This is a genomic window from Paenibacillus sp. sgz302164 (assembly GCF_056120505.1).
On the sequence record NZ_JBVYOL010000024.1, the window covers coordinates 57,672 to 112,853 of the forward strand.

49 protein-coding genes, 1 pseudogene and 1 riboswitch (1 of these 51 cut by a window edge) are annotated in these 55,182 nt (G+C 52.6%); of the genes and pseudogenes, 27 read left to right on the forward strand and 23 right to left on the reverse strand.

What is annotated here, in order from left to right:
• The 7 genes from AC0LWT_RS30390 to AC0LWT_RS30420 form a co-directional block, all read left to right on the forward strand.
• A protein-coding gene (locus tag AC0LWT_RS30390; RefSeq protein WP_474685030.1) for an S-layer homology domain-containing protein crosses the window boundary here: on the forward strand, positions 1–2,020 show its 3' portion. 353 nt of this gene lie to the left of the window's left edge; the window shows 2,020 of its 2,373 coding nt (coding positions 354–2,373); the start codon falls outside the window, past its left edge; it ends in the stop codon at positions 2,018–2,020.
• A gap of 182 nt (positions 2,021–2,202) precedes the next feature.
• A complete protein-coding gene (gene ilvA / locus AC0LWT_RS30395) occupies positions 2,203–3,459 on the forward strand; it encodes a threonine ammonia-lyase IlvA (protein WP_474685031.1) in 1,257 nt (418 codons plus the stop codon).
• Positions 3,460–3,552: 93 nt separating this feature from the next.
• Positions 3,553–3,639: riboswitch (cyclic di-GMP riboswitch) on the forward strand.
• 98 nt (positions 3,640–3,737) lie between these two features.
• Positions 3,738–5,402 (forward strand): putative bifunctional diguanylate cyclase/phosphodiesterase, encoded by a 1,665-nt coding sequence (locus AC0LWT_RS30400; protein WP_474685032.1) that lies wholly within the window; start codon positions 3,738–3,740, stop codon positions 5,400–5,402.
• 278 nt (positions 5,403–5,680) lie between these two features.
• A complete protein-coding gene (locus tag AC0LWT_RS30405) occupies positions 5,681–6,748 on the forward strand; it encodes a BMP family lipoprotein (protein WP_474685033.1) in 1,068 nt (355 codons plus the stop codon).
• Positions 6,749–6,931: 183 nt separating this feature from the next.
• Entirely contained in the window at positions 6,932–8,473 is a 1,542-nt protein-coding gene (locus AC0LWT_RS30410; protein ID WP_474685034.1) for an ABC transporter ATP-binding protein, read from the forward strand.
• Complete coding sequence (locus AC0LWT_RS30415) at positions 8,466–9,545, forward strand: ABC transporter permease (RefSeq protein ID WP_474685035.1); 1,080 nt, start codon at positions 8,466–8,468, stop codon at positions 9,543–9,545. Before AC0LWT_RS30410 ends, AC0LWT_RS30415 begins: the two co-directional genes overlap by 8 nt.
• Position 9,546: 1 nt before the next feature.
• On the forward strand, positions 9,547–10,530 hold the full coding sequence (locus tag AC0LWT_RS30420; RefSeq protein WP_474685036.1) for an ABC transporter permease: 984 nt from the start codon (positions 9,547–9,549) through the stop codon (positions 10,528–10,530).
• A gap of 76 nt (positions 10,531–10,606) precedes the next feature.
• Here the strand turns inward: AC0LWT_RS30420 and AC0LWT_RS30425 are convergent, their stop codons facing one another.
• The 3 genes from AC0LWT_RS30425 to AC0LWT_RS30435 all read right to left on the reverse strand — a co-directional run bounded on the left by AC0LWT_RS30425 (position 10,607) and on the right by AC0LWT_RS30435 (position 13,553).
• Positions 10,607–11,287 (reverse strand): RloB family protein, encoded by a 681-nt coding sequence (locus AC0LWT_RS30425; protein ID WP_474685037.1) that lies wholly within the window; start codon positions 11,285–11,287, stop codon positions 10,607–10,609.
• 1 nt (position 11,288) lies between these two features.
• On the reverse strand, positions 11,289–12,548 hold the full coding sequence (locus AC0LWT_RS30430) for an AAA family ATPase (protein WP_474685038.1): 1,260 nt from the start codon (positions 12,546–12,548) through the stop codon (positions 11,289–11,291).
• Between the two features lie 141 nt (positions 12,549–12,689).
• The gene (locus AC0LWT_RS30435; RefSeq protein WP_474685039.1) at positions 12,690–13,553 is read right to left on the reverse strand and encodes an AraC family transcriptional regulator; all 864 of its coding nucleotides are present in this window, start codon (positions 13,551–13,553) and stop codon (positions 12,690–12,692) included.
• Positions 13,554–13,762: 209 nt separating this feature from the next.
• Between AC0LWT_RS30435 and AC0LWT_RS30440 the strand changes: the two genes are divergently transcribed.
• The 3 genes from AC0LWT_RS30440 to AC0LWT_RS30450 are packed head-to-tail and all read left to right on the forward strand — an operon-like array spanning position 13,763 to position 17,569.
• Entirely contained in the window at positions 13,763–14,944 is a 1,182-nt protein-coding gene (locus AC0LWT_RS30440) for a galactokinase (RefSeq protein ID WP_474685040.1), read from the forward strand.
• Between the two features lies 1 nt (position 14,945).
• On the forward strand, positions 14,946–15,935 hold the full coding sequence (gene galE, locus AC0LWT_RS30445) for a UDP-glucose 4-epimerase GalE (RefSeq protein WP_474685041.1): 990 nt from the start codon (positions 14,946–14,948) through the stop codon (positions 15,933–15,935).
• A 56-nt stretch (positions 15,936–15,991) separates the two neighbouring features.
• Positions 15,992–17,569, forward strand: a complete 1,578-nt coding sequence (locus AC0LWT_RS30450; RefSeq protein ID WP_474685042.1) for a UDP-glucose--hexose-1-phosphate uridylyltransferase — start codon at positions 15,992–15,994, stop codon at positions 17,567–17,569.
• 18 nt (positions 17,570–17,587) lie between these two features.
• Here the strand turns inward: AC0LWT_RS30450 and AC0LWT_RS30455 are convergent, their stop codons facing one another.
• Both AC0LWT_RS30455 and AC0LWT_RS30460 read right to left on the reverse strand, forming a co-directional pair.
• Positions 17,588–17,851 carry a hypothetical protein gene (locus AC0LWT_RS30455; protein WP_474685043.1) on the reverse strand — a complete coding sequence of 88 codons (264 nt, stop codon included), beginning with the start codon at positions 17,849–17,851 and terminating at the stop codon, positions 17,588–17,590.
• Between the two features lie 24 nt (positions 17,852–17,875).
• Complete coding sequence (locus AC0LWT_RS30460) at positions 17,876–18,289, reverse strand: hypothetical protein (RefSeq protein ID WP_474685044.1); 414 nt, start codon at positions 18,287–18,289, stop codon at positions 17,876–17,878.
• 533 nt (positions 18,290–18,822) lie between these two features.
• Here AC0LWT_RS30460 and AC0LWT_RS30465 point away from each other — a divergent pair.
• Genes AC0LWT_RS30465 through AC0LWT_RS30480 form a run of 4 tightly spaced genes read left to right on the forward strand, consistent with a single transcriptional unit; the run spans position 18,823 to position 22,149 of the window.
• Entirely contained in the window at positions 18,823–19,821 is a 999-nt protein-coding gene (locus AC0LWT_RS30465; protein ID WP_474685045.1) for an acrylyl-CoA reductase family protein, read from the forward strand.
• 34 nt (positions 19,822–19,855) lie between these two features.
• Positions 19,856–20,713, forward strand: a complete 858-nt coding sequence (locus tag AC0LWT_RS30470; RefSeq protein WP_474685046.1) for a carbon-nitrogen hydrolase family protein — start codon at positions 19,856–19,858, stop codon at positions 20,711–20,713.
• Between the two features lie 34 nt (positions 20,714–20,747).
• The gene (locus AC0LWT_RS30475; RefSeq protein WP_474685047.1) at positions 20,748–21,455 is read left to right on the forward strand and encodes a GNAT family N-acetyltransferase; all 708 of its coding nucleotides are present in this window, start codon (positions 20,748–20,750) and stop codon (positions 21,453–21,455) included.
• Positions 21,456–21,477: 22 nt separating this feature from the next.
• Positions 21,478–22,149 (forward strand): GNAT family N-acetyltransferase, encoded by a 672-nt coding sequence (locus AC0LWT_RS30480; protein WP_474685048.1) that lies wholly within the window; start codon positions 21,478–21,480, stop codon positions 22,147–22,149.
• A 618-nt stretch (positions 22,150–22,767) separates the two neighbouring features.
• On the opposite strand, the gene AC0LWT_RS30485 is transcribed toward AC0LWT_RS30480, so the two are convergent.
• Genes AC0LWT_RS30485 through sigY form a run of 4 tightly spaced genes read right to left on the reverse strand, consistent with a single transcriptional unit; the run spans position 22,768 to position 24,688 of the window.
• Positions 22,768–23,577 carry a CPBP family glutamic-type intramembrane protease gene (locus AC0LWT_RS30485; RefSeq protein ID WP_474685049.1) on the reverse strand — a complete coding sequence of 270 codons (810 nt, stop codon included), beginning with the start codon at positions 23,575–23,577 and terminating at the stop codon, positions 22,768–22,770.
• 5 nt (positions 23,578–23,582) lie between these two features.
• Positions 23,583–23,798 carry a sigmaY antisigma factor component gene (locus AC0LWT_RS30490; RefSeq protein WP_474685050.1) on the reverse strand — a complete coding sequence of 72 codons (216 nt, stop codon included), beginning with the start codon at positions 23,796–23,798 and terminating at the stop codon, positions 23,583–23,585.
• A complete protein-coding gene (locus tag AC0LWT_RS30495) occupies positions 23,791–24,171 on the reverse strand; it encodes a YxlC family protein (protein WP_474685051.1) in 381 nt (126 codons plus the stop codon). Before AC0LWT_RS30495 ends, AC0LWT_RS30490 begins: the two co-directional genes overlap by 8 nt.
• Before the next feature lies 1 nt (position 24,172).
• Positions 24,173–24,688 carry an RNA polymerase sigma factor SigY gene (gene sigY, locus AC0LWT_RS30500; RefSeq protein WP_474685052.1) on the reverse strand — a complete coding sequence of 172 codons (516 nt, stop codon included), beginning with the start codon at positions 24,686–24,688 and terminating at the stop codon, positions 24,173–24,175.
• A 171-nt stretch (positions 24,689–24,859) separates the two neighbouring features.
• Here sigY and AC0LWT_RS30505 point away from each other — a divergent pair, with 171 nt between their 5' ends.
• Positions 24,860–25,753 carry a GNAT family N-acetyltransferase gene (locus tag AC0LWT_RS30505; protein WP_474685053.1) on the forward strand — a complete coding sequence of 298 codons (894 nt, stop codon included), beginning with the start codon at positions 24,860–24,862 and terminating at the stop codon, positions 25,751–25,753.
• 52 nt (positions 25,754–25,805) lie between these two features.
• Here the strand turns inward: AC0LWT_RS30505 and pyrH are convergent, their stop codons facing one another.
• From pyrH to AC0LWT_RS30520, 3 genes are all read right to left on the reverse strand, one after another.
• Entirely contained in the window at positions 25,806–26,540 is a 735-nt protein-coding gene (pyrH, locus tag AC0LWT_RS30510) for a UMP kinase (RefSeq protein WP_474685054.1), read from the reverse strand.
• Positions 26,541–26,757: 217 nt separating this feature from the next.
• Entirely contained in the window at positions 26,758–28,086 is a 1,329-nt protein-coding gene (locus AC0LWT_RS30515; RefSeq protein WP_474685055.1) for an MFS transporter, read from the reverse strand.
• Between the two features lie 169 nt (positions 28,087–28,255).
• Positions 28,256–31,159: an ATP-binding protein gene (locus AC0LWT_RS30520; protein ID WP_474685056.1), complete on the reverse strand. Its 2,904-nt coding sequence runs from the start codon at positions 31,157–31,159 to the stop codon at positions 28,256–28,258.
• A 186-nt stretch (positions 31,160–31,345) separates the two neighbouring features.
• On the opposite strand from AC0LWT_RS30520, the gene AC0LWT_RS30525 reads away from it, so the two are divergent.
• The gene (locus tag AC0LWT_RS30525; RefSeq protein ID WP_474685057.1) at positions 31,346–32,533 is read left to right on the forward strand and encodes an EAL domain-containing protein; all 1,188 of its coding nucleotides are present in this window, start codon (positions 31,346–31,348) and stop codon (positions 32,531–32,533) included.
• Between the two features lie 801 nt (positions 32,534–33,334).
• Here AC0LWT_RS30525 and AC0LWT_RS30530 read toward each other — a convergent pair.
• The 3 genes from AC0LWT_RS30530 to AC0LWT_RS30540 form a co-directional block, all read right to left on the reverse strand.
• Positions 33,335–34,003 carry a DUF559 domain-containing protein gene (locus AC0LWT_RS30530; protein WP_474685058.1) on the reverse strand — a complete coding sequence of 223 codons (669 nt, stop codon included), beginning with the start codon at positions 34,001–34,003 and terminating at the stop codon, positions 33,335–33,337.
• 645 nt (positions 34,004–34,648) lie between these two features.
• On the reverse strand, positions 34,649–37,525 hold the full coding sequence (locus tag AC0LWT_RS30535) for a DEAD/DEAH box helicase (protein WP_474685059.1): 2,877 nt from the start codon (positions 37,523–37,525) through the stop codon (positions 34,649–34,651).
• Positions 37,513–39,144 (reverse strand): SWIM zinc finger family protein, encoded by a 1,632-nt coding sequence (locus tag AC0LWT_RS30540; RefSeq protein WP_474685060.1) that lies wholly within the window; start codon positions 39,142–39,144, stop codon positions 37,513–37,515. Before AC0LWT_RS30540 ends, AC0LWT_RS30535 begins: the two co-directional genes overlap by 13 nt.
• 239 nt (positions 39,145–39,383) lie before the next feature.
• On the opposite strand from AC0LWT_RS30540, the gene AC0LWT_RS30545 reads away from it, so the two are divergent.
• The 3 genes from AC0LWT_RS30545 to AC0LWT_RS30555 all read left to right on the forward strand — a co-directional run bounded on the left by AC0LWT_RS30545 (position 39,384) and on the right by AC0LWT_RS30555 (position 42,227).
• Complete coding sequence (locus AC0LWT_RS30545; protein WP_474685061.1) at positions 39,384–39,677, forward strand: hypothetical protein; 294 nt, start codon at positions 39,384–39,386, stop codon at positions 39,675–39,677.
• Between the two features lie 426 nt (positions 39,678–40,103).
• Entirely contained in the window at positions 40,104–41,912 is a 1,809-nt protein-coding gene (gene recQ, locus AC0LWT_RS30550; protein WP_474685062.1) for a DNA helicase RecQ, read from the forward strand.
• Between the two features lie 12 nt (positions 41,913–41,924).
• Positions 41,925–42,227 (forward strand): 4a-hydroxytetrahydrobiopterin dehydratase, encoded by a 303-nt coding sequence (locus AC0LWT_RS30555; protein WP_474685063.1) that lies wholly within the window; start codon positions 41,925–41,927, stop codon positions 42,225–42,227.
• 98 nt (positions 42,228–42,325) lie between these two features.
• Here AC0LWT_RS30555 and AC0LWT_RS30560 read toward each other — a convergent pair whose 3' ends face one another.
• Both AC0LWT_RS30560 and AC0LWT_RS30565 read right to left on the reverse strand, forming a co-directional pair.
• Positions 42,326–42,814, reverse strand: a complete 489-nt coding sequence (locus AC0LWT_RS30560; protein ID WP_474685064.1) for a GNAT family N-acetyltransferase — start codon at positions 42,812–42,814, stop codon at positions 42,326–42,328.
• Between the two features lie 54 nt (positions 42,815–42,868).
• Positions 42,869–42,961 (reverse strand): annotated as a pseudogene (locus tag AC0LWT_RS30565) (hypothetical protein); the annotation flags it as partial.
• Between the two features lie 110 nt (positions 42,962–43,071).
• Here AC0LWT_RS30565 and AC0LWT_RS30570 point away from each other — a divergent pair.
• Both AC0LWT_RS30570 and AC0LWT_RS30575 read left to right on the forward strand, forming a co-directional pair.
• On the forward strand, positions 43,072–43,545 hold the full coding sequence (locus tag AC0LWT_RS30570) for a GNAT family N-acetyltransferase (RefSeq protein ID WP_474685065.1): 474 nt from the start codon (positions 43,072–43,074) through the stop codon (positions 43,543–43,545).
• Between the two features lie 33 nt (positions 43,546–43,578).
• Positions 43,579–44,415 carry a sulfurtransferase gene (locus AC0LWT_RS30575; protein WP_474685066.1) on the forward strand — a complete coding sequence of 279 codons (837 nt, stop codon included), beginning with the start codon at positions 43,579–43,581 and terminating at the stop codon, positions 44,413–44,415.
• Between the two features lie 118 nt (positions 44,416–44,533).
• On the opposite strand, the gene AC0LWT_RS30580 is transcribed toward AC0LWT_RS30575, so the two are convergent.
• Positions 44,534–45,517 (reverse strand): extracellular catalytic domain type 1 short-chain-length polyhydroxyalkanoate depolymerase, encoded by a 984-nt coding sequence (locus tag AC0LWT_RS30580; protein WP_474685067.1) that lies wholly within the window; start codon positions 45,515–45,517, stop codon positions 44,534–44,536.
• A 301-nt stretch (positions 45,518–45,818) separates the two neighbouring features.
• Here AC0LWT_RS30580 and AC0LWT_RS30585 point away from each other — a divergent pair, with 301 nt between their 5' ends.
• Positions 45,819–46,268 (forward strand): acetyltransferase, encoded by a 450-nt coding sequence (locus tag AC0LWT_RS30585; RefSeq protein ID WP_474685068.1) that lies wholly within the window; start codon positions 45,819–45,821, stop codon positions 46,266–46,268.
• Between the two features lie 18 nt (positions 46,269–46,286).
• On the forward strand, positions 46,287–46,841 hold the full coding sequence (locus tag AC0LWT_RS30590; RefSeq protein WP_474685069.1) for a GNAT family N-acetyltransferase: 555 nt from the start codon (positions 46,287–46,289) through the stop codon (positions 46,839–46,841).
• Between the two features lie 100 nt (positions 46,842–46,941).
• Here the strand turns inward: AC0LWT_RS30590 and AC0LWT_RS30595 are convergent, their stop codons facing one another.
• Positions 46,942–47,574 (reverse strand): TetR/AcrR family transcriptional regulator, encoded by a 633-nt coding sequence (locus AC0LWT_RS30595; RefSeq protein ID WP_474685070.1) that lies wholly within the window; start codon positions 47,572–47,574, stop codon positions 46,942–46,944.
• 131 nt (positions 47,575–47,705) lie between these two features.
• Between AC0LWT_RS30595 and AC0LWT_RS30600 the strand changes: the two genes are divergently transcribed.
• The 3 genes from AC0LWT_RS30600 to AC0LWT_RS30610 all read left to right on the forward strand — a co-directional run bounded on the left by AC0LWT_RS30600 (position 47,706) and on the right by AC0LWT_RS30610 (position 50,365).
• Positions 47,706–48,530, forward strand: a complete 825-nt coding sequence (locus tag AC0LWT_RS30600) for an SDR family oxidoreductase (RefSeq protein WP_474685071.1) — start codon at positions 47,706–47,708, stop codon at positions 48,528–48,530.
• A 100-nt stretch (positions 48,531–48,630) separates the two neighbouring features.
• Positions 48,631–49,692 carry an MBL fold metallo-hydrolase gene (locus AC0LWT_RS30605; protein WP_474685072.1) on the forward strand — a complete coding sequence of 354 codons (1,062 nt, stop codon included), beginning with the start codon at positions 48,631–48,633 and terminating at the stop codon, positions 49,690–49,692.
• Positions 49,693–49,840: 148 nt separating this feature from the next.
• Positions 49,841–50,365: a GNAT family N-acetyltransferase gene (locus AC0LWT_RS30610; protein WP_474685073.1), complete on the forward strand. Its 525-nt coding sequence runs from the start codon at positions 49,841–49,843 to the stop codon at positions 50,363–50,365.
• Here the strand turns inward: AC0LWT_RS30610 and AC0LWT_RS30615 are convergent.
• From AC0LWT_RS30615 to AC0LWT_RS30625, 3 genes are all read right to left on the reverse strand, one after another.
• Complete coding sequence (locus AC0LWT_RS30615) at positions 50,267–50,986, reverse strand: NAD(P)-dependent oxidoreductase (RefSeq protein WP_474685081.1); 720 nt, start codon at positions 50,984–50,986, stop codon at positions 50,267–50,269. The genes AC0LWT_RS30610 and AC0LWT_RS30615 overlap by 99 nt on opposite strands.
• Before the next feature lie 136 nt (positions 50,987–51,122).
• A complete protein-coding gene (gene exlX / locus AC0LWT_RS30620; protein ID WP_474685082.1) occupies positions 51,123–51,776 on the reverse strand; it encodes an expansin ExlX in 654 nt (217 codons plus the stop codon).
• 329 nt (positions 51,777–52,105) lie between these two features.
• The gene (locus AC0LWT_RS30625; RefSeq protein WP_474685074.1) at positions 52,106–52,819 is read right to left on the reverse strand and encodes an SDR family oxidoreductase; all 714 of its coding nucleotides are present in this window, start codon (positions 52,817–52,819) and stop codon (positions 52,106–52,108) included.
• 292 nt (positions 52,820–53,111) lie between these two features.
• On the opposite strand from AC0LWT_RS30625, the gene AC0LWT_RS30630 reads away from it, so the two are divergent.
• Positions 53,112–53,450, forward strand: coding sequence for a winged helix-turn-helix transcriptional regulator (locus AC0LWT_RS30630; RefSeq protein ID WP_474685075.1), 339 nt, complete (start codon positions 53,112–53,114; stop codon positions 53,448–53,450).
• Positions 53,451–53,522: 72 nt separating this feature from the next.
• Here the strand turns inward: AC0LWT_RS30630 and AC0LWT_RS30635 are convergent, their stop codons facing one another.
• On the reverse strand, positions 53,523–54,542 hold the full coding sequence (locus tag AC0LWT_RS30635) for a phosphotransferase enzyme family protein (protein WP_474685076.1): 1,020 nt from the start codon (positions 54,540–54,542) through the stop codon (positions 53,523–53,525).
• Between the last annotated feature and the right edge of the window lie 640 nt (positions 54,543–55,182).

Consider the following 55,182-nt stretch of genomic DNA (forward strand, 5'->3'; position numbering starts at 1 on the left):
AATGGTCGGATATTCGATCAACGACAAAGATCCCGAGCATAAATTGAGCTACCCGCCGAAAGTCGATTTCAAAGGAGCCAAAGCGATCGCTTCCGCATGGATCGGGAAGGTAAATCCGGATAAGCAGAAGGAACTGCTGTACAACCAGACGGAGGAGGATTCCTTCCGCACCCCTCTGAACGGAAATTATCAGTACAACATCCGTTTTGACCGGGCGGTTAACGGCATTCCGTTTATGGAGAACGGCGTCAATGTCACTGTGAACGGGGACGGGCAGGTAACCGGCTACAATTACAACTGGGATGACGATGTGACATTCGAGACGAATGTGACGCCGATCGGCGAGGACAAAATCGCCCAGACCTTCAAAGACAAAGCCGACGTTACCTTAGCCTATCAAATCCCTTATGAAGCAAAAGGCGAGAAAAAACCGCTCATTGCCTACACATTAGTTCCATTCGCCCTGAACGCTGTGAACGGCGAAGTTTGGAACCAGGGCGCTTTTTCCCAGTCTCTTTATGCAAGTGACAACAAGCCGCTTACAGAGCAACCGCTGTCCGGTAAACCGGCTTCCAATTTGAATCTGACCAAGGAAGAAGCCGTCAAAAAGGTAACCGATGCGTTCAAGCTGCCCGATGACTACAAGCTGCGCGACGCTTCCTACAACGAGGTCACTTCCCCTGAGACGGGAGAGAGCAGCTCAAGCTGGAACCTGAACTGGAGCCGGCCGGCGGCGGAGAACGATTCGACGGGTAAAATCGGCGGCAGCGGCGCCTGGGCTGCGGTGAACAGCAAAACCGGCGAGATTATGAGCTTCAACAAGTACATTAATTATCCAAATGACGGGACCAAGCCGGTTGACGGCAAGGTGGCGCTGGATACGGCCAAAGCGTCTGTCATCGATTTTGTGAAAAAGAATTTGCCCGCTTACACGGACCAGCTCGTAATGAGCGCACCTGTAGAAAAGAACATACCTGCCGAACAATTGAAACAGCAGCGCACCTGGGAGTTCAATTTCAAACGGGTTATCGATGGCGTGAGCGCCAATTACGAGAGTGTGAATGTGAGCATTGACCGGACTGGCGGCGCGATCTTGAATTACTACAATTCGATTACCAATTTGCCGTATCCGAAGCAGAAGCCCGAAGTGATCGCCCTCGACAAAGCGAAAGAAACGCTGCTATCGCAGTATGAGATCAAGCTGAACTATGTGGTAGCGAACAGCGGGGCTCCAGGGGGCATTCCCATCGAGAAATACAGATTGATGATCGCAGCGGGAGAAAGCGTTCCGAGCGCTCCTGTGGGCGGAGACAATAAAAAGCTCGAGGCTAAACTGGTCTACTCCCTGATTCCGAAATTCACGCGCGAACAGTTCTTCCTGAACGCCCAGACGGGGCAGTGGGTCAATGCCTCCAACGGCGAAGTCATTTCGCTGGAACGCGTGAAAGTGGACGATATCGAGAATCATTGGGCGAAGAACGAGCTGCAATTGATGCTGGACTATCAAGCGCTTGACGTCAAAGACGGCAAGGTGAACCCGGATCAAGCCATCACTCGCGGGGAATTGATCAAAATGCTGGTCATTGCGATGAACGGAGGCAACAGCGGCATTTATTACCCTGCGGCACGCGCAGCTTCCTTCGCGGATGTGCAAAGCACGTCCAAATATTTCGCCTATGTCGAAAATGCGGTCGACCGCGGATTGCTGGTTCCTGGCGAGGATTTTAATCCGGAAGCCAAAATCACCCGCGAAGACATGGCCCAGCTCATCGTTAAGGCGCTTGGTTACAAAAGCTTGACGAAATACGAGAATGTTTTCAACAAAAACTTTGCGGATGCGGCCAAGCTGAAAAATATCGGAGAAGCTGCGATTGTCGTCGGTCTGGATATCATGTCGCTGAATAACGGCAGCTTTGAGCCCGGGCAGGAAGTGACAAAAGCACAGGCTGCCGTAGCGTTCTCCCGCTACCTGCAAAAGCGCGCCGATCTTCAGGACCAGCGATCCCGTTACGTATACTAAATCCTTATGGAACAAGCATGCCGCATCGCCGGTGTGCTTGTTTTTTTTGCGGGAAACGGTTCCCGCTTTCCGAAACCCGCCGTGTAAAATTATTCCTCGTGTGCTTCCCAGCCCTGCAAGATATGTTACAATAGGCTTTAAAACTTAATCTTGTGCGAACACGGCAAAAGGAGCAGAAGAGCATGGCTGTAAATGGAAGAGTAGGTCTGGAAGACATCATCAAGGCGAATCATGTGCTCAGCAAAGTGATCGAGCCCTCGCCCCTGCAGCGCAACGAGCTTTTATCAAACTTGTATGAGTGCAACGTATACTTGAAACGCGAAGATTTGCAGATCGTGAGATCGTTCAAAATTCGCGGAGCTTATAATGTCATTCAAAGCTTGTCTCCCGAGGAGCGGGCGGCGGGAGTCGTCTGCGCCAGCGCCGGCAATCACGCGCAGGGAGTCGCTTTTTCCTGCAAGCACTTGGGCATCGAAGGGAAAATCTTCATGCCGACGACGACGCCCCGGCAAAAGATTTCGCAGGTCAAGCTGTTCGGCGGAGCTTTTGTCGAGGTCATCCTTACAGGAGATACCTTTGACGATTCCTCCGCTCAGGCCAGGGAGTACTGCGCCCGGGAGAACAAGGCGTTTATTCATCCGTTCGACGACGCGCGCACGATTGCCGGACAAGGCACGGTCGGTCTTGAGATTATGAACCAGATGCCTGAGACGCCGGATTTTATTTTTGCCACGATCGGCGGCGGCGGACTTGTCTCGGGAATTTCCACTTATGTGCAAAGCGTAGCTCCGCAGACGCGCATTATCGGCGTAGAGCCGGAGGGCGCCGCAAGCATGTCTGAGGCGCTTAAGCTGGGACAAGTCATCACGTTGGCAACGATCGACAAATTCGTCGACGGGGCGGCCGTGAAGCAGGTAGGGCAATTGAATTACGAGATTTGCAAGGAGAATGTCGAGGATATCGTTATCGTGCCAGCCGGCAAGGAGTGTACGACGATTCTGGAGCTTTACAACAGCAATGCGATCGTGATCGAGCCTGCCGGGGCGCTTCCGGTTGCGGCGCTTGACGCATACAAGGAACAAATCCGCGGCAAAAACGTAGTCTGCGTCATCAGCGGCGGCAACAACGACATTGACCGGATGCAGGAAATCAAGGAACGCTCGTTGATCTACGAGGGGCTTAAGCACTACTTTATTTTGAACTTCCCGCAGCGCGCCGGTGCTTTGCGCGAGTTTTTGGAGGAAGTTCTCGGGCCTTCCGACGATATTACCAGATTTGAATATACGAAGAAAAACAATAGAGACGACGCGCCGGCGCTGGTCGGCATCGAGTTGAAAAACAAGGACGACTACCACGGGCTTATCGAGCGCCTCTCGCGCAAAGATTACGGCTACATCGAGATTAACAAGGATCCGAAGCTGTTCAATCTGCTCATTTGAAAATTTCCGATTTACAGCAGAACCGGAAGATTCTATTAGCTAATTTTGGTTAAATATGGTATAGTAAATAAGTCCCAGAAAACTCGAATATTTTTCGAAAAAAGGCAAACTTGCCGAAAGGCAAGGACGCAAAGCCGCAGGTCTAAGGTTGCATTCAACTAGGACAGCTGGGCTGCCGAAGGGTTGAATTATACCTAACAGGTACTACCTGCGGCTATTCCATGTGATGGAATAGCCTTTTCTTCTTTATACAGGTTTGGGGGGAGGAGGTTATAAGCGTGAACGGCGGTACATCATCCAAACGGGAGCGGCATGCAATTAACTTTGCGTGGGAATATTTGTGCCTGCTTGGCGTCAGTCTGCTGACGGCGAATCTGCTTGTCTCGGCATCGTTCCATGCAATGGGCTGGCTGGCCGGGATATTGTTTGCGGGCTTTGCTTGCTCCGCTTTTCTCGTCAAGCGAAAGGCTTCTATTGTTTTATTGGCGGCGGCGGCGTGCGCATGGCTGCTGCTTTCATTCGTGTTTCTTGCGTCCGAATTGTTCGCAAGTTTGTTGACTCATACGGTCCTGTGCATGTTTTTCGTCTACGGGATCCGGCAGTTGGCTGCGTCGCGGGAGCATTATAAGAGCAGGAGCATGGAAATGGAATACATCGCGCATCACGATTCCTTGACGGGTTTGCCGAACCGGAGGCTGTTCGAAGACCGTCTGGAGCGGTCACTGCTGCATGCCAAGCGCCACAATACACTGGTTGCCGTTGTTTTTTTGGATCTGGACCGTTTCAAGCATGTAAACGACACGCTCGGGCACGCTTATGGCGACATGCTCATCCGGCAGGCCGGCCAAAGGCTGACAAGCAGCCTGGGGGAAGAAGATACCGTATACCGTCAGGGCGGGGACGAGTTTACGATTTTGCTGCCTCATATTATGAAGCAGGAGGATGTCCGCCTCGCAGCGTCCCGTATTCAGGCGGCGCTTGAGGAGCCTTTTGTGCTTGAGGGAAGCCCTTTTGCGGTTTCGGCAAGCATGGGGATTGCGCTGTACCCGTATGACGGGGAGACGCCGCGGCAGTTAATGAAGCATGCGGACGAAGCGATGTATGCGGCCAAGAAGCATGGGGAAAATTACCTCCGTTTCTATGACGCAGAAATAAATGCCGAGCCGGCAGGCCCGGAGCGCATGGAGCGGGCGCTTCGCGCCGCCTTGGACAATGGCGAACTGGAGCTGTACTATCAGCCGCAATATGAGCTTTCCGGCAAACGTCTGATCGGAATGGAGGCGGTAATCCGCTGGCACTGTCCGGGGCAGGGGGAAATCCCGGGCAGCGAGTGGGTGCGCGTCGCCGAGGAAACCGGCCTGATGACCGCCATCGGCGAGTGGACGCTGCGAACAGCGTGCAAACAGGCGAAAAGCTGGCTGGACGCGGGATATCCTCCTTTGCGGCTGACCGTCGCTGTAACCGCTTCACAGTTCAGGGACCGAGGCTTCATCGATCTGGTGGCCGACGCCATCAAGGAAACGGGCCTTGAGCCCGGCATGATCGAGCTCGATTTGGCGGAAGACATATCTTCTTCCGGCGTGGAGGAGACCGGCGAGAAGCTGAAGTTATTGAAAGCTTTCGGATTTCGAATCGCCATGGACGATTTGTGCACCGGCCTGTTCACCAGAAGCGGCGCCGACCGGGTGCCGATGGACAGCGTCAAGCTCGATAGCACGATCGTCCGCGACCTTCCCGAAGACGGCGAAAATCAGCTGCTGGCGGAAGCGATCGCCATGATGGCGCAGCGTCTGCGTCTTAATCTGATCGCCAAGGGAGTGGAAACCGAGGAGCAGCTCGAACATTTGCAAAGTATGCAATGCACGGAAGCTCAAGGCAAGCTTTTCAGCAGCCCTCTGCATCCTGAGGAATTCATTCAATTAATGAAAGACAAAATAAGTTAACGGAAATGATATGGATTTTATCAACCACAGGTAGTATAATCGGGAATTGGGGCTCTACACCTATTTGTAGCCAGTCACAAACATGATTATGTTACCTTGTATGACATGACGAATTGTGCCGCAATAACGGGGAAACTACTTTTCCGCCCTTGGAATTGATGGTACAATTGACACATGAATGCGTTACATATTTTCATTCCTTCATGGTGACACTACAAGTTGGCCTTTCGTGAAGCAGTCTAAAGAAGTAGTCAAATTTATTAGTTGGGGGTAATACGATGAAAAAAGTGTTTTCAACTGCATTAATGGCTGTTACAGTGACAGCGGTAGTGCTGTCCGGATGCGCAAAGAAAGAGGATAAAACAGGCGGCGCATCGGCTTCTCCGGCTCCTAGTGCGGCAGCTACGGCGGCGGCAACTCCGGGCGGCGCGGCCAAAGACATGAAGATCGGAATGGTTACCGACATTGGCGGCGTGAACGACAAGTCGTTTAACCAAAGCGCTTGGGAAGGCTTGCAAAAGCTGAAAAAAGACACCGGCGCCAATGTGAAAAATCTGGAGAGCAAAAGCGACTCCGATTACATCCCGAACTTGAACCAATTCGTCAAAGATAAATACAACCTGACTTGGGGAATCGGCTTCCTGATGGGCGATGCGCTGAAAACGGTAGCGACCCAGAACCCTGATGCAAAACTGGCCATTATCGACAACGTCGTAGAAGCTCCGAACGTAGAGTCGGTTACATTCTCCGAGCAAGAAGGCGCTTATCTGGTAGGCGTAGTTGCAGGTCTTACAACGACAACGAACAAAATCGGCTTCGTCGGCGGTGTGAAAATTCCGGTTATCCAACGTTTTGAAGCGGGCTTCAAAGCGGGAGTTGCGGCAGTTAACCCTAAAGCCACAATCCAAATCAACTACACAGGCGCTTTTGACAAGCCTGACCTTGGCAAAGCGGCAGCCGCAACCATCTATAACGATGGCGCGGACATCATTTTCCACGCAGCAGGTTCGACGGGCAACGGCGTATTCAACGAAGCGAAGGACCGTTTCAAAGCCGGCAAAAAAGTATGGGTAATCGGTGTCGACAAAGACCAATCCCTGGAGTTTGGCGACGACGTCACCCTCACTTCCATGTTGAAACGCGTTGATCAAGCGGTTGAGCGCGTGTCCAAAGATGTCATCGACAACAAGTTCCAAGGCGGCAAAACCATAGTTCTCGGTCTGAAAGACAACGGCGTAGGCTTGCCTGAAACTTCCAAGAAAAACGTTAAGCCTGAAATTTTGGCAAAAGTCGATGAATACAAAGCGAAAATTATTAGCGGCGAAATCAAAGTCCCTGAACAATAAGCACCTGTCCGCGCGCAGCGTCAGCTCGAGGAACGTGTCGCATGCTATTGTTAAAACAAGGCTGGTTGCATAACTAGCCTTGTTCTTTAGTTCTCAAGGTTTTTCTCCCTATCTCCTACTTCGCTTCATGAAGCGATACCGTCTTATTGCACTTCCTCTAAAAATAATCAGTAGGGTGATCCGATGAGCACAGTAACCCCTGTTGTCGAGCTTTACAATATTACGAAGCGGTTCCCGGGAATCGTTGCCAATGATTCGATCAGCTTGCAGCTGCATAAAGGTGAAATTCATGCATTGCTCGGAGAGAACGGAGCGGGCAAGTCGACGCTCATGAACATTCTCTTCGGTTTGTACCAGCCGGATGAAGGCCATATTAAAATTCAAGGCAAGGAAGTCAATATCGACAGCCCGAACCGGGCGATTGAGCTCGGAATCGGCATGGTGCATCAGCACTTCAAGCTGGTGCAGCCTTTTACGGTTACGGAAAATATCATTTTGGGCATGGAGCCCAAAAAAGGGATGAATATAGATTACCGCACCGCTCAGGAAAAAGTGCGCAAACTGTCCGAGCAGTACGGATTGAAAGTCGATCCGAAAGCAAAAATTGAAGACATTTCCGTCGGCATGCAGCAGCGTGTGGAGATTTTGAAAACGCTGTATCGCGGTGCGGACATTTTAATTTTCGACGAACCGACGGCGGTGTTGACTCCGCAGGAAATCAGCGAGCTTATGGAGATCATGGACAATTTGGTGAAGGAAGGCAAATCCATCATTCTAATTACCCATAAGCTGAAAGAAATTATGGAAATTGCCGATATGGTGACGATTATCCGCAGGGGTAAAGTCATCGACACGCTGGAGTGCGCGAAGGCCAATCCGCAAATTTTGGCGGAAAAGATGGTCGGGCGCGACGTATCGTTTAAAGTAAGCAAACAGGAAGCGAAGCCTGGACAACCTGTTCTGCAGGTGCAGAATTTGACGGCGCGCAACCAGCAAGGCCTTGCTTCGCTGAAAGGGCTCAATTTTGAAGTCCGGGCCGGCGAAATTTTGGGTATCGCAGGTGTCGACGGCAACGGACAGAGCGAGCTGATCGAGGCGCTGACCGGGCTGAGGCCGGTGGACAGCGGGCGCGTATTGCTTCAGGGCAAGGAAATCACCAATCATTCCGTAAGGGCGATCTCGGAAGCCGGATTGTCGCACATTCCGGAGGACCGCCATAAGCACGGGCTGGTGTTGGATTTTACTATGAGCGAGAACATGGTTCTCGAAACGTATTTTCATCCGGAATATAATCGCAGAGGTTTTTTGAACTACGATGCCATAGACAAGCATGCCGAGGAGTTAATTCAAAAATTCGACGTGCGTACGCCAAGCATATATAACAACGCTCGTTCCTTGTCGGGCGGCAACCAGCAGAAGGCGATCATTGCGAGGGAGATTCACAAGGACCCGAGCCTGCTTATAGCGGCGCAGCCTACTCGCGGTCTGGATGTCGGAGCCATTGAGTTCGTGCACAAGCAGCTGATTGAGCAGCGCGATAAAGGGAAGGCTGTGCTGCTGATTTCTTTTGAATTGGATGAAATTATGAACGTATCGGATCGAATTGCTGTTATTTATGAAGGACAAATTGTGGGTGAAGTGCTGCCGCAGGAAACGAACGACCAGGAGATCGGGATGCTGATGGCGGGCAGCAGGAGCACGAAGGAAGGAGCAGCCCATGAATAAAGCTATAAGGGTTTTTACCGGCGATACTGTGGTCATGCCGCTCGTCGCGATTGTGCTCGGGCTTATATTCGGGGCGCTCGTCATGCTCGCCGGGGGTTACAACCCGATTGATGCCTATATCGCACTGTTCAAACGTATTTTCGGCAGTCCTTACGATCTTGGAGAAACGGTTCGATCGATTACGCCGCTGATTTTGACCGGTTTATCCGTTGCTTTTGCGTTCAGGACAGGCCTGTTCAATATCGGAGCCGAAGGCCAGGTCGTCATGGGCATGACCGGGGCTACTTTAATCGGCGTGAAAATCCAAGGGCTTCCATGGTTCATTCATGCACCGCTGGCTGTTCTCGCAGGAGCGCTGCTCGGCGGCATTTGGGGAGCTATTGCCGGTTACCTCAAAGCGAAGCGCGGTGTGAATGAGGTCATTACGACCATTATGTTGAACTGGATCGCGCTGTTTTTGTCAAATTATATCGTGAATGCATTTTTGCTGGAGCCCAAGCAGCAGCGCTCTTATATGATTCAGGAGTCGGCCATGGTCAATATCGGCTGGCTGTCGCAGCTGATGGATAACGCTCGAATTCACTGGGGGACCTTGATAGCGCTGCTTGGCGCCGTCGCTTTCTACGTCATCCTCTGGAAAACAAAGCAAGGCTTCGAACTGCGGGCTGTCGGCCACAATATCCATGCGGCCCAATACGCGGGCATGGACGTCAACCGCAACATCGTGAAAGCGATGTTCATCAGCGGCGTCTTTGCCGGGCTCGCCGGAGTATTTGAGATTCTCGGCGTGTTCCACTATCAGGTTGTGGCTGCGGCGTCTCCAGGCTACGGTTTTGACGGCATTGCGGTATCGCTTCTGGGGGCCAACAATCCGTGGGGAATTATTCTCGGAGCGGCTTTGTTCGGTGGTCTGACATACGGTTCGGCCGGGATGAGCTTTGGCGCGGACGTGCCGCCGGAAATTATTCGCATCGTGATCGGATCGGTTATCTTTTTTGTAGCGACGCAAGGGATCGTAAAATGGATACTTCTCCCATTCTATGCGAAACGCAAGAAAGAGAGGGCGTTGTAACATGGATTTTCTTACAATATTGAATACGACGCTTACCAAAGGCAGCGAGCTGATCAATACGACGCTTGTATTTTCAACGGCGCTTATTTTTGGGGCTTTGGGCGGCATTTTCTCGGAAAGATCCGGTGTGGTCAACATCGGTATCGAAGGGCTGATGGTTTCCGGCGCCTTTGCATCGGCGGTCGGAACTTACTATGCGGAAGAAGCGAATATGGGCGCTTGGTCTCCGTGGATCGGGCTTTTGGCGGCGGTGGCGTTTGCGCTTATCTTTGCCTTGATTCATGCGGTGGCGTCGATTACGTTCAAAGCGAATCAGGTGATCAGCGGGGTCGTCATTAACTTTATGGCGGCCGGCGTTACGGTGTATTTGGTGAAAATTTTGTTTAACGGCGCCGGACAAACGGAAACACTGGACGATGTGTTCAGCAAATACGCGATTCCCGTGCTGTCGCAAATTCCGTATCTTGGGTACGCGATATTCACCGCTTATCCAACGACATATTTGGCGTTAATTTTAGTCGCGGTCACGTACTATGTGCTGTTCAAAACTCCGTTCGGCCTTCGGCTTCGCTCGGTCGGCGAGCATCCTAGCGCCGCGGATACGATGGGCATTAAAGTGAATCGCATCCGTTACATGGCGGTGCTCATCAGCGGCGCGCTGGCCGGGCTGGGCGGAGCGACCATCACGCTGACGACGACAAGCAATTTCTCGCACAATACGATTTCCGGGCAAGGCTTCATCGCGATGGCTGCCATGATCTTCGGCAAGTGGCATCCGTTCGGTGCGCTGGGCGCGGCGGTATTTTTCGGCATGGCGCAGGCGTTGAAAAACTTTTTGCAGCTGTTCGATTTCACGAAAAGCATTCCGCAAGAATTTTTGTACATGCTGCCGTATGTACTGACAATTCTTGTGCTGGCCGGCGCAGTAGGCAGGGCCAAAGCCCCATCCTCGCTCGGCGAGCCTTACGATCCGGGCAAACGATAACAGCAAACATGCACCTGAACGGGCGACTAAGCTCGAATGGGTGCATGTTTTTGTTTTTAATATTAATAATAGAAGTCTATAATTCCGATTTATGCATTTCGTCCAGAATTCGCTCCATTAACGTATACACTAGAGTGAAGGGGTTCATTTGACGAATATGTATGTCTATGGAAAGCCCTTGTTCTTTATATGTCTGGTCTAAGGTTTGAGCGATTGAAATAGCTTTCCTTATGCTATCCCCGTTCCCAATTATTTGCCGAATCATGCCTTTATCCGATTTTTCATAATCCGCTCTGCCAAGTACCGCTTTAAGACGCTCAAAAATCTTAGTTTTTGTGTCTGAAAAATTAACATTAACATCTTCAAAATGCATGAGCAGCCATATTTCAAAGGATAAATTGCTTGGCAGTATTACGTAATCGTGGGATGAAAGCTGCATTTCGGAAATAGCTTCTTCGATCTCGGGAGGAGCGTCGCAGTCGAAAATCAAACACTTCTCGTATAGGCCGTATTTGCGCAAATTGTTATCGTCATTCAAATAATGATTCGCGAAATTAAGAACTCTTCTCGCATTCCCTCCGGCCAAAGTAGGAACGATATCGATATGGGAATATTTGTTGCGGTTTTTTTGTATGATCGCGGCAAAGAATTCGAAATAATTGACTTCAGTCGTGCCTTCACAAAAAAGAAGGATTTTGCCTAAATGACCTGCCTTCGTATCTGACGACCTTGGAATGAAAGGGTTTAAACGTACCATATTAATTCCTGCCGTTACTTAAGCGGGACGTTTTGAAAATGGGTATTGCGCCGTATTTACCGTTAAAATAATCTTTATTGTAGGTGGCGATAGATCGAATGGCTTTCAAATCAGAAAGAGAATAAATTTGAGATACTCCCTTGTCGTCCTTATCAACAAACACAACCTCGTCTCGACGGAACTGATTTTTGTTTAATATGGACGTTTCGTGAGTGGTGAAAACGAGTTGGGCATAGTTGGAATTAGCTTCGGACTGAAACATATCCACGATAAATTTGGTGAGTAAGGGATGCAGTCTGGCGGACAGTTCGTCGATTATGAACACACCTCCGGTTTCCATCAGAATCAAAATTCGCTGAATAAATGATAAAAAACGCAATGTCCCGGAAGATTCTTTGGAAAGATCAAAAGCTTTGCTGCCGACCCGGTTGCCCTCTGCATCATAGATGGGGTGAACGGTTTTGATAACAGGAATCTCTTGTTCCTCGCCAGTTTTGGGATGCAGCCGCATTTCTTTCTCAACGGTGATATTCTCAATACCCACGTCAATTAAATTTACATAATCGGCAACTTGCATGCGGAACATTTCATTGTCGAGCAATTTTTTAGAGTTAAAAACGGATCCGGCCGTACCTTTGATAGTAGATTCTAGAACTAATTCGTGGTACACATTAAAATTTTTCTGAAAAAAGCCCTTGAAATGATCAATCATTTCCTTGACTTTATCCGTGGCGAAATAGTCGAGAACGGAAAGATACAATCGGTCCTCGCGGTATTTGCTCAGATTTTGAAGCTGCCCCCGATACTTTGGACCGTATTCAAGTCCCTTGTTTGCATCGCGATCAAAAACAAGATCTTTGTCAACATACAGCCATTCCGACTTAATCGTCGTTCCGGAGAATGAAAATCCATACTGAAAAAGGAATTTTTGGTAAATGAATATCATTTCAAATTCAACCGATTCCTTTTCTGCATCCGTTAATAGAAAAGGTTCGATAGAGGTCAAGCGATCTGATTCGTCATAGGCGGTAGAGTCCTGAAAAAGTTGATTTAGAATAAATCGTTTAAACCAATAAAGGGCACTAATCAAATTGGATTTGCCGCTCGCGTTGGCCCCGTAAATGGCGACTGTCTTCAATAAGTTGAAATATTTTGTAGAAATGATATGCGACTCATGCTCTTTGTAGAAAGCAGCCCTCATATCAAGAACAGCGTCGTTCTGAAACGATAAAAAATTATTAGCACGAAACATAACCAGCATGTAAGCACCTCCATACACAACTTGCAAATTGATTGCTATTTTTTTGCAATTATAACCGTATTATATACGAAAAAGAAGCAATTTAAACTGATTTTTGCAAAAAAATCGAAAATACCGAAAGGGTTGATTGATTTTGTTTAATCATAGCTGCAAAGATTTCATCCGGTTGCGGTACTCTGTAGGCGACACGCCATACAAGCGGCGGAATTGCTTCGAGAAGTACAGCGGGTCGTGAAAGCCGACCGAGGAGGCGATTTGTTCCACGGTAAGCTCAAGACGCTCGCGCAGCAGCTGCCTGGCTTTATCGATGCGCAGTTTGAGCAGGAATGTCACGGGTGTCACTTTCGTGTGACGTTTGAATATCCGCGACAGGTAGGCGCGGTTGTAACCGAGGTTTTCCGCCATGAGCTCGATGGTGATCGGCTCGGCGTATTGGGTGGACAAGTAGTGAATCGCCTGCTGCACGACGCGATCGTTCTCCGCATCGGCGACCGCCCAGGACGTGGAAGGGATCGCAAGCGCCGCGCAGTATTCCGAGAGCAGCAGGTGCAAATATCCGCTCGCTTTCAATTGCGCATTAGCGCCCCGCGCCCGAAAGGCGTGGCGGATTTGGTGGAAAATGACCGGAATATGGCGGTTTCGGCCCATTCGTACAATCGGACGGGCGGAGCTGATCCCGGTCTCGGCGACAAGCCCCGCAGCGCGCGGACCCGTGAAGGCGATCCAGCAGTAGTGCCAAGGTTCCTCCGGGTCGGAGATGTAGCTGACCAACTGCTCGGGTTCGATAAGAAAGCTGTCTCCAGCGCCAAGCTCATATTCCTCTCCGCGGCACGTAAAAACGCCTTTTCCTGATATGATATAATGTATCAAATAGTAATCGTACACTTTGGGGCCCAGACGATGCTCCGGCTTGGTCTGGCTTTCTCCCGTAAACAGCACGAGCAGTTCGCTATCCTGAGACGTTAGCGGATTGGAAACCACGTAGTAGCTGTGAGGCTTCGGCATAGCGGCGCTATCCTCCTTCTATGTGAACGGCATTCCATGCGGTATCCTCCGATTTTAGCATAGTTCCATCTGCAAATGAATGCTGTAAATCACATTTTTCCATGTAATAATAACATCCTTCCATAGTCAATCACTACGCGATCTCTTATACTGTAGTTACAAACATTCCAAATACAACGAATCTCATTCCCACAAAAGGCGGTGCCGACATGGCAGATTTGCAAGCGTTAAAGCAGACATTTATTGAGATTTACGGAGATTCTTCAGCGGCAATTTCGGCTTTCCATGCGCCAGGAAGGGTAAATTTGATCGGGGAGCATACCGACTACAACGGCGGTTACGTATTCCCTGCGGCGCTGACGTTCGGAACGACGATGCTGGCTCGTCCGAGAGCGGATCACAAGATCGGCTTTGCCTCTACGAACATGGAGCTGCGCAAACAAATTTCCATAACGGATATGGCATATAACGAAGCGGACGACTGGATGAACTATCCCAAAGGAATCGTAGTCCATCTGGCTAAAGAAGGTTTTCCGGTGACGAAAGGCTACGATCTTTTGTTCCACGGCGAAATACCGAATGGCGCAGGTCTTTCTTCATCGGCTTCGATTGAGGTGGTTACGGCTTTCGGCCTCCTGATGCTGGAAGGTTATCCGACCGACACGGTGAAAATCGCGCTTCTCGCGCAAAAAACGGAAAACCAGTTCGTCGGCGTCAACAGTGGCATTATGGACCAATTTGCGGTGGCGAACGGCAAGCGGGATCACGCGATTTTGCTGATGTGCGATACGCTTGAATACGAGTATGTGCCGTTCCGGGGCGGCAGCTACAGACTTGTGATCGGCAACACGAACAAGCGCAGAGGGCTTGTCGATTCCGCCTACAACGAAAGAAGAAGCCAGTGCGAGCAAGCCGTCGTTTACTTGCAAAAGCAGTTCCCTGACATCACGCTGCTCGGCCAAATCAATCTGGAGCAGTTTGGCGCATACAAGCACCTAATTCCTGACGAGACGGTCCGCCGCAGAGCGCAGCACGTTATTGAGGAAATCGACCGCGTCCTGCAATCGATCGAGGTGCTGAAAGCGGACAACCTGGAGGCGTTCGGCAAGCTGATGATCGGCTCGCACGACTCGCTGCGCGACTTGTACGAAGTGACCGGCCCCGAGCTGGATACTATGGTGGAAGCGGCGTTGAAAGTTCCCGGCGTGCTTGGCGCGCGGATGACGGGGGCGGGTTTTGGCGGTTGTACGGTTTCTTTGGTGCATGAAGACAGCGTGCAGACATTTATTGAACAAGTAGGCCGGGAATATACCGGAAAAACAGGTTTGACGCCAAGTTTCTACGTATGTGAAATCGGGAATGGAGTCGAAAAAATCGGGGAGGCGTTGTAAAATGGCGATTTTGGTCACCGGCGGAGCCGGGTATATCGGCTCGCATGCGGTAGCGGAGCTGCTGGCGAAAGGCGAGGAAGTTGTCGTTGTCGACAATTTGCAGCAGGGGCATCGCGAAGCGGTTCTGGGCGGCAAGCTGTACGTTGGAGATTTGCGCGACGGCGAGTTTTTGGACACGGTGTTCAAGGAAAATGCGATTGATGCGATCATTCATTTTGCGGCGAATTCGCTTGTGGGCGAGAGCATGACCAACCCGGCGAAATATTATCATAACAACGTATACGGCACGCTGTGCCTGCTGGAGAAAATGAACGAGTACGGCGTGAAAAAAATCGTATTCTCCTCCACGGCGGCGACTTACGGCGAGCCGGAAAACATTCCGATCCTCGAAACGGATCGTACTCTGCCTACGAACACGTACGGCGAAACGAAGCTGGCTATGGAAAAAATGATGAAGTGGTTCGATGCCGCACACGGCATCAAATATGTGTCGCTGCGCTATTTCAATGCGGCGGGAGCCCACGCGAGCGGCAAAATCGGCGAGGATCACAGCCCCGAAACGCATTTGATCCCGATCATCCTTCAGGTGGCGCTCGGCCAAAGACAGCACATTTCGATCTACGGCGACGACTATGCGACGGAGGACGGAACGTGCATCCGCGACTACATTCATGTCAGCGACCTGGCGAGCGCGCACATCCTGGCCGTCGAGAAGCTGCGCCAGGGCTCGGACAGCAGCATTTACAACCTGGGCAACGGCAGAGGCTTCTCGGTAAAAGCCGTCATCGACATCGCGCGCAAAGTGACGGGCCATGCGATACCGGCTGTCGTGGAGCCGCGGAGAGCCGGCGACCCTGCCGTCCTGATCGCCTCTTCGGAGCGGGCAAGAACGGAGCTCGGCTGGAAGCCGTCGCGCGATTCGCTTGAAGCTATCATCGAGAGCGCATGGAATTGGCATCAAAACCACCCCGGCGGCTACGGGGATAAGTAAGGAATAATTCGAAGCCCGGTTACAGCGCAGAGATTATGGAAAGGAGCAGGGCGACCATGGAACGGAACGGAACGACGCCGCCTCGTGCGGCATTGACGATAGAACGGCTGCTGCAGTTCGCGAAGCAAAACGGACTTGTAGAGCCGCTTGATATGTATGCATCAAGGAACGCGCTTTTGGATTTATTCGGCCTCGCCGAGCCTTATGGCGGCGAAGTGCCGGACGAGAGGCTGGACAGCCCTGTCGAGCTGCTGGAGCAGTTGCTTGACGACGCTTACGAGGCAGGCTTATTGGAAGACAATACGGCGACATACCGGGATTTGCTGGACGCCAAAATTATGGGGTTATTGATGCCGCGCCCTTCTGAAGTCGTGCATCAGTTCCGGACTACCGCCAAGCTGCAGAGCTTGGAAGCGGCTACGGACTATTTTTACAAGCTGTCGATTGACTCGAACTACATCCGCATGGATCGAATCCGCAAAAACGCGTATTGGTTAGCCGGCACGGATTACGGAGATCTGGAAATTACAATCAATCTGTCCAAGCCGGAAAAAGATCCGAAAGAAATCGCGCTGCTCAAAACGCTGCCGCAAAGCAGCTATCCCAAATGTTTGCTGTGCGCGGACAATTTGGGCTACGCAGGGCGGGTGGATCATCCGGCCAGACAGAACCTCCGCGTCATTCCGCTGAGATTGGACGAGGAGAACTGGTATTTCCAATACTCGCCTTATGTGTACTATAACGAGCACAGCATTATTTTCCACGAGCAGCACATTCCGATGAAAACGACGGCGCAAACGTTCCGCAGGCTGCTCGATTTTATCGATCAGTTCCCGCATTATTTCATCGGCTCGAATGCGGATTTGCCGATCGTCGGCGGTTCGATTCTGAACCATGACCATTTCCAGGGCGGACGCCACAAATTCCCGATGGAAAAAGCGCCTGGCGAAGCGGTTTTCGCGCACCCGGATTTCGCCGGCGTGAAGGCCGCCATCGTCAAATGGCCGATGTCGGTCCTCCGCCTGAGCAGCCACAACAAAGAGACGCTGTACAAGCTGGCGAGCAAGCTGCTCGACGATTGGCGAGCGTACAGCGATGCGGAAGCGGAAGTTCTGGCTTTCTCCGAGAAGGACGGACAGCGCATCCCGCATAACACGATCACGCCGATCGCCCGCAACAATGCGCGGGGCGAGTACGAGCTTGACCTGGTGCTGCGGAATAACCGCACCAGCGAAGAGCACCCGGATGGCATCTTCCATCCGCACCGGCACTTGCATCACATCAAGAAGGAAAATATCGGCTTGATTGAAGTTATGGGGCTGGCGGTGCTGCCGGGCCGCCTGCAGCAAGAGCTGGCGCAGATCGCGCAGCTCCTCGCCGGCACAGCCGGCTTCGGCCGCGAGATCCGCGAGGACGCGGACCATCCGCTGCACAAGCATGCAGCGTGGATCGAGTCGCTGATCGCGAAGCATGGATCAGCGATGACTCCGGCAGCGGCGGACGCAGCGCTGCAAGCGGAAGTCGGCGGCAAGTTCCTGGACGTGCTGCTCGACGCCGGCGTGTTCAAACGCACCGGGGAAGGGCAGCAAGCGTTCCGCAGATTTCTCGACGCCGCCGGGTTTGCGAGCAGCTAGCCCCGGCGCCGATGCCGGCTAGCGTATCGCTGGCTTCGTTTGCGAGAAAGCCTGCAAAAGTGCAGTTTTTTGCTCCTTGATACGCTGGCAACGGAGAATTCCTGCAAAAGTGCAGGTTTTCCATCGAACACGTGGGCTCAGACCCGTTTTAAGCGAAAATTCCTGCACAATCGCAGGCTTTTCGTCAAAACGAGCCGCTTTCACGGAAAAAGCCTGCACTTTGGCAGGCTTTTTGTCAGAACGGGATGTTTCTATGGAAAAAGCCTGCATTTCCGTTTTCACCAAAACTAGCTACTTTCACGGAAGTTAGCGTATCACAGGTTTGGTTTGCGAGAAAGCCTGCAAAAGTGCTGTTTTTTGCTCCTTGTTACGCTGGCAACGGAGAATTCCTGCAAATGTGCAGGGTTTCCATCGAACACGTGGGCTCAGCCCCGTTTTAAGCGGAAATTCCTGCACAATTGCAGGCTTTTCGTCAAAACGAGCCGCTTTCACGGAAAAAGCCTGCACTTTCGCAGGCTTTTTGTCAGAACGGGATGTTTCTATGGAAAAAGCCTGCATTTCCGCTTCCGCAGGTTTTCCGCCAGAACGAGCTGCTTTTGGCAGTCCGCAAATTAGCGCTCTTGTCGGCGACCCTAACAAAGGCATCGTGGCTTTCTCGGGCTGGCTGGCTTTTGCAGGTTGGCCGGCTCTCTCAAGCCATTTGACGGACGGTTGGGTCAAGAACGAATTTTTTGCCTTACAGCGATGGGCTATCCCTCAGGTCTAATTCGGCCTTTTTGGGGTGGCCCTTATTTTTTGTACTTGCGAAAAATATGGCTGGCTTGCCGGACGTATGCTAAGTTGTTGACGCGAGTTGATGTGAGTTGGCCGGGTGGCGGTTGGGCAGGGGCGTGAGCGCGCGGTGCGGCCTGCCTGAGATGACTAGCGCAACTAATTGAACTAGGAGTCTGTCCGATGAACCACGTAGAAGGTATATAAGCAAAATGACAGTCATTATGCAGTGTGAGCGGCAATATATGCAGTCATGATTCACCTGGTATGCACAAAAGTAACTCCGTCGGACAGTCTCCCAGGAGCGTAGTTGTATCTTGTAAAATGCAGGCTGCCTCATTTTCCCGGTTCGAAGATCCGGTTTATTTTCGCTTTTTGCGGGTTCGGCTTGACGGCTTAGCATATGATTGGAAACAGCCTGTCTATTTTAGTAAACTGGAAGGGTGGGGCTATAATTCGGTTGAAGCTGAGGAGGCGATGGCATGGGGATGTTTCGGGCTTTACAGGTGGGCCGGACTGAGGGTGTTTTTTTCGCTGAGGTTGCAGAACTGCATATAGATAATCTTCCTCCCGGGCAGGTGACGATCCGGGCGGCTTACTCCGGCATTAATTTCAAAGATGCGCTGGCCTGCAGCCAGGAGGGGCGTGTGGTGCGTTCTTTTCCGATGGTGCCGGGGATTGATGTAGCGGGGACAGTTGTTGCTTCCAGCGATGAGAGATATCGGGAAGGCGACGATGTCGTGGTGACCGGTTACGAGCTGGGAACCGGTCATTTTGGCGGGTTCAGCGAGTGCGTGCGCGTACCCGCTGATTGGGTCGTGCCGCTGCCGCAGGGGTTGACTCATCGCGAGGCGATGATTCTCGGCACGGCGGGCTTCACTGCGGCGCTGTCCATCGAGCGCCTGGAACGAAGCGGGCTGAGCCCGGGGCAAGGGCCCGTGCTCGTGCGCGGCGCGACGGGCGGTGTCGGCAGCCACGCGGTTTCCATGCTTGCCAGCCTCGGATACGAGGTCGAGGCCGGTACGGGCAAATCGGCGGAGCGCGACTATTTGCTTGGGCTTGGCGCCGCGCGGATACTGACGCGCGAAGAGCTGAGTCCCGCCGAGAGCAAGCCTCTCAACAAAGAGAGATGGGCGGGAGCGGTGGATCCCGTAGGCGGCGCATCGCTGGCCTATTTGCTGAGCAGCATGCGCTATGGCGGCTCTATAGCGCTGAGCGGTTTAACGGGCGGTACGGATTTTGCCGCGGCGGCGTATCCTTTTATCCTGCGGGGCGTGAACTTGCTGGGCATTGATTCAGTATACTGCCCGATGCCGCTTAGACAGCAGCTTTGGCAGCGGATGGCGGGCGCGATCAAACCGTCCCGTCTGGACGAGATGGTCAGCCGCGAGATTGCTTTGGATGAAATTCCGGCGGCTGCGGCCGATATTTTGCAGGGGCGCATTCGGGGCCGTGTGCTGGTACGGCTAGGCGAGGGCTGAAGCGCTATCGGAACTGAGAAGGGGAGAACTGTTGATGAAAATGAGAGTATCCGCGGTGCAGTATCATCTGCATACGATTCATAGCTTTGAGGAGTTCGCCGCGCAAGTGGAGCATTATGTGAAGACGGCGCAGGAGTTCGAGGCGGATTTTGTGCTGTTTCCGGAGCTGTTTACGACGCAGCTGATGTCAATCGGCGACGGAAGCGGCAAAGCGCTGCCGATCGAGGCCTTGCCGGATTTTACGGAAGCGTACCGCGATTTGTTCAAAGGTTTGGCCGAGCAGACGGGCATGCACCTCATTGGAGGCACGCATATTACGTCAGAGGGCGGCAAGCTGTATAACACCGCACATTTGTTTTATCCGGACGGCCGGATCGCCGAGCAGAAAAAGCTGCATATTACACCGACGGAAGTCAAGGAATGGAACATGGGGGCGGGCGACAGCCTGCAAGTATTCGATACGGACAAAGGGCGGATCGCCATCCTCGTCTGCTACGACGTGGAATTTCCGGAAATCGTACGCATGGCCAGGGCCCGCGGGGCCGATGTGCTGTTCGCCCCTTCCTGCACGGATGACCGTCACGGCTTCCACCGCGTCCGCTATACTTGTCACGCCAGAACGATCGAGAATCAGATCTATGTCGTGACTACAGGGACGGTCGGGGCTCTGCCTACGGTAGATTTTATGAGAGGCAATTTCGGGCAGGCGGCCGTGCTGACGCCGAACGACGTTCCGTTCCCGCCCAAGGGCATTCTCGTCGAAGGCGAGATTAACGATGACATGGTCGTCACGGCGGATCTGGATTTGGAGATGCTGGAGCAAGTTCGGGAACGGGGGTCCGTCACTACTTGGCGCGACCGCAGGACGGATTTATACACCGATTGGTCTTAAGCTTAAACTTGGCGAATAAGGAGGATGCGCACCGATGGACAAACCAGCCACACCTGCGGGGCAGGGGGACGGGACGAAGTTTTATTTGAAACGAATGTACGTCTTTGACGGGAATAAGCCGGTAGAAGCGATCATCCGCAATTATACCAGGAACGATTTTGAGGCGTTGATCCGCGTGCAGCAGGAAAGCTTTCCGCCGCCTTTTCCTTCGGAATTATGGTGGAACGCGGAGCAGCTGCGGGAACATATTGTACGTTTTCCGGAGGGAGCGCTCTGTGTGGAAATCGGCGGCGAGGTTGTCGGGTCCATGACCGGCCTGCGAATCCGCTTTGACCCGGGCGATACCGACCACAGCTGGGCTTCCGTAACCGATAACGGGTACATTCGGACCCACCGTCCTGACGGCGACACGCTTTACATTGTCGATATTTGCATTGCTCCCGCCTACCGGAAGCTGGGTCTCGGCAAATGGCTGATGCAGTCCATGTACGAAGTGGTTGTGCATTTGGGCATGACAAGGCTTTTGGGCGGCGGGCGGATGCCGGGGTATCATAAAGTTGTGGACACCATGAGCGTCCAGGAATATGTAAAAGCGCTGGTGAACGGCACGATGAAGGACCCTGTGATCACCTTTCTGCTGCGCTGCGGGCGAACGCCGGTTCAGGTCGTGGCCAATTATTTGGAAGACGAGGATTCCTGCAATTACGCGCTGCTGATGGAGTGGCGCAATCCATTCAAATGAACGCAAAGAAGGAGTTATCAAGATGGAATATGTTCGCATTGCCAGTATTGAAAATCCGTTGTTTCGGTCGATGCACGATTTGATGAAAGAGGTATTCCCGCCTGAGGAAGTGCTGGAGTATTCGTTATGGAAAGAGCCGCTGGAAGACCCGGGTATCCGCGTGTTCGTGGCGGTGCACGAAGGCAAAGTCGTCGGAGCGACGGAATATCGCTATTATGACGACTTCCAGGTGGCGATGACCGATTTTACGATCATTGGCCGCCCGGGGCTTGGCATCGGACGCTTTCTTGCGCGCAAGCGCACGGAAGATTTGCAGGCTGTAGCCGCCGCAGCGGGCAAGCCGATGACCGGCATGTTCGCCGAGATTTATGACCCGTATCGCAATATCGAACACGAGTTCGGCGGCGTAAAGCCGATGAACCCTTACGTGCGGCGCGAAGTGCTGTCGCACTTGGGCTACAAGCGGCTTGACCTGGGCTATGTGCATCCGTCCTGGGAAAACAACGGCGAAGCCGTGGAGGGGCTTGACCTGTGCTTCCTGCCCGCGGACGAGGAGCGGGCGCACATTCCGGCAGAGCTGGTCGTGCGGTTTTTGACGCGCTACTACGCGGTGCTGTCCAACAAGCCGGCGAAATGGCTGGACATGGTTGAAGAGCTGAAAAAGCGCGACTCCGTAGCGCTGCTGCCGATTTAAAGGGCTTGCCTGCCTGGATGCGTATCCACGGCGGGCAGGCCTTTTTCGTCAGAGTCGACAGCGTAATCTGCCTGGCCGCTCGCGAAGCAAGCCGGCATATGTTAGGCTGCCCGAGAAGGCCGCGACACTTTGTTAGGGTTAGGGGAATCAGTGGTGGTCCTAATTTGGGGGGGAGCCGCTTTTTCTGGGCGCGTGCCTCTCCCGGTGTAGGTCGTAGAACTGCGCAACTGGGCGGGCAGCCGCTTGGTAGGGAGAAAACCTGCGAAAGTGCAGGTTTTTTCTGCGTAATCGGTTTATTTTGGCGAAAAACCTGCAAAAGTGCAGGAATTTCCGCTGAAAGTGGATCTGAGCCCATGTGTTCGGGGAAAAGCCTGCACAATTGCAGGAATTGTTCGTGGCCAGCGATCAAGGACGCAAATTCCTGTATTTTTGCAGGTTTTCTTCGCGCAGTCAGGCAGATTGTAGCTATCCTATCGCCTCTGACGCGGGGTGTTTTTGGGCGGCCTGTACTTTCCGCAGGCTCTCCCACTGTCTAGCCGCCTTACGCTGGGTACTTGCTGAATAGAGCCGCGATCGCTCATTTTCGAATCCTCTCGGAAGAGGTTGTTTTTATTATTCCTAAGTTAAAATAAGAGGCCAAAGGACATGCAAGAAAAGATCTCCGAACATATGGGAAATGATGGCGTATTCCAGTCCCTTCTTCCAATACAGGTAACCGAAAAGGATGCCCAGCAGCCCGTTGCCGAGCAGCGCTCTTGTGATAATCAGCGGGGTCAAATCCCCGAATAAGGCGGCTGTGGCGGGCAAATGCCCTGCTCCGAACAGGATGGTGGAGAGGACAATCGAGATCCAGTATACCGGGGACGGGATTCGGGAAGGCGCGCCCAGGCATTTGGCGATGATCCACACGAATGCGGTCATGAGAAACAAGCGCACCAGCACCTCTTCGACGATGCCTCCGTATACGAATGTCTGGGCGTTTTTCCACATGGACACGGCCGGCTGTGACGAAAGCTTCGGGAGATGCGGTTGAAACAGGAGCATATCCGCCATAATCAGCAAGAAGCTTCCCAAGAAACTTCCCGATACCGCAACAAACAGCCACTTTTTCGAAAAAGCGGGCCGCTTCCCTCCGTACAGCCAGCTCCGCAGCAGCGGTGCGCCGAGTCCGGTCTTCGGAGCCAAAGAAAGCCCGATCGTGCTTGCGAGAAAAGTGATGACAGCCGTTTGCACAACCGTCAGTATGATGAGAACCGCCAGCGGGGGTTGTCCCTGCGGGACTGCGGAGCTTAAGCTTTGACCCAAAAGCGCCAGCTGGTAAGGGATGATGGTCAATCCGCCCAAAATTCCCAGCAAAGTCAGGACAAGCACCATGCGCTTGTTGGCCAGAAATCCGGATCGAACCGATCTAAACATATGAGATGCCATGAAAATCACTCCTTTTTGGAACGGTGAATTTTGCGTACTGCGAACAAGTAGACGACCAGCGGAGTCGGAATTTGTATAATGCCCCAGATGCCCCAAAACCACGGGTATTTGGCGTTTCGCCTGCGGGCATCCACGAACAGCCAGGTGCTTTGGCCAAGGGCCAGCAGCGCGATGCCGATCCAAGCCCAGAGGGGCAGCTGATCCGGACTCGGTTTATTCATGATGGTTCACCCGCTTTCCGAGCAGCAGCCAAACTAACGGCGCAATGACGGCTATCGCTTGCAGAGCGATAAATAATACAGGCTGAGCGGCAATCGTTACATAGAGCAGCCCCAGCAGCAGCAGCGCAGCAAGCCATAGCTTGATCAGATCCTGCATCAGCCGGGAGCGCTGATTGGCTTTGGTCTCGGCTACTTTCCGTTCGAACCATTGCGGGTCGGGCGTAAAGGCCGGAAACAGCTCATCCAGCCGGTTAAGCCCTGCTTGCAGACCCTGAACGGCCAAGTCGTCAGGCGGTGACGGCTCCGGCTGCTTCGTCCCGGGTCCGTCCGCCCCCTGCTTCTTGAACTTATTTTTGAAATCCTCTGCGTCCACTTTAATCCAGCTCCTTTCGCAATTGCTTCAGTCCGTTGTGCACTCTGGATTTTGCTGTGCCTTCAGCGATCCCCAGCATCAGCCCGATTTCGTCGTAGGTGTACCCGTAATAATGCTTCAAAATCACGGGGACTCGTATGTCGTGAGACATGGCCCCCAGTATGCTAAGCACTTCGGGCCAGTTTTCATTTTGCTGACCGACTTGCCACTGCATGCGCCGCAGCGATTGTTCCTGCTCCTGCCAGAGCATTTCTCTTTTCTTTCGCCGCGTCAGATCAATGAACAGATTCGTCGCAATCGTTATCATCCACGAGGAAAACTTCGACTGCCCGTTGTACAGTTTGATTTTCTCGATGCACTTGACCGCGGTTTCTTGGGCAAGATCCTCGGCCATGTGGGAATCCAGCGTTATTTTAAGCAGATATTTATAGACGAAAGCATAATGCTGCCGCAGCAGCATGGACAGAGCGGCGTTATCGCCCTGCATGGCCTGGCCGATTAATTCGCGTTCCTCCAAAGTTGACTTCCTCTCTGTCTGAGTTCGTAGATAGTACGACGAGCCTGCGGGAAACGTTCACTTACGCCGGAAAAAATGTTTAAAGTTATTTTTTAGCTTACCACGCGGGGCGCGGGACATGTATAATTCCCTTAATAACCAGTGGTTAATTAAAGGGATGGGGGAGATCGTTTGAGGCATGGATTGCAGCCCAGCGTGGGCTTGACGGCGTCGGAACTGGAAGAGGTACGGCGTCTTGCCGATATTTGCAATGCGGCGGAGCAGATTGAAATCAAGCTGAATTGGGGTACGCTTGCGAGCCGGCCCGAAGGGGTTTTGAACGATTTTTTGTACTATGACGAGGGGCGTTTGGTCGGATTTTTAGGCATTTACAGTTTTATTTCGGCCGAAGCGGAAATCAGCGGCATGGTGCATCCCGATTATCGGCGGCGCGGCATATTCAGCGAATTGACGAAAGCCGCCCAAGAGGAGTGCAGCCGCAGAGCGATTCCGAAGCTGATCTTTATCAATCAGCGCGGCTCGGCCGGCGGCAAGGCATACCTTGCCCAATTCGGCGCGGTATACGATTTTTCCGAGTATGTCATGGAAAAGAACAGCGGTCATACCGCGCAGGATTCGCCTGCGGAAACCCACGGGATTCGCCTCCGTCTGGCCGACAGGAGCGATACGGAGCTGCTCGTCACCCTGAATATGGCCGGGTTTGCGATGGCCGAGCAGGACGCAAGGGAGTATGTGACGGAAACGATCAACGGGGAAAAAGAACACACCCTTATTGCCGAGCTCGGCCCGGATCGGGAACCGGTCGGAAAGATCGGCGCGATGGTGGAAAAGGACGGCTCCTCGTTCATTTACGGCTTTTGCGTGCTGCCTGAGAAGCGGGGCCTGGGGTATGGACGCAGCATATTGCGGCAGACGATCGGGTATTTGCAGGAGCAGGGCCAGACGGGCGTCATGAAGCTGGAAGTTGCCGTAGGTAACGAAGGCGCGCTTGGGCTATACAAGTCTTGCGGTTTTGAGACGAAGAACGTGAACGATTACTACGTATATCCGGCGCCGCTCGGATGAAAAAAAAGGATACAGAGGCAGACGCTCGGCTGCTCCTGTATCCTTTTTACGGTTATATGAACGTGAGTACGGAATCCTTGCTGATCAGCGTGCCCGTGTTTTTGCCTTCGCAAATTTCTTTCATTGATCCGGGTTTGTCGAAATTGAACACATGAATAGGCAGGTGATAATCCCGTGCCAAAATGAATGCGGATTGATCCATCACTTTCAAATTGTTTTGAATGACGTCGTTGTAGTGGAGGGACTTGTACTGCCTGGCATCCGCATGGAGTTTGGGGTCTTTGTCGTATACGGCGTCGACACCTTGCTTGGCGACCAGAATGGCGTCGCAGTTCACCTCAATCGCTCTCTGAACCGAAGGATAATCGGTCGTTACGTAAGGCTGGCCGTTGCCGCCGGCAAAAATAACGATGTACCCTTTTTCCAAATGGTGGATGGCCCGCAATCTAATGAAAGGCTCCGCCACCGATGCGATCGGAATCGCGGTCATGACGCGCACTTCCGCGTCGGTTTTGGCTTTGAGGACACCCCGCAGCATCAAGCTGTTGATCACGGTCGCCAGCGTTCCGATATTGTCGGCCTCCGCTTTTTCAATGCCCCAGCTCTCGCCCATATTGCCGCGAAAAATGTTGCCGCCCCCGATAACGAGGCACACTTCAACGCCCATGCCGACTACGGTCATAATCTCGCCCGCAATATGATCGAGTCTCGCCGGATCGAAGCCGAATTCGCTTCCTCCTGCTACGGCACCGCCGCTCAGTTTAATCAGAACTCTTTGGTACCTCATTTGGCAGCTCCTCCTTCAAAAGGCAATAAAAAAACACTAAAGCAATGAATGCTCTAGTGTTTCGTCCAATGAGAAATATGAAAGAAAGGATGACGCATACGCTTCTTCGCAATTCTGTTCATATCCACTCACGCCTTTCATTTATTTCTTATTGTAACGAGCCTGCTGCCGGAAAGCAACTTTTGCGCAAGACTGCGGGAAGCCGGAGGGGGCGCGGTCAGCTTTGCGGCGTCTTTGTCGCATACGGCACCCGGACATGCACGAACAGTCCGATGACGACAAGAATCATCAAGGAACCGAGGGCGATGCGGCTGGCGAGGTTGCCGGAGTCGGCGAGCGCCCATGTAATCGAGCCGTAGAGAGCGGGGCCTACAATCGAGGACACTTTGCCGGAAAAGGCGAATAAGCCGAAAAACTGGCCGCGCTTGTCCTCCGGCGTCAGCTCCACAATCAGCGTGCGGGAAGTCACCCACATCGCGCCCATCGACACGCCGTACAGGCTGCCGGCAATCCAGAAAAGGCTTTGGCTGGCGGCCGAAGAGGCGAGCGCAATCGCCACGATCAGAATGGCGGCGACCGCCGATACGGCGCGTTTGGGGCCAAGAGCGCGGGTAATGTAGCCGAACAGGAAGGAGCCTATAATGCTGGAAACCGTCGATACCAGATAGAGCAAAATAAACTGTCCGGTGCTGAAGCCCATGACCGTACTGGCATAGACCGCCATCACGGCAATCGCCGTAGCAATCGCATCGTTAAAAAAGAAGTAAGCGATCATAAAAAGAAAGGCTGCACGATAACGTCTGGCCTCTTTGAACGTCAGCCAAATTTCCCGGTAGCCGCTCAGCAGCGATTTCCCGGCGTCTGCCGATGCCGCAGGTTTTTCTTTATAAAAGAGCATGATCGGCAAGGAGAACAGCAGGAACATCAATGCGCTGGGGATGAACGTGTACTCGTAGTGCTTATCCCCGATCAGCGGGAAAACGACAAGCCCGACGAGCGTGCCGATATACCCGACAGCGACGCCGAAGCCGGAAATGACGGGCAGTTCCCGGGCGTTGCCGAGGTCGGAGATCATGGAATCGTAAAAGACCAGGCACGAATTGTAGAAAAATTTGGCGATCATAAAGAAAAAGATGACACCCACAATCGAAGCGTTGAGGCCCGCCCACTGCCGTTCCGTAGGCCAAAGAGCCGAAGCTCCCATGAGCAGCGTGGCGGCGATGCAGATGAGCGTGAAGGGGACGAGGAACGCTTTTTTCTTGCCTGTCCGGTCGATCCATACTCCGAACAAGGGGGAGAGCAGGACGAGAAACAAAGCGGAAACAGCGTTGGAATACGTAATGAAAGTGCTCGCGATCTGGTTCATTTCTTCGCTTTTGCCGAGCGCCCCGGTCAAATAAAAAGGATAAAAGATCGTGACAATGTTGGACGAAAATATCGTATTGGCAAAATCGTACATCGCCCAGGACAGGATGGGCAGGGAGAAAAACAATGCCCAGGCCTTGCGGGCAGGCCGCCCGCCGGAAACGGGTTCTAGCTGTGCCACTCGATCACGCCTTTCCTCTTTTTTTCTACAGTATATTGGCTGCGAAGGAGAGAAAATCCTTTATCTTTACAAAAATTGAAAATGCGGCCTCGAAGGATAAGAAAAGACGCCTCCGAAACCGCTATCTCAAGCGGAATGAGGCGTCTTGCTCAGTTGACGGCGAGGGCCGCTACTGCCCGGTTGGGCGTTTCGGGGCCGCTGGGGGCGAAGCTTTCTTGATCTCCACTTCGATCATATCGAGATTTTCTTTCATCTCCGATACCTCGATACCGCTGCGTTCCAGGACCGTCGAGAGGTATTCCTTATCCTGGGCCGGGAATACGTAAGAATGGTGCCCATGCGAATCCAGCAGCCGCTGGGCCACTTGCACGAGCCGCTCCATCGTGAAAGGCTTTTTCATATATTTCTCGATTTCTTTCTCCTGGTAGTCATGCGGCGGATCCAGAGCTGTGGACACGATCACAGGCGTTTGGCAGTACACGGGATGGCGGTACAGCTCCGCAAGGAAATCCCAGCCCGTCTTCGTCCCTTCCAGAAGGATGTCGACGATAAACAGCAGCGGGCGGGCGGCGCTTTCGCGCTCCAGGGCAAGAATGCCTTCTTCCGCCGAGCGGAACTGCATGGAAGGAAGCCCGAGTTTGTTCAAAGCGACTTGAATCAGCTTGGCCAAATTATCGTCATCCTCGAAGATGACGATCCGGCCGTCGATTGAGGACAGCTCGAACAAATCCAGCTCCAGCGTGAAAGTCGTCCCTACGCCCATCTCGGAGCTGAAGCTTACCCGGCCGGCATGGCCCTCGATAATTTCTTTGACGATGGCAAGGCCGAGCCCTGTGCCGCCGATTTGCCGCCTGTCCGAGTTATCGACACGGAAAAACTTGGTGAAAAGATGCTCGTGGGCGTCTTCCGGGATGCCGAGGCCGTAATCCTGCACGGATATGGAAGCTTTGCCGCCCGCGGTAGCCAGGTAAATGTCAACCCGATCCGCGCCGGGCGAATATTTGATGGCGTTGCTGATCAGATTATGGAACACTTGGCGAAGCCTGTCCGCGTCGGCGCGAACCCAGAGCTCCGGTTGCTGCTGGCGGACGATAATGCGGTGCTCTTTATTTTGCCATTGCTCGACAACTTCCTGCACGGCGGGAACCAGGTCAACCGGGGAGAAATGATACACCTGCTTGCCGGATTCCATGCGCTGCAAATCGAGAAAATCGTTAATCAGATTCGATAGACGCAGCGCTTCCTTATGAATCGTGTCCATGTACTTCTTCTGTTTTTCTTGCGGAAGATCGCGGTGAATAAGTATCTCGATGAAACCGAGGACACTCGCCAGCGGTGTTCTCAGCTCATGAGACACGATGCTGATAAACTCGTTTTTCATTTCGTCGACCCGTTCCTCTTCGGTCCGGTCGCGGAATACGAACAAATAGCCTTTCAGAACCGCCTCTCCGCCGACGACGGTAGCATACAGTTCGGCATGCTGCAGCGTTTCCTCAGTCCCGAAGCTGAACCGCTGCGTCAAATGCGGGAGCCCGCCTTCCAGCATAGTTTGAATGGAAGAAGCTACTGCCGTGAAGCCGGCCGTCTCGCGGGCAATTTCGTAACAGCTTTCCACAAGATTGCGGCCGATGTGCCGGTGCAGTTTGAAATACCGCTCCATCCGCTGATTCGCAAACAAGACGACGCCTTGCGAGTCGCACATCATCATGCCTTCGTGAGCGGCTTCGAGAATGCTTTCGATCAGGTCGCGCTGATCTTCGATGAACTGTTTCTCCTTGATCAATTGATCGTTCAGCTCTTCCAGATGGACCGACTGCCTGCGGCGCTCTTCGTTCAGCACCTGGGTATGGAAGGCCAGCCCGAACTGCCGGATCAGGCCGCGGACCAGGCGCTGATTGTCTTCGTGCAAGGAAGTTTGCTGATACTCGGTCAACAGCAGGAAGCCGATCACCTTTTGCTTGTCGTCAAAAAGCGGGAAGTATTGGTCCACAGCATTCGAAATGCTCTCATGCAGACCCCGTTCGTTGCCTGACAGCATGCGGCTGCGCACAATCACGGCCCCCTCGTCAAAGACGCGCTTTGCCGGACCGAACAGCTCCGCTTCAGCCCGGCCCACGTATTCCAGCGGGTAGCCGACCGCATAGATCACTTCGTATTCGGCGGGGTGACGATCCTCGCGCTTCATGACGACCAGGGCGGAATCCATCAAGAGGGAGTCGAGCAGGGCGGGAAGGGAATGTCCCAGGAAATCGTTCAGCTCGAAATACCCTGTAAGCTTTTCCTGGTAGGAGCTGATCAGCTCAAGCTCGTGTTCGCGTTCCGACAACTTGGCGAGCGTCACCTGCTGCTCTTCCTGCTGGGCAATGATTTCCTCGTTCTGCGTTTCCAGGCTTTCGGCCATGTAGCGGTACGTTTCTTCGCTGCTGCGCAAATCTTTCTCCGCCTGGTTCGCGCGGGAGAAGATAACGACCGACAAGCCGCCGATCACGATGCCGATGAAACTGCCGATCAAACTAATGGCACGGGAATATTTGCCCGCTTTCTTGGAAGCTTCGTAGGCGTCGGCCGTAATATGGTCGATGTCCGACAGCATGCTGCTGTGAATGAGGCGGTAGCGATCCATTAACGTTTTGCCGTTGATGATCCGGGTTTTGGCTTCCTCCAGATTGCCGCTTTTGATGAGGTTGATCTGGTTGTTATAGTGGTTTTGCAAATTGTTGATAATTGGAACAGCCTGCGTCTCGACTAACAAGCGCAGGGTGGGATAAGTGTCTTCGAACGCGCGAATGGTGGCCAAATCTTTGTCCAACTGCTCTTTTCCGGCCGTAAAAGGCTGCAAATATTGCTCGTCGCCTACCAATTCATAGCCCCGCAAGCCGGTCTCCTGATTAATCAAATCCGTCAATAAATTATTGACGGCCGTCGTAATCGGAATCGCATCGTTGACGATCGCGCTGCTCTCGTGCTCCACGTTGCGTGAAGCCACGTAGCTGTATGTGCTCACAAGCGCCAGCAAAGCGATAATGATAATGACATAAATGAAAGAAAGGCGCAGCCTCGAAAAAGATTTCACGGAAAGAAGTCTCCTAACATCCTTCTAAATAAAATTTTTTTGAAAATATTCGACATATTACGTCAAAATTCCTGCCATATGTCGTTGCATGATAGTAGGATGTCGATTACAATACTTTCAACAATCTTTTCCAAAAATGTTGAATCGTTCGTTTGCAGAGAAACCCGTTGAAAGGAAGGCGGCAGCGTGCAGCAAAATGACAGTAGGATCCCGTCGAAACAAGAAGTGGCTCCCTATTTTCAGCCGATTGTTTCTCTACGGAATCAGGAGATCGCCGGTTACGAGTCATTGGGAAGAAGGATTCGACAAGATCGGGTGGAAAGTCTTGGACCCTTCTTTACGAGCAGGGACATTCCGGAGGAACAGCAGCTTTTGATCGACAGGCATGTGAGGGAGCTGGCGATCGACCGGCTGGCCGCTGCGGATGAAGACGTTGCGCTATTTCTGAACTTGAAGCCGTCGTGGATTTACAAAACTTACAAGCAGAGCGGCAAGCTTCCCACGATTGAGCTGATCCGGAAATACGGGATCGATCCGGCGCGTATCGTAATCGAGATTACCGAAGAGGAGTTCAAGGGCCACCTTCAGGAACTTACGGAAATTGTCCAGTTGTACCGCGAAGCGGGCTGCACCATTGCGATCGACGATGTCGGGAGCGGCTTCAGCGACTTTGACCGCATTGCCAGCCTGCAGCCAAAAATATTGAAGATCGACCTCCTTATTTTGAAAAAGAGCGCCACTCACGCAGGGTACAAAGCTTTGATGCAATCTTTTTCCATTTTGGCGGAACAGATGGGAGCCTCTTTGCTCGTAGAAGGAGTAGAGACGAAGCAGGAGCTGCACCAGGCGCTTCAGGCCGGGGCGAGATACGTGCAGGGCTTTTTGTTTTCCAAAGCGGAAGCCCGGCTGCAGGACAAGGATGCCTTCAAATCGATGTTGAAGGAAGAGATGAATCTGTTCTCCCAGGCGGAATTCGAGCGGTACAATAGGCTGTTCAGCGTGAAACAAAGCGTGAATCACCTGTTGAACGCAGCGCCTGCCATCGGCGGGGCGGAAGATGCGGACGAAGTCATTGAGCGGATGGCAGGCATCGTGACGGATAACTGCATGCGCATCTACATATGCCGGGAAGACGGGTATCAGATTTCATCCAATTATTTCCGAAGCGAAGCGGGTTGGAGGAAAAATGAGGAATACCGCGGCTCCAACTGGATTTGGAGACCGTATTTCATTTCCAACATCCTGATGATGAAGATGCACAAACAGGGCATCCTGTCGCAGGTGTACACCGATCTGGAAACATCCCGCCAAATTCAAACATTCTCGTGCGCACTCGGGGACGGCTGCTACGTCTTTCTGGATCTGCTGCTTTGAAAGAGCGAAAACCTCTATGAGCGCAAAACGACCCAAGCGGCTGCGAAATTCTCGCGGCCTAGGAGTCTGGCGGGAGAACTAAGCAGCGACTCCGCCCGCCAGACCTCCAAGGCAAGCAAATTTGTCTTTCTAGATCGGGGCGATACTCAAAAAGCCTGCAAAAGTACATCTTTTTTCGCCCTGGTACGCTTGCCACGGGAAATTCCTGCAAATCTGCAGGCTTTCCGCTAAATCGTAGGGCTAAACCCCCTCATGGCGGATAATTCCTGCACAATCGCAGGCTTTTCCCAAAAACGGGCCGTTTCCATCGAAAAAGCCTGTACTTTCGCAGGTTTTCCGGTTAGGAGTCCTCAGTGAAGGGGTGTGTTGCGGAATGACGCAACTCCCCCCCGCGGGACTCCAAGAACCCCGTTCAGTCGCAGTGAAATCATGCCGGAACCGCAGGAACGCCGGATTCGCGGCATGCCGAAATCCACGAACGAGAGGAATTGTTCCCGGAATTGGCTTTTTAGGTGCGTTGCATATTTTGCAACGGTAGTCGTTGAACACCTCGAACCGCTCGAAACCCCAGTTCCATTGCATAACTGCAATGAACGTGCCGGTCGCAACAGCGATTAGGAGGCCGCCCGCAGATGAGCCGACTAAGACATCACTGGCTTCACGCAAAAAAAACGGCGGGAAATCTAATTTTTTGTAAAAATCTCGACACTCCGTTACGTTTGGGACATCCCTTTGCGCTTCAAAACCGCGTGCCGGTTAGGAACGCCTTGCAATGTACGGGAAAATTTCACGCTGTTGCTGCTACAGCAACTGTACCGCGCTTCGCTGAAGCTCGTACCGTACGACGTGTTTGCCGTCCGCTCCGGTTGCAGCGGAAAGCAAGCCCTTCGCGCAGAGCGATTGCAGCGTTCGAACGGCTGAGCGATGGTTGACGCTTAGATGGGCTTCCAAGTCGATTGGGCGCAGCGGCCGGGCAAGACGGCAGGCGAGACGGACAATTTCCCGTTCCGCCACGCTTGTCAGGCTGACCGGAGAAGCCTCTGAATGATAGCGGCTAAGCACCATGCGCAGCAGCGTGATGCACAGCTCGGGGTGCTGAGCGACGTCGTCATAAGCGAAAGAGATCACTTGAAAACCCATGGCGGATAAAAAAGTTTCCCGGTTCAGCTCGTTGCAATATTTTTGTCTGTCCATATCCCGGACGTGCGGACCGAAGCCTTTGATTTCGATAATTAGCTTCACAGCCTGGGTCAGCCAGGCGAAATCGCAAAAATACGATAGACCCCGCCAGTCGAGTACCTCGAATTCCGGATGCAAATCGTCAAAGTTGCCCCGGAGATGCCACCAAACGTTGCGGCAAAACAAGCTCTCCGCCTCCTGATGCCCCCGCTCCAGCCGGCCTCTTCGTTCTCCTGTCCTTCTCTGCAAATGGTACCGGATAAACCCGGCATGCGCCTCCTCAAAATTCATCCCTTACATCCCTCCCGAAAATAAAGAAAGAACGTCCCGGTTTCATTCGCAAATGAATGAAGCGGGACGTTCTTCGTCTCATAGATGTTATTATACTGCGGAATCGATCATTTGAGCAAGACTGCTGTGAGGGAGCCAAGTTGAAACAACGGCAGCAAAAGAAAAGCTTTCATAAATGAGACGACCGAAAAACTCGCTTACTAGAGCCAATTAGTGGGTCACTGACCGGCATCGGGCTCAGAAAACCTGCAAAAATACATCTTTTTGCTCCTTGATGCTCCGGTTTCGAGCAATTCCTGCAAATCTGCAGTTTTTTCGCTCATACGGAGGGCAAAAACCTATTTTCATCGAAAATTCCTGCACAATCGCAGGCTTTTCCTCAAAACTAACTACTTCCGACGAAAAAGCCTGCACTTTTGCAGGTTTTGCGTTCGCCGCAGCCAAGTCGCCTAGAAGTCTGTCCGATTGAACTCAATAGATGGCAAGTTTATGCGAAATGACGGATTCTACGCAGCGTTAGTAGCTTATAGGCAGTCACAAAAGTAACTCCGACCGCCAGAATCCAAGTTACCGGCTGCGCTGGCAAAAACAAAATCATCCTGCGGGCGACATATCAGCCTCAGCCTGGAAGCATGGCGCGGCGGCTTACGCCTCGACCCATTCGCGCCGCAGCGAAAACAAATCCCGCAGCTCGTCGGTCGACAGCTCCGTGATCCAGTTCTCGCCGGCGCCGACGATCTGCTGGCTTAAGGCCAGCTTGCGCTCGATCATCTCGTCGATGCGCTCCTCCAGCGTGCCCAGCGTCACGAACTTGTGCACCTGGACATGGCGCGTCTGCCCGATGCGGAAGGCGCGGTCCGTCGCCTGATTCTCGACGGCGGGGTTCCACCAGCGGTCGTAGTGGAACACATGGCTCGCCGCCGTCAGGTTCAACCCGATGCCGCCGGCTTTCAGCGACAGGATGAAGACGCAGCGCTGCTCCTCGGCCGGCAGGCCGGCATCTTGAAAGTGCGCGATCATCTCGTCGCGCGCTGTTTTGGACGTGCCCCCGTGCAGGAACAGCACGGGTTCGACGAGCTCCTGCTGCAGCACTTGCTGCAGCAGCAAGCCCGTCTCGACAAATTGCGTGAAAATCAAGCATTTGTCGCCTTCCTGGCGCAGCTCCTGCACCATCTCAAGCAGCCTCTCCAGCTTGTTCGAACGGCCGCTCCACGGCGCGCCGGGGCCTTCCTTGAGCATCAGGGCAGGGTGGTTGCACACCTGCTTGAGCTTCGTCAGCGCGGCGAGGATCAAACCGCGCCGCTCCATAGGAGAGAGCGTATCCAGCCGGTCGAACATGTCCTGAATGTAATTCTCGTACAGCGAGCCCTGCTCGGCAGTCAGCGAGATGAACGTTTTGGACTCGTTCTTCTCCGGCAGATCGAGCTGGATCGCCGGGTCCTTTTTCACGCGGCGGAGCAGGAAAGGACGGATCAGCTTTTGCACCTTGCCGATCGTATCGCTGTCGCGCGTCCGCTCGATCGCGTTCACATAGCGGTGCGTGAATTCGCGGATCGTACCCAGATAGCCCGGATTCGCGAAATCGAAGATCGACCACAGCTCGGTCAGCCTGTTCTCGATCGGTGTCCCGGTCAGCGCGATGCGGTGGTAGCCGTTAAGGCGGCGAATGGCGGACGCCTGCTTCGTATAAGCGTTTTTTATATTTTGAGCCTCATCCAGACAGATGGAGTTCCAGGCTACAGAGGCCAGCTCCGCTTCATCCAAATGAGACAGCGTGTAGGAGGTCAGCACCAAATCCGTCTGACGGACGGTCTCCGCAAAGTCGGGTCCTTTCAGCCGCTGCGGCCCGTAGTGCAGGTGCACTTTCAGCGACGGCGCGAAGCGCTTCAGCTCCATCTGCCAGTTGCCCAGCACGGAGGTCGGGCAAATGAGCAGCGACGGCGCATCCGGCTGCTCGGACTCTTTGACGGACAGCAAATATGTGATCCACTGGATCGTTTTGCCGAGACCCATGTCGTCGGCGAGACATCCGCCGAGCCCAAAACGGCGCAGGAACAGGAGCCAGGAGATGCCATCCACCTGATAGTGGCGCAGCGAGCCTTGGAAGCTGGCCGGCGGCTCCGTCCGCGGAATCGCCGAAGTTTGCGTAAGCTGGTCGATCATGTGGCGCAGCTGCTCGTTCAGCTCCACTTCCATTTCGATGTAGCGCATCGCATCGGGATCGTCCTCTTCCGGCAGCAGGCCGCCGGCTTCGCCCGACAGATGCAGCTCCAGCACATCGCGGAAAGAAAGCCCCTGCTTCTTCCGCATCTGCTTCATGATCTGCTCGACCTGAGCCATAAAACGCGGGTCGAGCTGGACCCAATTGCCGCGAATCTGGATGAGCTTGCGCTTCTCTTCCAAAAGCAGCAGGAACTCCTCTTCGGTGAGTTCCAAATCGCCTATGGCCAGCTTCCAATCGAACTGCATCAGCTGGCCGAGGCCGAACATCGTTTCCCGGGCCGAGCCGACGGAAGACTTGATCTTCGCGCGCAGCCGCGGCCGCAGCTTGCGGATGCGGTCCCACCAGGCCGGGAGAAAGACGCTCGTCCCGGCCTCGACAAGCCTTGCGCTTCCTTCCGCGAGGAAGCGCCACGCCTCGTCCTCCGTCAGTTCTTGACGGAGGACGAGGCCGTCGCCGCCCGCATCCAGCCATGGCAGGATGCGCAGCCATTTGGCCGCGTCGCGCTGCACGCGGCCAATCTCCGGCTGCCACGCCTCCGGCAGTGGCAGCTCGCCCGGCACGGGCGTGCCGTCAGGCGCCACCGTGCGCAGCACCTCCGGCGCCAGCCGGTCCTGCAGCACGATGCGCAGCTGCCAGTCAGGGCCGTGCGCGAGGTCGGGCTCGGCGAGCTGCAGGCAGGTGCGCATCGGCGTCCGGTCCTGGCGCCAGCCGATCGCGACGAGCCAGTCTTCCTCGTCGAGCCAAATCTCGGCGCCGATCTCGCCGCGCCGCATAAGCGGGTAGGCGGCTTCGAGCTTGCGCAGATTGTCTTTCATGACGCCGTCCGACTCCACCCATTCCGGGATCAGCGCATGAATCCACGCCAGATTTGCCGGCGTCTCCAAAGCTTGCAGCTCCTCGGGCAGCTGGAGCTTCCAGCCGATTTCACCCGTTTTCCACTTGTCGTAATCGGGCATGAAAGCCCCTTGAGCCAGCGCTTCTTTGATTGCCGGGGCAAGCCGCATCAGATCGGAGCATTCCTGGCTCCAGATCAGCTTCAAATGCTGGGCCGTCTGCGGATTGCTGAAATATTCGAGCGCCTCAAGCGGCGGAAGTTCGATGCCTTCGCGGTGCTGCCATTCGCCGGGCTCGTAGAACGTGCCGTAGAAAGACGCCCGGTGCCAGGCGAACAACAGATGCTTCAAATCGAGCGCATCCCAGATGCCGCCGTTTTCCCGAGAGCCCCACAGAAACAGGGAGCCGCCGGGCATGAAGCTAACGTGAACCTTAAGGGCGCTGGTTTCGATCATCGAATCCATTTTCCTTTCTTCAGCTCTTCTTGAAAAGCGCGCAGCCGCGAGAATTTATCGGCCAGCCGATAAATGTAGTGCTCCCAGCGGTCTTCCTGCCCGAGCTGTTTGTAGAAGCCGTGCAGCTTTTTGAGGAGGCGGACGGCTGTTTTGTAGGAGGCGCGGTTTTTCTCCAGCACCGCCCGTTCCGCCGCTTGATGGTAGAGCGGCAGCAGCAGCTCGGCATCGTGCTCTTCGATCGCCCGCAGCTCAAGCGCATACAAGTTGAGCGGCGAGATGCGGTTGGCGAGCTGGAGGTCGATCCACTGCCGGTACCGCTTCGTATGCAGCAGGTAGGCGGTATAATAGTAATAGGAGCGGGGGAGGAGCGATTCCATGACCTGCACCCACTCGCTGTCCGAATCCAGATGCTTGGCCGTGTCCTGCCAGTATTGGCAGAAGGCGCGAAAATCGTCATGGTTCGCCGTAGCGGCGGTTGGCAGCAAATAGCGGAGCCACACCAGCGTTTTTTCCCACTGCCTCGCGTTATAGTAATAATTCAGGTAAATAAAAAAATCTCTCGTTTGCGGATGGTTCAGCCCTGCAAGCTGCCGGAAAGCGGCATCCGTTCGGTCCTGGACGATATCGAAATGGGCCCTCGCCATGATCAGCGTATCTTTTTTGCGGGGGAGCGATTCTTTTTTGCCCAGCAGCACATCCAGACGCTGCATTTCTTCCTGCAGCCACTCCGTCTGCCCGGCGAGCTGCCACCAAACCGACCGGTACACGAACAGCCAATCGATCGGACTATCTTTGCCGTGCAGGGCGAACTCGCCGAGCATTTTCAAAGTGGCCTGCCAATGCTTCGGATCTTCCCGAAAAGACTTATTCCCATCGATGCGTTCCAGCGCCTCAACGAGCCGGTCCTCGCAGTTTTTGGCGGCGATTTTGCAGCCGTTTTCATGATAATAAGACAAGTAGGAGCTTTTCGTTTCCTGATAAAACTGCTCGATCTTGCGGTTCATAAAAAGTACGATATGGAGCCGATACAGCTCCCGGACCGATATTCTCCAGTTTTCCGCGTAAGCGGGCAGCGTTTCCAGCGCCGATTCGTAAAAAGTTTCAATCGAATGCTGGTGGGAAATGGAAAATCCGTGAAACTTGCCTTCAAAAAAACGGTGCCATTCCACCGGCATCGACGCTTCCAGCGGCACGTTCGGCTTTTCCGATTTGCGTTCCGGGATCACGGCGGCGCCGCGAATCGGCTTTTTCCGGGTGTGGATCGCCTGCTTGAGCTGCTGCAGCAGCAGCTCCGGGCGGCCGTACGGCGCGTACAAGCTGAAAAAAGCCGCGGCTATGTGTTTGCAATAACCATCATAGGAGCAGCTGCATTGACTATGCGTGAAGTCTTCGAGATTGACGACCGTCTCGTAGACCTGATTTCCTTGGACCCGCGCGCGGATGCTGGTGCCGGCTAATTCAACATGGGTCACACGGTTTTTGTGATAATATTCCCAGCCTTGCTCCAGTATGACGGCGTCATAGTGGTGCTGGATCTGCTTCAATAGGTAGTTCATTCGATTTTTGGAAATCTGCAGTTTCAGCATGAGCGCTTTTTCTACCTCCGAGCGGTACATTCCTTCTTCCATAGTAACAGATTTTTTCCGAAATTGCCCATTTCCATAGTTTATGCCAAAGTATAATTTTTTATCCGTACCGCAAGGCGCCTGGTGGGAGAAGCCGCTTTTGTGCATGCCCGATTTCTCTGACGGATTCCCGGACGACTAACTCTGCAATTCCTGTCTATAATGTGATAAAGTGGTACTACGGAATGAGGGGTGGCCGCATATGGGCGGTTTGCCGATGCCGTACCGAAAGGAGAAGTCGAATGGGGATTAAATACGGCAGGGAGTATAAGGATATTGTAACCGATTTCATGCGCGGCATAGCGCTTGTGGACGGTTATTACGATTTGTTCGAGATGAGCGAGGAAGAGTGGCAGGAGCTTTCGGCGGAAGAGCGGGAGGAATGCCTGCGCACGCTGGCTGACGACATTTTTTACGGATTGGGCAGTTCGCCCGTGATGCAGGTGGGAGTCGGGACGGTTCGTTACGATTCCGCGAATCATGTGCTGAAAGTACATGACGGCGAAAAGCTCGTCTCTGTCATTTATTTGGTATAACCGAACCGGGCAGGAAAAGAGGGCCGTTCCGCGAGGAACCGGCTTTTTTGGCATATCGCGCGCTTCTCAAGGCGCTTGGCGCGGCGGGTGGACAGGCCCGCCATGCTTTTCGCACCGCGTGCAGCTCCCAATGTGCGGTGTTGCGCCTCATGACAGCGGTTGGTCGACCACATGCTTCCAGCCCGCAAAAACCTGCGAAAGTGCAGGGATTTTTGGGGGGAATGGTCGCCCGAAGTCGGGGGTTTAACCGCAGCTATGCGTCGTCGTCGCAGAACGCTTTTAGGGACATATTTGTTTGCCGTACGCATGTTGATTTTGTCCCACATTCGCCCGGCCGCCCGTCGAGGAACAATTGTACTGAAGCAAATTGACAGAGTATGGTATCATGGAAGAATGGATTAAACTTTGTTAAGGAGTATGGAAACCATGCTTTCTGAAGCCAGAAAAGTGTTGCAGCAGGTTTACGGTTACCCGGAATTTCGCGAAGGCCAAAAAAATATTATCGCCAATCTTCTGGAGGGCAAGGATACGCTCGGCATCATGCCTACGGGAGGCGGCAAATCCATATGCTATCAAGTTCCGGCACTGCTCATGGATGGCGTGACGCTAGTCATTTCGCCGCTTATTTCGCTGATGAAGGATCAGGTGGATGCGCTGAACAGTTTGGGCATACCTGCCACGTTCATCAACAGCACGCTGGAAGCGAGGGAAGTGCAGCAGCGTATCCAAGGGGCGATGCAGGGCAAATATAAGCTGCTGTACATAGCGCCCGAGCGCCTGGAGTCGGAGCGGTTCCGCGCCAGGATGGCCGCGTTGAACCTGCCCTTTGTCGCCATCGACGAGGCGCACTGTGTGTCGCAGTGGGGGCACGATTTTCGCCCGAGCTATGTGGCGATTGCACCGTTTATCCGCGAGCTGCCGAACCGCCCGATCGTGGCCGCTTTTACGGCGACCGCTACGGCTGAAGTGACGGAGGACATCGCGCGGCTGCTGGAGCTGGAAGATGCGGGCATTTATATCAACGGCTTCAGCCGGGACAATCTGGAGCTGACGATTTTGCGCGGTGAGAACAAGCGGGATTACATTTTGAACTATGTCAAAGAGCATACGCATCAGCCGGGCATTATTTATGCCGCCACGCGCAAGGAAGTGGAGGATCTTCACGAGCTGCTGCGCAAAAAAGGGTTCGCCGTCGGCCGGTATCACGCCGGGTTGTCGGACGAGGAGCGCTCCCATATGCAGGAGTCGTTCATTTACGACGATATTCGCGTGATGATTGCGACGAACGCTTTTGGCATGGGCATCGATAAATCCAACGTGCGGTACGTCATTCACTACAATATGCCGAAAAATATGGAGGCGTATTACCAGGAAGCGGGCCGCGCCGGGCGCGACGGAGAGCCGAGCGAATGCATTCTGCTGTTCAGCGCGCAGGACATTATGACGCAGAAGTTCCTGATCGAGCAAAATCAGCTGTCGCCTGAACGCAAAGCGAACGAGTACAAAAAGCTGCAGATCATGATCGACTACTGCTACTCGCCCCGCTGCCTGCGCAATTATATTTTGCATTATTTTGACGAAAAAAATGTCAAAGACACATGCGGGAACTGCAGCTCCTGCAAGGATGACCGGGATACCGTGGACATTACCGTCGAAGCGCAAAAAATCTTTTCCTGCATCCGGCGCATGCAAGAGCGGTTCGGGATTTCGATGGTCGCCTCCGTGCTCAAGGGCTCGAAAGCCAAAAAAATTCTCGACTACCGCTTCGACCGCCTGCAAACATACGGTATAATGCGTGACTTGCCGGAAAAGGAAATTTCCGACCTGATCAACGTGCTGATCTCCGAAGGCTACTTGCAGCTGTCCGAAGGCCAGTATCCGGTCGTGAAGCTGCTGCAGCCAGCAGCGGAGGTTTTGCAAGGCAAGCTGCAGGTGTACCAAAAAGTGCGCAAACAGCAGATCAAAGCCGCTGCCGTCGACAACACCTTGTTCGAGCAGCTTCGCCTGCTGCGCCGGGAAATTGCCCAGCGGGAGAAAGTGCCGCCGTACATTATTTTCTCCGACAGCACGCTGCGCGAGATGAGCGAGATATGTCCGACGACGGAAGCCGGCATGCTGCGGATCAAAGGTGTCGGCGAGGTGAAGTTCCGCAACTACGGCTTGCCGTTTTTGGAGCTGCTGCGCACCTATGCAGGCGAGAGCGCGGCCGATATGGCCGTGTACGATTACGAGTAGGGAGGCGTTCGGATGTCCGTAAAGCTGTCCGTGGAGGAGGTTACCAACCGTCTTGCGGGCTTGACCGGCTGGACGCTTGATGATCGGAAGTGGATCGTGAGAAAATATCGTTTTGCCGAATTTCTTGAAGGAATCGGATTCGTGAACGAAGTCGCCCGCATTGCGGAAGCCTGCAACCACCATCCCCTGATCGCCATCGATTATAAAACGGTCACGCTCCGCCTGACCACCTGGCATGCGGGTGGCTTGACCGAGCTGGACTTTAGCACGGCCCGGCAGTTCGAGCTTGCTTATGGCGGCGTGCATTCCGGCTAGGAGTCTGGCGGGCGGAGTGCATAGAATCTTCATCGGACAGACTCCTAGCTTGCAGGTTGCATGCGGTTTGCATGCGGCTTAGAGCCGGGTCCGGGTGCTCACTCGTGCTTTTGATAGACCATGCAGTGAAATGCGTCCGGTCCTGACGGCGTCATTTTTTCATACGTATCCGTAACGGCAAAACCGGCCTTTTCGTAGGCGCGGATCGCCCTTTCGTTATCGGTCAGCACTTCCAGATCGATTTCCTGCGCGGGCGATCTTCTCTGCGCTTCCTGCACGATCAGCTTCATGAATGCGGCTCCGAGACCTTGCCCGCACAAGTCCGGCCTTAGTCCGAGCCCCAGCCGGGTAACGCCTGCAAGCGGGAAAAATTGCGCGAATCCGCACAGCCGCCCATCGGCATCGACAATGCCGCAGTATTGCTCCGCCCTGATCGCCGGATCGGCGAACTCCTTGCCGTCAGCGAGCATTTCCTGCCATGAAGGCCAATTGCATATATCCCAGGGGGGCTCGTACGCCCAGCAGCACAATTGTTTGCCTTGTTCTTCGGTGAGTGGAATTATGCGCCAGTTTAAGACTGGATTCATGGGGCTATCATCCTTTTTGATAGAATAGGGTCCGGCCTGTGCTTTGCTTGCGGTTTACTTGCAATTTGCCGAGTCTTCATTCGTTAATGGTAGCTTTTCTCGGCAAGTTTGGCTACAAAATTCGTATATACTGCCGCTGTTTTGTAAGTTTCCAGAAAATTCTCAATTCATTGTGAACGCTATTATCGTACAATAGAGTTATAGATTTGCTGCACACGAACCCAGTATCCAATGAAAAACGCGAAGGAGGTTCCACCATGTCCCAAACTACCATTCGAGAAGCAACCGTGCAGGATATTACTCAGCTCCGTGAGCTTATGCTTGCTTATATCGTCGGCTTTTACGAGTATCGGCCGCCGGAAGACGAGAAGTTGAACGCATTGATCCATACATTGCTGGAACAAAAAGACGGCATCCAGTTCGTGGCCGAAACCGATGACGGCACATTGGTCGGTTTTGCTACGTTGTACTTCACATTCAGCACACTGCGGGCAGCCAAAATCGCCGTCATGAACGATTTGTTCGTTGTTGAGGCGGAACGGGGACAAGGCGCGGCACAGAAGCTTTTTGCCGCTTCCAAAGGTTATGCCGCAAGGAACGGCTACGCCAGACTTTCATGGACAACGGCCAAAGATAATTCCCGTGCGCAGCGGTTTTACGATAAAATGGGAGGAGAGCTGGGCAACTGGCTGAGCTACTCCATCAATCCGACCATGGGGATTGGCGATTAATCAAGTCTATTTTACGAAGGTGGTGCCCTTATTTTGGAAAATATCGTAAGCCAATCATGGCTGCTCGGCCAATTGGGAGACGCGAACATCGTGATCGCGGACTGCCGGTTTGCGCTGGGACAACCGGAATCGGGCAGAACAAGCTACCAGCTTGACCACATACCCGGAGCCGTCTATGTAGATTTGGAAAAAGATCTCTCGGGCTCTCTTATGGCCCACGGAGGCCGGCATCCGCTGCCTGATCTCGGCGCTTTTTCGATTCTCGTCGGCAATCTGGGCATCGACGGAACCAAAACCATAGTCGCCTATGACGATCAAGGCGGCGCAATGGCTTCCCGGCTGTGGTGGATGCTGAGATTCCTCGGTCATTCCGAAGTTTATGTGCTCGACCAAGGGTATACCGCATGGAAAACAGCCGGCTACCCGGTCACCGCCGAAGAACCTGCCGTATATCCGCGCACGTTCTCGCCGAAGGTGAACCGCGCCATGCTCGCCAGCATGGACGAGGTGAAGGACAAGCTGGGCCGCGAAGGCACCGTGCTTGTGGATTCCCGCGAGCCGCGGCGCTACCTCGGCCTGGAAGAGCCGATCGATACCGCCGCCGGGCATATCCCTGGCGCGCGCAATTACTTCTGGAAAGGCGTGCTGAGTGAAAGCGGCGCGTGGAAGTCCGCGGAAGAGCAGCAGCGGCATTTTGCCGGGCTGAAGGACGCGGAAGAGATCATCGTGTACTGCGGATCGGGCGTAACCGCATGCCCGAACGTGCTTGCGCTGAAAGAAGCGGGCTTCGCGAATGTGAAGCTGTATTCCGGCAGCTGGAGCGATTGGATCAGTTGGGAAGACAACCCGATTGCAACAGGGGAAGAGTAAGAGTCGAGAGGCATCAGAAAAAACGACAAGGAGCCCGCAAGGGCTCCTTGTCTCGTTTGAGATCGACTTTTTTAAGGCGTCGCGCAGTTGAATTTCGCCCGTTGTTTCCCTGCCGGAATCACCGCCTGATGTTCAGGCCGAGGAAGGCGATCGAGTAGCCGACCGCGGACTGGGGCATCGAGTGACCGGCGCCCTGCACGCTGATTGCCTCAACCGGTGGTTGGGTGGAGGTGCTGCCGTAGCGTGTGCGGGTCCAGCCCGACTGCGGGCTATCGGTGTTGACCGGGGTGGCGGAGACGCCGCGCAGATTGGTCCACTGCTTGATTTCTTCTTTGAAGTTGTTGTAGTTAAGTATATTGTCGGCAGTACCGTGCCAGAGCTGGATGCGCGGGTAGCTTCCTGTGTAGCCGGGGAACATCGCGCGGGCGGCGGCTCCCCACTGTTGGGCGGTCTTGGAAATCTGGCCGTTCGCGCACTGACTGTTCCAGAAGTTGGTGGCGCTGCCGGTGGCGAAGCAGGTGGCGGGCACGCCCATGAACACCGTTCCGGCAGCGAAGACGTCCGGGTACTCGGCGAGCAGTACGTTGGTCATCATCGCACCGGAGGATGCGCCGGTCACGTAGACACGGCTGGAGTCGATGTTATAATTCGCCTTGGTCCACGATACCATCGACATGATGCCGACAGGATCGCTGCCGCCGCCGCGAGTAAGCGCTTTCGGACTCCACACGTCGAAGCAGCTGCTGAATTCGGTGTGCGTGGATTCGGGGAAAACGATGATGTAGCCGTACTGCTCAGCGGCTGTGACGAAGTCGCGAGCATAGCCGTTGTAGAAAGCAGAAGCCGAACCCGAACAGAAGTGTACGGCCACCAGCAATGCGGGATTCGGGGCCAGGTTGCGCGGCACGTAGACGTACATTTTCAGGCCGCTCGGGTTGTTGCCGAACGACGTGATCTGTGATAGCGTCCCCGGCGTTACACCTGCCGGCGGCGCGAGAGCCGCCGCAGGGGCTGTCTGCGCCGTCGCTGGGGGCACCAGCAAACCAGCCAGCAGCAGCAGCGCGCTGAACATTTTTACAAAAGTTGACTTTAGTAGCATCATAATACCTCCTTAGAATTTTAAAATAAATGATACTGCTCCGTTTCCGTTGAGTTGTGAGCCTCCTTTCTCCTTTGAATGTAAGCGTATGCAAACCATATTATAACATTTAAACAAAAAATATGTTGTCCGAAAATAAATATTTCCCATAAATTGTCATCAAGTTCCGTTTCGATTTTTGAATAAGGGCTGCTGACCGGGCGCCAGTTCTAAAGCATGGGAGAAATGTGCATTCTTGTTTCCTCCTGGATCAGCGTGTTATGCTTGTTTCACTGAAAGTCGATCGTTTGGAGGAGGAACCTTGATGTCGAACATAATTACCCCATACCAGGAAAGTGATCACGATATATTAGTCGATATTTGGTACCGGGCCGTATGTCGTACCCATACTTTTTTGACGGATTCGGACATCCAATTTTACCGCAGTATAGTTCAAAACGGGGCCTTAAGAGAAGTTGAGATCTGGGTAAGAAGAAACGAAAATAAAGAACCGGCAGGGTTTATCGGACTTGTCGGAACTAAGATCGAGATGCTGTTCGTAGATCCAGAACACCACGGAATGGGAATAGGCAGCCGTTTAATCGAACATGCCCAAAAATTTAAAGGAAGTACTCTCCAAGTTGATGTCAATGAGCAAAACGACGGAGCGTGTGCCTTCTACAAACGGGTTGGATTCGTACAGATCGGCCGGTCGGAATTGGATGGTTCGGGCAAGCCATTTCCATTGCTTCACCTTGAATACAGATCAGTATAGACAGTTAAGAGGATGAGTATGGATATTGTGATTCGGAATTTCGCGGTTGGAGATGAAAATGTCTGGAAGCATATAGACGACAGTTTTACTGTTGATTCTACCCTCGTCCTGTCCTTGACGGATCGAGAGTTCGGATTCACGGTGAAACCAATTCCCGGCTATACAAAAAGTTATTCGGAAGAACGGTTTCAGGAAGCAGAAGATGAGGATTATTCAGACTATATCGATAGCCCGGATCGAATAGTGTACTTGGCCTGGGCCGGGAATCAAGCAGTAGGCCGTATCGTATTGAAACGGAACTGGAACAAATATGCTCTTGTAGAAGACATAGCGGTAGACAAAAATTATAGAGGGCATGGAGTAGGCCGTAAACTGATCGAGCAGGCCAAGCGGTGGGCGAAAAACGGCGGAATGCCCGGAATCATGTTGGAGACGCAAAGCAACAACGTGAATGCGTGCAAATTTTATAAAAGTTGTGGTTTTGTAATAGGCGGGCTTGATCTTAACTTGTATCAGGGTATTGATAAACACAATGATGAGATTGCGTTATTCTGGTATTTGATTTTTGAATAAACTTCATGCACGCCGGAGCGAAAAGCAAGACCTACCGGCCGAAGCCGGTAAGGCGCGAAGCGGTGGCGCATAATAAACGAAGGATTTGGTGAATGTAGTATCACAAATCAGAAAGCAGAAGAAGTATCCCATGGTAACACAAATATTCAAGATCAGGTACAGCGTGGTTAACCTCGACTAGCTGCATGGCCTCAAGTTGTTTTTGCGACAGATGAGATATCGGATACAGCCCAAGAATATACACCGAAAACGCCGAAACGAAAATGGCCTTGTTTTCAGGGGGCGCCTCGGGAAAATATTTATCCAAACTTGCAGCAATAGTGTCCAGAATATAGCTAACCTTTTTGAATTCTGCAAGCTTTTCAACACTGCTGTTGATTTCGAGAACGGAAAAGAGTATGGAAAGCAGCTTCAACATCTTATCGTGCGATAACAAAGTCTTCGTCAGAAAAGTGCTATACTGTTCTTTTGTCATCCTGGCTGTAGTATTCATTACTTCCAGCATCCTGGCCTGCCATCGTAGCAATTCCCGGGCCAGAAGGTCCAGCAATACCTCGTCTTTAGTTTTGTAATAGTTATAAATCGACGGGCGTGTAAAAGAGGTCAGTTCGGAAATTGCCTTAAAGGTTACGCCCTCATATCCGCTTTGACAGAATAATGTGTCGCAGGCATTGATGATTTCTTCCTGTCTGCTGGTTATTTGATCCGGTGTTCTTGCCCTTATAAAATCCATTGTATCGATCTCCTCTTGAGTTATGATAACACATTGTCAATTCATTATTCCACCATAGTTGACATCGTGTAACTTATCCTGTAATCTGATTATTGACGATTCGTCAGTTAATTTCAGAGGGAGGAATTACTATGGAAAAGAAAACAGTTGTTATAACAGGAGCTTCATCTGGTATTGGAAAGGTAACAGCTAAATATTTTGCAGAAAATGGATGGAATATAGCTGCCACTATGAGATCGCCAGAAAGCGAAAATGAATTAACTCAAATTGAAAATGTCAAAATTTACCCCCTTGATGTTACAAAACAAGAAACAATTAATAAAGCATATGAAGATATTTTAAAAGAATTCGGAACGATAGATGCCCTGGTCAATAATGCAGGATATGCTTTATTTGGACCGATTGAAATCTCTACGGATGAGCAAATTCGCAGAGAGTTTGACGTAAATGTATTTGGTTTAATTAATACTACCAGAACATTTTTAAAGCATTTTAGAGAGAATAAAAAAGGTATAATTGTGAATATAGGATCTATGGCGGGTAAAACAACACTTCCATTAATATCAACTTATAATTCTACTAAATTCGCAGTTGAAGGTTTAACAGAATCGTTAAGCTATGAATTAAGTAATTTTGGGATTAAAGTGAAATTGGTAGAACCCGGTTCAATGACAACAGATTTTGCCGGTAGATCTATGGATCATGCAAAATCAGAAACAATAACTGATTATAATGCATATGTTAGCAATTTCTTTAATTTAGCTTCAAGTGAAAATCAGCAAATATCCAGTCCTCCCGAACTTGTAGCTGAAGTAATTTATGAAGCAGTTACCGATGGAACAGATAAACTGAGATACATTGCCGGTGAAGATGCAAAACAAATTATAGCTTTAAGAGAAACTCAAGGCGATGAAGCTTATGTGCAAATGATAAAAGAAAGATTTGCCCTAAAATAGACCAGGGAATTTAGCCAAAGCCGATCGAAGAGCCGGATGGAGAACACGAATTTGACGGAGATAAACGGACTCGTAGATACGGGAGGAGGAGAGCAGACAGGTGAACGATTGGAATCGATCAAATCGAGCCAAGAACGGAAAATTCCAGAACGAAATCCCGGCGATTGTGAAATTTGGGGCAGGAGACCTTGTGTCCATGCTCCTTGAATTTCTATCTCCAAAAACCCAGAGAAGGCCGAAGCAGCCGCTTCCTATTATCTCTCTTCAGCATGACACGCTAAAGGACGGAAAGGACAAGGTCGTCTGGTTTGGACATTCGGCGTCAATGCTTCAGCTAGGTGGCAAGACGATCCTAATCGACCCGATGCTGGGCAAGAACCCGTCGCCGATTCCTTTTTCCCGTAATCGCAGATATAGCGTTAATCTGCCAATCACGATTGAGGAGCTTCCTCCGATCGATATCGTTGTTCTGTCTCACGATCACTACGATCATCTGGATTCTTCCTCCATTCGCAAGCTTATTCCGAAGGCGGGTACTTTCCTCGTTCCGCTCGGAGTCGGCAAGCGAATCCGGAAACGAGGAGCGTCACCAGATGCCGTCATCGAGCTGGACTGGGGGGAAGAACAGATCGTTCAGGGCATTCGCTTCGCTTGCACGCCGGCGAGACATTTCTCGGGAAGAGGGCTGTTCGATCGGGATTCCACCCTATGGTGCTCGTGGGTAATCAAGACGGAGGAGAGAAGTCTCTTCTACAGCGGGGACGGGGGCTACGGTCCTCACTTTGAGCGAATAGGCCGTCAGCACGGACCGTTCGAACTGGCCATTATGGAATGCGGGCAATATGACAAGCGCTGGAGCGGCGTGCATATGCTACCGGAGGAGACGGTGCAAGCGCATCGGGACGTTCAGGGAGGGGTTCTGCTGCCCGTACATTGGGGAGGGTTCACTTTGGCGCTGCATGACTGGAACGATCCCGCAAGAAGGGTATCGGCCGCGGCCGAAGAGCAGAGCATTCCTTACCGGATTCCTAGAATCGGCGAACCGGTCTATCTGGATCAGGTTCCGCTATCGCCGCAGCGGGATTTCTGGTGGCAGGACCTGGAAGGAAGACCGACGAACGCATTCACAAGCGGGAGACAGGCGAGCTCGCAGCCCATATAACGAACAAGGCAGTCCGTCCGATCTTCTTAGACCGCCTGGGCTGCCTTGCTACTTTTTATCAGGAAGGGATTTTTCGATGGAAACATACGTTCCCTATGTGTTATAATCTAAAAACATCAGCCGATAGCGTAAAGGAGCGAGGGATTCGTTGAATCAAACCAATGAATTGCAAGTAAAGATTAAGCCCTGGGCAGATACCGACCTTGCATTGCTGTATCGTATGAATGCACCGGAGATGCTCGAGCACTTAGGAGGTCCGGAGACAGAGGAGCAGGTCCTGAACCGCCACAAACGATACGTTGAGATCGAAGGGAAAGGTACAGGGCGTATGTACAGTATAGTTCTGCTCCCGGAGCTCGAAGCGGTGGGCAACATCGGGTACTGGGAGCGTGTCTGGCAAGAGGAGACTATATACGAGGTAGGTTGGGGCGTCTTGCCGCCGTTCCAAGGAAAAGGAATTGCGGCTAGAGCGGCCGAAGCCGCTATTGCCAGCGCTAGCGCAGAGAAGAAAAGAAGGTATATGCATGCATTTCCGTCCATCGACAATCCGGCATCAAACGCCATTTGCAGGAAACTAGGCTTTATATTGGCCGCCGAGTGCAGCTTCGAATATCCACCGGGGAATTTTATGCGGTGCAACGATTGGAGACTGGATCTTAGTACGATAATTTGAGTCGGGACGATTTATAATCGTTTTAGAGATGCGAACAACCTGGGGAATCCATTTTTTCGAATACCCGCTCATACACGTCCAAAAGTAATCCAGCAAGGCCACGTCAAACGCCGCTGCCCGGCCGGGGGATGTGCCAAGATAGGAAGCAGTACCACCCAAGCTGGCTAATACTGGTTGAGCGGCCTTATAGACGAGCTCCGGTCCATTGTACAAAATGACTGCCGCCGGTGTTCCGATGGTTGGGGTGGGGGACAAAATCGCTCCATCGATATAATCGATTTCTTGCTCGGCAGCCCATGCAAACATTTTGCGGGACCGCACCGGAGAGCCGGCAGTAAGGTTCACGAGCGTTCGCCCTCTTAGGGCGCCCCTTGCGGGCTCGAGGATCGCTTGCACGACGTTGTAGTCTAACACGCAGATGATGACCAGCGGGCTTGTCGCGACAGCTTCAGCGACAGTATTCGCGGGGACGGCGCCCTGCTTAACGAGAGCATCTGCCTTACCGACCGAGCGGTTCCATATTGTCGTTGGGTGACCGCTCTTCAGCAGCGCACCAGCCAGCGCCTGCCCCATCGGACCGAGTCCGATAACCGTCACAGGCGTACGATCCTTATTTTCCATGACAGCATCTGCCGCAACCGATCCTTCATGCTTATTGAGATCTTTTACACTGTCCAAAAGAAATGCCTCCCTTCATTTGTGTTCGACTCTATTCTAAAGGGTTGACATTAGTGTAAAAGTCAATAGTCGGAAATCGTCAATCGGCAAACTGGACATTGCCGGGGACGATGTAAGCTCCCGATGTTCCGTTTTCGGCTAGCCCGGGTATCGTATCCGTCACCGTTCTGCCCTTGATGTCCGTAATGCGAACCTGCAGAGGCTTGGTGCCTAACTGCGTGCCGACGAAATGGTTATAGTCCATTTTCTCCAAATTGATCCAGCTGCCGCCTTTCAAATATTCCAGCTTCATAACAGGGTACTTGTGGTTTCGCACCTGAATGGCGGCCCACCACTGGCTGCTGCCTTCCTTGATTCGATAGGAAAAATTTTCCTGAATCGGGGCTTTGACGACTTTCCACTTGATATTGATTTTGCCGTCGGGGATATTGCCGATCTTGGCGAACGCATTCGGGGAAAGATCAAGAGCACCCGGAGCGCCTTCGGGATATAAATCGGTCACGTAAACGGTCGTTTTCCCTTTCGGGCCTTCAACTTCCAGGTAGGCTCCCGCGAGAGCCACTTTGACGCCGCCATAATTCATGTCGGTCGGATTCAAAGCCGTAATCTCCATCGTTGGCGGGATCGGATCGAGCAGCACGGCACCTCCCGAGTAGCCCGAGCCCGTATAAGTGGCGTAGCCGGTATGCAGATCGTTCCAGGCGGCAAAAGCCGAAAGCGTCGGAACAATCATCAGCGCACCCAAAATAAGAGAGCTCAAGCCTAGTTTTTTTGCCCATTTGCTGCTTTTCATCATTAAATTCCTCCATTCGGTTCGTATTGTGAAAGCGCTCTAAAAACTATTTGTTCAATTTCGCCTTTTCAGGCAGTGCATGCCTCCTTTCACGAATAAAATGGTAAAACATAGGTTTTCTAGTAAATTTATTATTATTTCATCTATCATCTCAGTAATTCTCTGAAAAATCAATAGAATTGTAAAATTTTTCAGATAATTTGTCGAACATAAAAAGCCAGCGCTCCCGCTGCCGAGCGAGAGGCGATGGCTTCTTGTAGCGGCCGCTTTTAAGTCAAAATGTGGCCGCCTTCCACGTGAAGAACGGTTCCGGTCACGAAGCTGTTGCCGAGCAGGTACAGCACGCTTCGCGCGACGTCTTCAGCTTTGCCTACTCGTTTCACGGGGAGCTTGTTTCCTACCGCGGCGTAGAACTGATTGCGGGCTTCTTCCGGCATTTTGCTGCGTGACGGCGTATCGATGATGCCGGGTGAAACGACGTTCACCCTGATTGGCGCAAGCTCCAGGGCCAAGGTTTGGCCCAGATTCGAGACGGCCGCATTGACTGCGCCCAGGGCCGCCGAACCGATCATGGATTTGTAGGCCACAACTCCCGAGAACAAGGTGATGGAGCCGTTAGGCAAAACTTTCGGAGCGCCGTATTTAGCGGCATAAAATTGGCCCCAAAATTTGTTTTCAAACAACTGCCGCGCTTTTGCGGTATCCGTTTCGAGGAACGCTCCGCCGGATGTTTCCGCCGCGGTCACCACAAGATGGTCGAACTCGCCGACGGTTTCGAAGAAGGACTGTACTTGCCCTTCTTGCGTCGTATCCAGCGCATAAGTCTCAGCTTTGGTTCCCAGCTGTTCTTTTGCTTGCAGCAGCTTGTCTTTGGAGCGGCTGGCAATAATCACTTCTGCTCCGAGTGCCGCCGCTTGTCTGGCTGTTTCGAAACCAATCCCCGAACTTCCGCCGATAATGACAACTTTCTGATTGCGCAACATCGCTCATCCTCCTGACTTTGCTTAAAACTTCAACACTTCATTGAGATGCAAGCGAAGCTTTTCAAGGCGTCATGCCAAGGAAGGCTTGCACCATTTTGTCCGTCAAGGCTTTGGTGCAGCGTTCCTACTCCTTCCTGCATATTCCGAGTTGCCGCGATTGGCCTCAATGGTAGTATATATACAGTAAATTCATTTAGGGAAGTAGTGATATTTAATTCATATAATTTCCGAAAATATAGTATTGTGATATGATGGGCTTAATTAGCCCAAAAAAATTCGGGGGGAAGCTTCGATGAGCGATATGGAACCGGTCGAATTGACCAAAGGAACCCCTGGCGAACTTTGTCCCATTGCCAAGGCGTTGGATGTGATTGGGAGCAAATGGACCTTTCTAATCATTCGGGACCTGTTAATCGAAGGGACGATGCGATTCAGCGACCTGCAGAAATCGATGGACGGAATTAGTCCCAAAACGCTTTCGCTCCGTCTTAGAGAACTGGAGGACAACGGGATATTGAGCAGGAAAGTATACCCGGAAGTTCCCCCGCGTGTGGAATATACGTTAACGGACAAAGGAAGACGTTTGGAAGGGATTTTTATCGAATTGAAGCGATTCGGGTTAGGCTTATAGAGGGATGGCAAAAAACCGCCCAACAATCAGGCGGCTAAATCCGGCATGTTAGTCAATCGTGCTTCGAAAATCTCAATCATACCAGTTATTTTGATCGATGGGTTTTAGCTCAACCGCGGGGCGGTAGCTTGCGCGAATCCGGCTGCATGCGGCGAGCAGCTTATCCTTGAGTGCAAGGGCCCACTCCGGCGAGTTGGCGGTATCCATATCCTCGACGCTGCGGAGAAGCCGGGCGAATGTGTAAAGATCCGCAAACTTCCGGAAAATAGGGATGAAGGTCAAACAGTTCTCGTCCAAAGGTTTTATCGAGGCATATCCTGCAAGAAATTGCCGGGTCTTTCGCTCAGATTCCTCTTCGCCCAGTTCAGCGAAATCGGAAAGGGCGCAGGTGATATCCATCATATACCAATGTATCATCGCATCGTCGAAATCAATGACGCAATACCGCTCTTCCGCAGCGACGTAAAAAACATTGTCGGTTTCGAAATCGTAGTGGATCAGCCCTGTATGTCCCTTGCCGGCAGGCAGCTCTGAGAGCAGGTTTTTCAGTCGCTCAAGTTCTTGCCGAAGCCCTGACTCCCGGGGATAGCGCTGTAGTACCGATGATATGAACGCCAGCGCATCCAGCCAGCTTTTTCGCGATGTCTCTCCGGGGGCATACGTTTCGGATAATTGGTGAAGCGAGGCGAGGGATCGGCCCCATTGTTCCAAATGAAGATCCGACATCTGATCAAGCGGGAGATACTGTCCTGCGGCCCGTTCGAAAACAACGCCGTAATAAATCCCGTTTTCGGTCGAAATCGTTTCGATCCAATTGCCGTTCCTGGAGCGAACGGGAGCTGCGACGGCATAACCTTTGTCCAGTAAGTACCGGATAAAATCAAGTTCAGCCTGAATATTCCCCGGCGAGTTATCCTCTTCATGAATGAACCGGAGGAAGTGCCGCGAAGCGTTCATGTCAAAAGTGTAAACGAAATTGCTGCTAGCTCTCCAAAATTTCAATGTACTCTCATCATGATCCCAACGCCGGATCAGTTCTTTGGCAGGAGAGTCATTTTCCAATCCTTGAACCATGTTTCTTAAAAGCATCATACCCGCTAGCCTCCCATTGCCTGATGAGAGGTGTCTATTTAGATGATAATGAACGACCTCTCGCAGGCTTTATCGTATTTTTATTCGTATTCAAACACCATCACTCCTTATAAATCGTAGTAGGAAGCGTATTCCCCAAGTTATATTGTCAGGCCAAGTATTCCGGTACTCAAGGTGCATTTTATATAAAATTGATTATTCCGGGGAGGCTCCTTTTCGGGATTGAATTTCAGCGGCTGACGATCGATTTGGAGCAGCTATGAGATTTATTTTAAAGGAACTTGTTCCTATAAGCGGGAAATTAACATACTATGAAGTTAAACTTTACCAAAGTATAGTATAATCTTTAGGGGGAGTGATACGTTCAGCCACATTGGAACTACAACATGAGTAAAATATGCTCTATAATCATGATTGCGTATGGGTGCAAGCACTGTTGTGTTAGTCTGGCATAAATGAAAAGGGAGCCCCGAAAGGCTCCCTTTATATTTTACTGTAGTGGTTTCAGCGGTGTTGCTTATACATCTTTTGACAGGTACAACCTTGACCTGTACTTTACTTATTAGCCATATTCTAGCAAATGCATCTCTGTTTCTTGAACTGCAATAAAATAGGGGTTCGCACAATTATCGTTGTTCGA

Bases quoted from the DNA above. Each gene is read 5' to 3' on its own strand.
- ilvA (WP_474685031.1), top strand. From the start codon at position 2,203: ATGGCTGTAAATGGAAGAGTAGGTCTGGAAGACATCATCAAGGCGAAT.
- AC0LWT_RS30405 (WP_474685033.1), top strand. From the start codon at position 5,681: ATGAAAAAAGTGTTTTCAACTGCATTAATGGCTGTTACAGTGACAGCG.
- AC0LWT_RS30410 (WP_474685034.1), top strand. From the start codon at position 6,932: ATGAGCACAGTAACCCCTGTTGTCGAGCTTTACAATATTACGAAGCGG.
- AC0LWT_RS30415 (WP_474685035.1), top strand. From the start codon at position 8,466: ATGAATAAAGCTATAAGGGTTTTTACCGGCGATACTGTGGTCATGCCG.
- AC0LWT_RS30420 (WP_474685036.1), top strand. From the start codon at position 9,547: ATGGATTTTCTTACAATATTGAATACGACGCTTACCAAAGGCAGCGAG.
- AC0LWT_RS30425 (WP_474685037.1), bottom strand. From the start codon at position 11,287: ATGGTACGTTTAAACCCTTTCATTCCAAGGTCGTCAGATACGAAGGCA.
- AC0LWT_RS30430 (WP_474685038.1), bottom strand. From the start codon at position 12,548: ATGCTGGTTATGTTTCGTGCTAATAATTTTTTATCGTTTCAGAACGAC.
- AC0LWT_RS30435 (WP_474685039.1), bottom strand. From the start codon at position 13,553: ATGCCGAAGCCTCACAGCTACTACGTGGTTTCCAATCCGCTAACGTCT.
- AC0LWT_RS30440 (WP_474685040.1), top strand. From the start codon at position 13,763: ATGGCAGATTTGCAAGCGTTAAAGCAGACATTTATTGAGATTTACGGA.
- galE (WP_474685041.1), top strand. From the start codon at position 14,946: ATGGCGATTTTGGTCACCGGCGGAGCCGGGTATATCGGCTCGCATGCG.
- AC0LWT_RS30450 (WP_474685042.1), top strand. From the start codon at position 15,992: ATGGAACGGAACGGAACGACGCCGCCTCGTGCGGCATTGACGATAGAA.
- AC0LWT_RS30465 (WP_474685045.1), top strand. From the start codon at position 18,823: ATGGGGATGTTTCGGGCTTTACAGGTGGGCCGGACTGAGGGTGTTTTT.
- AC0LWT_RS30470 (WP_474685046.1), top strand. From the start codon at position 19,856: ATGAAAATGAGAGTATCCGCGGTGCAGTATCATCTGCATACGATTCAT.
- AC0LWT_RS30475 (WP_474685047.1), top strand. From the start codon at position 20,748: ATGGACAAACCAGCCACACCTGCGGGGCAGGGGGACGGGACGAAGTTT.
- AC0LWT_RS30480 (WP_474685048.1), top strand. From the start codon at position 21,478: ATGGAATATGTTCGCATTGCCAGTATTGAAAATCCGTTGTTTCGGTCG.
- AC0LWT_RS30485 (WP_474685049.1), bottom strand. From the start codon at position 23,577: ATGGCATCTCATATGTTTAGATCGGTTCGATCCGGATTTCTGGCCAAC.
- AC0LWT_RS30490 (WP_474685050.1), bottom strand. From the start codon at position 23,798: ATGAATAAACCGAGTCCGGATCAGCTGCCCCTCTGGGCTTGGATCGGC.
- pyrH (WP_474685054.1), bottom strand. From the start codon at position 26,540: ATGAGGTACCAAAGAGTTCTGATTAAACTGAGCGGCGGTGCCGTAGCA.
- AC0LWT_RS30530 (WP_474685058.1), bottom strand. From the start codon at position 34,003: ATGAATTTTGAGGAGGCGCATGCCGGGTTTATCCGGTACCATTTGCAG.
- AC0LWT_RS30535 (WP_474685059.1), bottom strand. From the start codon at position 37,525: ATGGATTCGATGATCGAAACCAGCGCCCTTAAGGTTCACGTTAGCTTC.
- AC0LWT_RS30540 (WP_474685060.1), bottom strand. From the start codon at position 39,144: ATGGAAGAAGGAATGTACCGCTCGGAGGTAGAAAAAGCGCTCATGCTG.
- AC0LWT_RS30545 (WP_474685061.1), top strand. From the start codon at position 39,384: ATGGGGATTAAATACGGCAGGGAGTATAAGGATATTGTAACCGATTTC.
- recQ (WP_474685062.1), top strand. From the start codon at position 40,104: ATGCTTTCTGAAGCCAGAAAAGTGTTGCAGCAGGTTTACGGTTACCCG.
- AC0LWT_RS30555 (WP_474685063.1), top strand. From the start codon at position 41,925: ATGTCCGTAAAGCTGTCCGTGGAGGAGGTTACCAACCGTCTTGCGGGC.
- AC0LWT_RS30560 (WP_474685064.1), bottom strand. From the start codon at position 42,814: ATGAATCCAGTCTTAAACTGGCGCATAATTCCACTCACCGAAGAACAA.
- AC0LWT_RS30570 (WP_474685065.1), top strand. From the start codon at position 43,072: ATGTCCCAAACTACCATTCGAGAAGCAACCGTGCAGGATATTACTCAG.
- AC0LWT_RS30580 (WP_474685067.1), bottom strand. From the start codon at position 45,517: ATGATGCTACTAAAGTCAACTTTTGTAAAAATGTTCAGCGCGCTGCTG.
- AC0LWT_RS30585 (WP_474685068.1), top strand. From the start codon at position 45,819: ATGTCGAACATAATTACCCCATACCAGGAAAGTGATCACGATATATTA.
- AC0LWT_RS30590 (WP_474685069.1), top strand. From the start codon at position 46,287: ATGGATATTGTGATTCGGAATTTCGCGGTTGGAGATGAAAATGTCTGG.
- AC0LWT_RS30595 (WP_474685070.1), bottom strand. From the start codon at position 47,574: ATGGATTTTATAAGGGCAAGAACACCGGATCAAATAACCAGCAGACAG.
- AC0LWT_RS30600 (WP_474685071.1), top strand. From the start codon at position 47,706: ATGGAAAAGAAAACAGTTGTTATAACAGGAGCTTCATCTGGTATTGGA.
- AC0LWT_RS30615 (WP_474685081.1), bottom strand. From the start codon at position 50,986: ATGGAAAATAAGGATCGTACGCCTGTGACGGTTATCGGACTCGGTCCG.
- exlX (WP_474685082.1), bottom strand. From the start codon at position 51,776: ATGATTGTTCCGACGCTTTCGGCTTTTGCCGCCTGGAACGATCTGCAT.
- AC0LWT_RS30625 (WP_474685074.1), bottom strand. From the start codon at position 52,819: ATGTTGCGCAATCAGAAAGTTGTCATTATCGGCGGAAGTTCGGGGATT.
- AC0LWT_RS30630 (WP_474685075.1), top strand. From the start codon at position 53,112: ATGAGCGATATGGAACCGGTCGAATTGACCAAAGGAACCCCTGGCGAA.
- AC0LWT_RS30635 (WP_474685076.1), bottom strand. From the start codon at position 54,542: ATGATGCTTTTAAGAAACATGGTTCAAGGATTGGAAAATGACTCTCCT.